Origin of the sequence: Paenibacillus sp. A3, assembly GCF_001399685.1 — a bacterium.
Taxonomy (GTDB): domain Bacteria; phylum Bacillota; class Bacilli; order Paenibacillales; family NBRC-103111; genus Paenibacillus_G.
This window is the reverse complement of the sequence record NZ_JTHN01000014.1, coordinates 1-49,540: the sequence shown is the minus strand read 5'-3', so window position 1 is coordinate 49,540 and position 49,540 is coordinate 1. Positions and strand designations below refer to the sequence as shown.

The 49,540-nt window shown below is 56.5% G+C and carries 39 protein-coding genes and 1 pseudogene; 15 read left to right on the top strand and 25 right to left on the bottom strand.

Annotated features, from left to right (window positions below):
- A pseudogene (locus tag QJ48_RS37280) lies at positions 1–301 on the top strand (hypothetical protein); the annotation flags it as partial.
- A gap of 131 nt (positions 302–432) precedes the next feature.
- Here the strand turns inward: QJ48_RS37280 and QJ48_RS37950 are convergent.
- The 5 genes from QJ48_RS37950 to QJ48_RS01685 all read right to left on the bottom strand — a co-directional run bounded on the left by QJ48_RS37950 (position 433) and on the right by QJ48_RS01685 (position 5,806).
- Positions 433–597 carry a hypothetical protein gene (locus QJ48_RS37950; RefSeq protein WP_193394376.1) on the bottom strand — a complete coding sequence of 55 codons (165 nt, stop codon included), beginning with the start codon at positions 595–597 and terminating at the stop codon, positions 433–435.
- Positions 598–608: 11 nt separating this feature from the next.
- Positions 609–1,832, bottom strand: coding sequence for a Ger(x)C family spore germination protein (locus QJ48_RS01700; RefSeq protein WP_054971938.1), 1,224 nt, complete (start codon positions 1,830–1,832; stop codon positions 609–611).
- Positions 1,825–2,931: a GerAB/ArcD/ProY family transporter gene (locus QJ48_RS01695; protein ID WP_054971937.1), complete on the bottom strand. Its 1,107-nt coding sequence runs from the start codon at positions 2,929–2,931 to the stop codon at positions 1,825–1,827. Before QJ48_RS01695 ends, QJ48_RS01700 begins: the two co-directional genes overlap by 8 nt.
- A gap of 40 nt (positions 2,932–2,971) precedes the next feature.
- Positions 2,972–4,546, bottom strand: coding sequence for a spore germination protein (locus QJ48_RS01690; RefSeq protein WP_054971936.1), 1,575 nt, complete (start codon positions 4,544–4,546; stop codon positions 2,972–2,974).
- Between the two features lie 129 nt (positions 4,547–4,675).
- A complete protein-coding gene (locus tag QJ48_RS01685) occupies positions 4,676–5,806 on the bottom strand; it encodes a hypothetical protein (protein ID WP_054971935.1) in 1,131 nt (376 codons plus the stop codon).
- A gap of 202 nt (positions 5,807–6,008) precedes the next feature.
- Here QJ48_RS01685 and QJ48_RS01680 point away from each other — a divergent pair, with 202 nt between their 5' ends.
- The 3 genes from QJ48_RS01680 to QJ48_RS01670 all read left to right on the top strand — a co-directional run bounded on the left by QJ48_RS01680 (position 6,009) and on the right by QJ48_RS01670 (position 8,338).
- Positions 6,009–6,734 (top strand): polysaccharide deacetylase family protein, encoded by a 726-nt coding sequence (locus tag QJ48_RS01680; RefSeq protein ID WP_054971940.1) that lies wholly within the window; start codon positions 6,009–6,011, stop codon positions 6,732–6,734.
- 65 nt (positions 6,735–6,799) lie between these two features.
- Positions 6,800–7,522, top strand: coding sequence for a class I SAM-dependent methyltransferase (locus QJ48_RS01675; RefSeq protein WP_054971934.1), 723 nt, complete (start codon positions 6,800–6,802; stop codon positions 7,520–7,522).
- A gap of 45 nt (positions 7,523–7,567) precedes the next feature.
- The gene (locus tag QJ48_RS01670; RefSeq protein WP_337589612.1) at positions 7,568–8,338 is read left to right on the top strand and encodes a nucleotidyltransferase domain-containing protein; all 771 of its coding nucleotides are present in this window, start codon (positions 7,568–7,570) and stop codon (positions 8,336–8,338) included.
- A gap of 68 nt (positions 8,339–8,406) precedes the next feature.
- Here QJ48_RS01670 and QJ48_RS01665 read toward each other — a convergent pair whose 3' ends face one another.
- The 5 genes from QJ48_RS01665 to QJ48_RS01645 all read right to left on the bottom strand — a co-directional run bounded on the left by QJ48_RS01665 (position 8,407) and on the right by QJ48_RS01645 (position 15,559).
- Complete coding sequence (locus tag QJ48_RS01665) at positions 8,407–10,647, bottom strand: PAS domain S-box protein (protein ID WP_054971932.1); 2,241 nt, start codon at positions 10,645–10,647, stop codon at positions 8,407–8,409.
- Between the two features lie 192 nt (positions 10,648–10,839).
- Complete coding sequence (locus QJ48_RS01660) at positions 10,840–11,802, bottom strand: ABC transporter permease (RefSeq protein ID WP_054971931.1); 963 nt, start codon at positions 11,800–11,802, stop codon at positions 10,840–10,842.
- Entirely contained in the window at positions 11,803–12,879 is a 1,077-nt protein-coding gene (locus QJ48_RS01655; RefSeq protein WP_054971930.1) for an ABC transporter permease, read from the bottom strand.
- Positions 12,872–14,410: an ABC transporter ATP-binding protein gene (locus QJ48_RS01650; RefSeq protein WP_054971929.1), complete on the bottom strand. Its 1,539-nt coding sequence runs from the start codon at positions 14,408–14,410 to the stop codon at positions 12,872–12,874. The genes QJ48_RS01655 and QJ48_RS01650 overlap by 8 nt, the downstream gene beginning before the upstream one ends.
- Before the next feature lie 90 nt (positions 14,411–14,500).
- Positions 14,501–15,559, bottom strand: coding sequence for a BMP family protein (locus QJ48_RS01645; RefSeq protein WP_054971928.1), 1,059 nt, complete (start codon positions 15,557–15,559; stop codon positions 14,501–14,503).
- 254 nt (positions 15,560–15,813) lie between these two features.
- Here QJ48_RS01645 and QJ48_RS01640 point away from each other — a divergent pair, with 254 nt between their 5' ends.
- Positions 15,814–16,299 (top strand): CcdC family protein, encoded by a 486-nt coding sequence (locus tag QJ48_RS01640; protein ID WP_054971927.1) that lies wholly within the window; start codon positions 15,814–15,816, stop codon positions 16,297–16,299.
- A 62-nt stretch (positions 16,300–16,361) separates the two neighbouring features.
- Here QJ48_RS01640 and QJ48_RS01635 read toward each other — a convergent pair whose 3' ends face one another.
- Together QJ48_RS01635 and QJ48_RS01630 are read right to left on the bottom strand one after the other, a co-directional pair.
- Positions 16,362–17,381 carry a Gfo/Idh/MocA family protein gene (locus QJ48_RS01635; protein WP_054971926.1) on the bottom strand — a complete coding sequence of 340 codons (1,020 nt, stop codon included), beginning with the start codon at positions 17,379–17,381 and terminating at the stop codon, positions 16,362–16,364.
- A 29-nt stretch (positions 17,382–17,410) separates the two neighbouring features.
- Positions 17,411–18,184, bottom strand: a complete 774-nt coding sequence (locus QJ48_RS01630; protein ID WP_054971925.1) for a sugar phosphate isomerase/epimerase — start codon at positions 18,182–18,184, stop codon at positions 17,411–17,413.
- A 137-nt stretch (positions 18,185–18,321) separates the two neighbouring features.
- Between QJ48_RS01630 and QJ48_RS01625 the strand changes: the two genes are divergently transcribed.
- Positions 18,322–19,128: an AraC family transcriptional regulator gene (locus tag QJ48_RS01625; protein ID WP_054971924.1), complete on the top strand. Its 807-nt coding sequence runs from the start codon at positions 18,322–18,324 to the stop codon at positions 19,126–19,128.
- A 16-nt stretch (positions 19,129–19,144) separates the two neighbouring features.
- On the opposite strand, the gene QJ48_RS01620 is transcribed toward QJ48_RS01625, so the two are convergent.
- Positions 19,145–19,372: a hypothetical protein gene (locus tag QJ48_RS01620; RefSeq protein ID WP_054971923.1), complete on the bottom strand. Its 228-nt coding sequence runs from the start codon at positions 19,370–19,372 to the stop codon at positions 19,145–19,147.
- Positions 19,373–19,633: 261 nt separating this feature from the next.
- Between QJ48_RS01620 and QJ48_RS01615 the strand changes: the two genes are divergently transcribed.
- Both QJ48_RS01615 and QJ48_RS01610 read left to right on the top strand, forming a co-directional pair.
- Positions 19,634–20,740, top strand: a complete 1,107-nt coding sequence (locus QJ48_RS01615; RefSeq protein WP_054971922.1) for an amidase domain-containing protein — start codon at positions 19,634–19,636, stop codon at positions 20,738–20,740.
- A 78-nt stretch (positions 20,741–20,818) separates the two neighbouring features.
- Positions 20,819–22,318: an oligosaccharide flippase family protein gene (locus QJ48_RS01610; RefSeq protein ID WP_054971921.1), complete on the top strand. Its 1,500-nt coding sequence runs from the start codon at positions 20,819–20,821 to the stop codon at positions 22,316–22,318.
- Positions 22,319–22,388: 70 nt separating this feature from the next.
- On the opposite strand, the gene QJ48_RS01605 is transcribed toward QJ48_RS01610, so the two are convergent.
- The 8 genes from QJ48_RS01605 to QJ48_RS01570 all read right to left on the bottom strand — a co-directional run bounded on the left by QJ48_RS01605 (position 22,389) and on the right by QJ48_RS01570 (position 36,838).
- Positions 22,389–25,190, bottom strand: coding sequence for a cadherin-like beta sandwich domain-containing protein (locus QJ48_RS01605; RefSeq protein WP_054971920.1), 2,802 nt, complete (start codon positions 25,188–25,190; stop codon positions 22,389–22,391).
- Entirely contained in the window at positions 25,187–26,452 is a 1,266-nt protein-coding gene (locus QJ48_RS01600; protein ID WP_054971919.1) for a TRAFAC clade GTPase domain-containing protein, read from the bottom strand. Before QJ48_RS01600 ends, QJ48_RS01605 begins: the two co-directional genes overlap by 4 nt.
- A gap of 16 nt (positions 26,453–26,468) precedes the next feature.
- The gene (locus QJ48_RS01595) at positions 26,469–27,107 is read right to left on the bottom strand and encodes a hypothetical protein (RefSeq protein WP_237762772.1); all 639 of its coding nucleotides are present in this window, start codon (positions 27,105–27,107) and stop codon (positions 26,469–26,471) included.
- Between the two features lie 17 nt (positions 27,108–27,124).
- Complete coding sequence (locus tag QJ48_RS01590; RefSeq protein ID WP_054971918.1) at positions 27,125–28,423, bottom strand: VWA domain-containing protein; 1,299 nt, start codon at positions 28,421–28,423, stop codon at positions 27,125–27,127.
- Between the two features lie 21 nt (positions 28,424–28,444).
- Positions 28,445–28,996, bottom strand: a complete 552-nt coding sequence (locus QJ48_RS01585) for a GNAT family N-acetyltransferase (protein ID WP_082420290.1) — start codon at positions 28,994–28,996, stop codon at positions 28,445–28,447.
- Positions 28,977–31,391, bottom strand: coding sequence for a hypothetical protein (locus QJ48_RS01580; protein ID WP_054971916.1), 2,415 nt, complete (start codon positions 31,389–31,391; stop codon positions 28,977–28,979). Before QJ48_RS01580 ends, QJ48_RS01585 begins: the two co-directional genes overlap by 20 nt.
- A 246-nt stretch (positions 31,392–31,637) precedes the next feature.
- A complete protein-coding gene (locus tag QJ48_RS01575; protein WP_054971915.1) occupies positions 31,638–35,027 on the bottom strand; it encodes a tubulin-like doman-containing protein in 3,390 nt (1,129 codons plus the stop codon).
- Between the two features lie 38 nt (positions 35,028–35,065).
- On the bottom strand, positions 35,066–36,838 hold the full coding sequence (locus QJ48_RS01570; protein ID WP_193394375.1) for a VWA domain-containing protein: 1,773 nt from the start codon (positions 36,836–36,838) through the stop codon (positions 35,066–35,068).
- Between the two features lie 219 nt (positions 36,839–37,057).
- Here QJ48_RS01570 and QJ48_RS37275 point away from each other — a divergent pair, with 219 nt between their 5' ends.
- From QJ48_RS37275 to QJ48_RS01555, 4 genes are all read left to right on the top strand, one after another.
- On the top strand, positions 37,058–37,219 hold the full coding sequence (locus QJ48_RS37275) for a hypothetical protein (RefSeq protein ID WP_162238418.1): 162 nt from the start codon (positions 37,058–37,060) through the stop codon (positions 37,217–37,219).
- Positions 37,209–38,147 carry a hypothetical protein gene (locus QJ48_RS01565; protein WP_054971913.1) on the top strand — a complete coding sequence of 313 codons (939 nt, stop codon included), beginning with the start codon at positions 37,209–37,211 and terminating at the stop codon, positions 38,145–38,147. The genes QJ48_RS37275 and QJ48_RS01565 overlap by 11 nt, the downstream gene beginning before the upstream one ends.
- Before the next feature lie 19 nt (positions 38,148–38,166).
- Positions 38,167–40,098, top strand: a complete 1,932-nt coding sequence (locus QJ48_RS01560) for a hypothetical protein (RefSeq protein ID WP_054971912.1) — start codon at positions 38,167–38,169, stop codon at positions 40,096–40,098.
- A gap of 142 nt (positions 40,099–40,240) precedes the next feature.
- The gene (locus tag QJ48_RS01555) at positions 40,241–41,272 is read left to right on the top strand and encodes a phosphotransferase enzyme family protein (protein ID WP_054971911.1); all 1,032 of its coding nucleotides are present in this window, start codon (positions 40,241–40,243) and stop codon (positions 41,270–41,272) included.
- A gap of 46 nt (positions 41,273–41,318) precedes the next feature.
- On the opposite strand, the gene QJ48_RS01550 is transcribed toward QJ48_RS01555, so the two are convergent.
- Positions 41,319–41,663 (bottom strand): glycine zipper domain-containing protein, encoded by a 345-nt coding sequence (locus QJ48_RS01550; RefSeq protein ID WP_054971910.1) that lies wholly within the window; start codon positions 41,661–41,663, stop codon positions 41,319–41,321.
- Between the two features lie 109 nt (positions 41,664–41,772).
- Positions 41,773–41,937 (bottom strand): hypothetical protein, encoded by a 165-nt coding sequence (locus QJ48_RS37945; RefSeq protein WP_179223693.1) that lies wholly within the window; start codon positions 41,935–41,937, stop codon positions 41,773–41,775.
- A gap of 154 nt (positions 41,938–42,091) precedes the next feature.
- Between QJ48_RS37945 and QJ48_RS01545 the strand changes: the two genes are divergently transcribed.
- From QJ48_RS01545 to QJ48_RS01530, 3 genes are all read left to right on the top strand, one after another.
- Positions 42,092–46,747 (top strand): HAD-IC family P-type ATPase, encoded by a 4,656-nt coding sequence (locus QJ48_RS01545; protein WP_054971909.1) that lies wholly within the window; start codon positions 42,092–42,094, stop codon positions 46,745–46,747.
- Between the two features lie 27 nt (positions 46,748–46,774).
- Positions 46,775–47,083 (top strand): hypothetical protein, encoded by a 309-nt coding sequence (locus tag QJ48_RS01540; protein WP_054971908.1) that lies wholly within the window; start codon positions 46,775–46,777, stop codon positions 47,081–47,083.
- A gap of 178 nt (positions 47,084–47,261) precedes the next feature.
- Positions 47,262–47,486 (top strand): hypothetical protein, encoded by a 225-nt coding sequence (locus QJ48_RS01530; RefSeq protein WP_054971906.1) that lies wholly within the window; start codon positions 47,262–47,264, stop codon positions 47,484–47,486.
- A 44-nt stretch (positions 47,487–47,530) separates the two neighbouring features.
- On the opposite strand, the gene QJ48_RS01525 is transcribed toward QJ48_RS01530, so the two are convergent.
- Both QJ48_RS01525 and QJ48_RS01520 read right to left on the bottom strand, forming a co-directional pair.
- The gene (locus QJ48_RS01525; protein ID WP_082420289.1) at positions 47,531–48,508 is read right to left on the bottom strand and encodes a YihY/virulence factor BrkB family protein; all 978 of its coding nucleotides are present in this window, start codon (positions 48,506–48,508) and stop codon (positions 47,531–47,533) included.
- 143 nt (positions 48,509–48,651) lie between these two features.
- The gene (locus tag QJ48_RS01520) at positions 48,652–49,215 is read right to left on the bottom strand and encodes an HNH endonuclease (RefSeq protein ID WP_054971904.1); all 564 of its coding nucleotides are present in this window, start codon (positions 49,213–49,215) and stop codon (positions 48,652–48,654) included.
- Positions 49,216–49,540 lie beyond the last annotated feature (325 nt).

Genomic DNA, 49,540 nt, shown 5'->3' with positions numbered 1-49,540 from the left:
CCCCGGTGGGCCCGGAGGCGCTCCAACCGGACCCGGGGGCGCTCCCTTGTCCCCGCCGCCGTCATTTACGCCTCCTCAAATGCCTCAGGCATTTGCTATCGATCCGGGCGGCATCCGGCGTTGCCGGTTTCAGTATGTGTACATCTGGCAAACGAACGGTCAGCAGTACTGGATCTTCCTAACGTTCGTCGGCCGCAATTCCATCGCCGGATACCGCTGGTTCGGATACGGTCCTTTCGGCTACTGGGTATACTTCGGTCTCGATTTGGACCGGGTTCAACAATTTTATTGCTACCGGTGACGTCGGCAGCGTCGAATAAAGCCGAGCTTGTCCGCGAAAAAAGGCAAACGGCCGTTATGCTAGCTTTCTCAAGCCCCGTGCTGCGCACAGGGCTTTTTGACATCTTGACGGTCGAACCGCCGAAGACTTGATCACGTCCGCTCCTTTCCCTCCTGTTCCTCCTTCTTCCAGGGCGGATCGGCAATCTCGTGCAGCTTGCGGTTAAGCCGGTAAACGGTGTAAGGGATGGCCCAAGACAAAAATGCGCACAGCCAAATCGAGCCCGACGGCGAATATTCCTTTACAAGTTGAATCATGCAATCGTCTCCTATCGGTTCGAATGGTCTACCGTTCCGGTCCGGCGAATAATGACACGAGGCTCCACTCGGATTTCGCATTGCGTAAAGTAGCGCTGCCCTTTTTCCCAATGATCGCCGATCTGTTTCCATAATTTGTAATGATTCTGCTGCAAGTTGGCGCCGAGCCCAATCACATCCGCCTGAAAATCGCGCTGCAGCTTGCGGACCGTCGCCTTCGTCATCCGGACGATCTCCCGCTCTGCCGCCTGCTCTACCATATCCACCGATTTTCTTTTGAATAAATCGAGCGACTGCGCGTAGCTTTCGCCTATGGCGCCCTCCGCTTCGATACGGATTGTAAAACGGATGTGCTGCGGGTCGCTGACGTCGGCGGCGATAGTTCTCTTCTTCATCGTGAGATCGCATACGACCAACTTCTTTTTCACTTCGGCTTTCACATTTCCCGTCCGAAATTTGCCGGTGAGCAGGTTCAAGCCTTCCGTCTCTTCCGGTCCAAGCACCCCGACCATCTGCGAGTTTTCTCCACGGATTACCGCTGCCCCTTCGAGCTTCACCTCGTGCCTGTCCTCTGCGCTCATCATCCGCTGCACGACAAAGCTTCGTTGACTGAGCAATTGCTCATGAATGTCCCCCAGCTTGGTTTCCGGTAAAATACTGGCGTTCTTTACACTATTCTCCGATACGGAATTGATGTACATGACCGGCAGCTTCTCGTTGCTGGGTTCGACATTCAATATGCTCCGGGCTTCGCCTGCCGTGACGAATACCTTGGCGCTGCGGCGCATCTCGGACTCGCGCAGAAAAAAATCCAGCACGCGGGCGAATTCATGGTCGTTCCCCGCAACCTTATCCGAGATCGCGATCACTTTTAAATGCTCGTAGTACGGAAAGCGGCTCGCTCGTCCCGCAAGCTGCTTGTCGATATCGAACAACGTGTCTCCTTCCGACGTTAAGTTCAAATAAGCTTGGCCCGAGGCCGAACTTTTCGAACCGCCGGCGCTCTGCAGCTTGCTGGGTACGACGAATTGATACGTTACCACGTATCGCGCCTTGCCTCGCAGCTTTTTCTCCACCCCCGCTTTTCTTTGCTCTGGGTTATGGGACGTCCTTGGAACATCAATCGCAACACCGATCACAAAGCCACGCTCGTCGATTTCGACACGATCCCAGCACCCGGCCGTCAGTACCAGAAGAACCAGTGTGAACAAAACGGAAACCGGCGTTTTAAGCATGCCCCGATACCCCCCGAAGCTTGGCAATCGCAAGCAGCAGCGAAGGGATCAAAATACCGACGAACACATCGACATAGCTGAACAACCGCCCGTAGGCGGCGAGCTGCGTTAAATCCTTCGGCAAATAACCAGCTAAATAAATGATCGGAGCCAAAGCGAAGGCTACCGTCCGTTTGCTTGACCGGCGAAAAAAAGTGCCTGCGATCCAAATGCAAATGTCAAGCGTCATCGTAGCGGAATTAAAGATCGTCATTAACCAAATCGTAAAAAAAAACGATTCGAACCGTTCGAGAATCGCCCCGGGTACCTCGATTTCTTTGGCCAGCTCCACCGCCGGATACTGCAGCTCCGCAGTAGCCTTGGCCGAGAAGACGCCTATCGTCACGATGAACAATGCCGTATAAAGGATAAGCGGTATGGAGATGCCGATGACGGCGGCCTTGACCGTATCCTTAGGCCGGTTCATTAAAGCGGCATAAAAAACGACAGATTCAAAACCCAAAAACGAAAACAAGCTTTCCTTGGTGCCTATGCCCATTTGTTTCCACCCACTGATCCCTATGGGCTTCAGCTGCTCGAATTCGAAAAAACCGGCGTTCATCACTAGCACCAGCACAAAAACGACGATGACGAAGGGAAGAAACAGCAAATTCAGACGCACGATCCCTACCCGCGACCCGGACGCCGCATAAATGACAACCAGAAAAAAAATGAGGCCGATAACTTCGACCGGCGTACGTGTAAATAAATATTCTTTAGCGACCTCCGCCGCCCCCCGCACCTCATAGCTGGAGAACATGGCAAACGCGATGAAAAAGAATACGGAGAAGACGGCAGCCAGCGGTTTCCCGACAATGCGGGGCGCAAACTCGGTGAACGGCTGCTTGGGAAAGCGAATCGCCAGCTTCGCCAAAACCCACGTAAAGACCATGCTCAATAGGCCGGCAATCACAATGGCAATCCAGCCGTCCGACGAAGGCACCACTTTAGCGATGCCGCGCGGCAGCGTCAATACGCCGAGGCCGAGAATCATCGAAGCAACGGAAAACAGCAGTTCCGTACCGTTAATCTCATCATCGCCGTATTCGAACCTTCTCACGTGAAGCCCTCCGTTTCCGTCTAAGTTGTCTTCTGCTTTTTTATCCCTGTCCCTTCGATCCATCCTTTTTGTTCATCCGCACCTTGTCCAGCGTCTGCATGAGCTGCGGCCGTTTTTCGAGAACCGTCACCGGCGCGCGCAGGATCAGATCCTTCCAATCGTTCCAAAAGAACGGCGCGAACGGTACGGTAAACGGAACGCCGAAGCTCTTGAGGTTCACGATATGGATGTTGATCATGATATACACGAGCACGATCCCGTACAGGCCGAATATGGACGCTGCCAGCATGATCAGAAACCGCAGCATGCGAAGCGAGATCGCAAACGAATAGGACGGCAGCGAAAACGAAGAAATGGCCGTAATGGCAACGACAATAACCATGATCGGGCTAACGATTCCCGCCGCCACCGCCGCTTCCCCGATCACAAGCCCGCCGACGATGCCGATCGTTTGTCCGATGGGCTTGGGCAGCCGGATGCCCGCTTCACGGAGCACTTCCAGCGTCACTTCCATCAGCAGCGCCTCGACAACGGCCGGAAACGGCACGCCTTCGCGTGAGCCTGCGATCGAAAAAGCAAGCTTGGACGGGATCATCCCTTGATGATATTCGACGAGCGCAATATACAGCGCAGGAAGAAATGTCGCCAAAAAAGCGGAAACCGTGCGCAAAAGCCGCATTAACGAAGAAATGAGCCAATGATGATAATAATCTTCCGGCGATTGAAACATCGAACCGATAGTAACCGGCATAAGGAGCGTAAACGGCGCCCCGTCGACCAGCAGAGCAATCTTTCCTTGCAGAAGCGCCGAAGCCGTTTTATCCGGCCGTTCCGTGCTGTGAATCAGCGGAAACGGGGTAAGAAAGCTGTCCATCATCCACTGTTCGATATAGCCGGAACCTTCCGCCTCATCCATATCGATCGTGCCTAGTCGCCGCTTCGCTTCCGCTACCAGTTCGGGATGAGCGATGCCGTCGATATAAGCAAGGACAACCTCCTTCCTCGATCTGCGCCCGATGCGGAAGGAGATGTAGCGCAGATGCGGATCGCGGAGCCGGCGGCGCACCAACGCCGTATTGGTCCGCAAATTTTCCGTGAAGCCGTCCCTTGGCCCCCGAATAAGCGCCTCCGTTTGGGGCTCTTCCACCGGGCGTTCCTGCCAACGCTGGCTGCAGATCAGCAGCGCGTCCGACGAACCGTCCACCAGGAGCGCCGCAATCCCGGATAACACGCCGAGCATCGTTTGGTCCAGAGAATCTACCCGATCGATGCTGTTTACCGATAAAATCTCTTTTTGCAGCAGGTCAAGCAAGGCGCTGCCTTCGCTGGGGACCGCATGGGTCTCCAGCCATCTTCCCGATAGCAGCACCCGGAGCACCTCTTCGTCCAACAGATCGGCATTAGTCAAGCCGTCGATGGAAATTAACGAGCAGAGATGCTTGTGCGGCCCGACCCTGAATTCGCGGATGATCAGGTCATTGGGAGAACCCAGCAGCTCTTTGATCATGGATACGTTATGCGTGACCGATTCCGTCAAACGGGCTATCGGTTCTTGTGGAGTCTCGCCGGCAGTCTGCTGCTTCCGAAGCCGCTGGCGGAACAAAAACCGCAGCATGGCAGTTCCTCCTCCCCTGATCGATCCGAACCACTGCTATGTAGCAGATTATTCCTGAAAACCCTGCGTTTTATGCATAAAAAAGCCCCGCCGCATCACGCAGGTGAGTGCGCGAAGGACGGGGCGGACTTATTTGGCCGGAGGAAAAAAAGGAGGTTCGACACGCTCGATGACCCATCTGGCGCTGTCGTCACTGCGTTTCAGGTGAAAGGTAAGCTTCTGCTTTTTCGGTCGACGGCCGACCTCATGGACCGTCACATCGACGGGCAGCTCCAGTCCGAGCCGACCGCTTGTATCCTGCTCGCGGAACGGACGGATTCGGCGGATCGCCTTGATCTTGCCTATATCACTTATATAGTGGTCCAGCTGAGGGTGCGCCGTTTCGCCGAAAGCGTATCTTAGCAGCTGCGGGTCCTGTTGATTGATCGCGATCAGGAAGCTGTCCGCCACGGCATAAGGCGAAGCAAGCCTGAAGCCTTCCTCCAGACGGCCGGCCGCTTTGTAGACCATCCATTGATGGTCGGGGTCGACATTTTTGGAGCGATGGATCGTGCTCCCGAGAAAATGGACGCAAAAATGTCCTGAAAACCCGTTTCCGGGAATGCCGTCGCCGCCATGCGGCATCCCGTGCATTGAAGCGGCAAACGACCGCCCGTCCTTTTCGACCAGTACGGCTCTCCGTCTCCAGCTCCAAGCGCCTTTATAGATCTCTTTCATTATCGCAGTATCCGCTTTGGTCAGCGGCTGCATATCCGCATGGCTGCTGCCGGCGCGGCGCTGTGCTTGAAAGGCGAGCCCCGTCTCCAAGTCGACGATCCGGCATACCGCTTTCATGGCAACCGTTTTTCGCGCTTCCTCCCACGAGGCCAATTGGCCGTAATGGGCGGCACGGACCGCTTCGGCATATCCGTGAAGCCGATCTTTTAGGACCTGGGGCAGCTCCAGCGACTGCATATGCTGCGTATCATACCAGGTGCCATGCGCGTCGATCGCATACCGGACTGCCGCTCCTTGCTTCTCCAGCACCGCATATATATCCGTAAGCGGCACCTGCTGCACAGGCCGCACTTTATCCGGCAGCAGCTTCTTGAGCAGCTTGGGCGATCGGACCGCCAGCTCGCTGCGCATAGCCGATTCGGGCGAAGCCTGTACGACGAAGGTGAGCTTGGCCGGAGCGGCAGGCGCCCCCGCGCGGACGGGCAACGACCCGAGACCGATGCAAACCGCAGCCGCCGCCAAGATCAGAACCCCTTTTTTCATACGTTTCCTCCGTACCTTCAAAGGATATGTCATTAGCTTGCCGGTTTGATGGCATTTTCACACAAGGAAAAAGGTAGAAACGGAAGATCGTTATAATGCTCACCGGACAGGTCATCCTAAATCTAACATTTGCGTTCAGGAGGGATCGGACATTCGTAAGATCATTACGGCTACATTGGCGGCTGCCGCCGTAGGCCTGCTTATGGTTCAGTCTTCCGTTATGGGGGAGGATGCGCCCCGCAAAGGAAGGGCCTACTACGAACAACGCGGCGAAGTCGTCTGGGAAGTGCCGACGGCGGAAAAAGTCATTGCGCTTACGTTCGACGATGGCCCCGATCCGGAAGATACCGCGCAAATTCTCGATCTTCTCAAGCTCTACGAAGCGAAGGCAACGTTTTTCCTTGTCGGCAACAAGGTAAAGAGGTTCCCGGAGCTGGTGAAGCGTGAAGCGGCGGAAGGCCACGAACTGGCCAATCATACGTATAGCCATACGTATTTTAAGCGAAACGGATCGGTCACCAAGCTGAAACAAGATATCCAGCGCGCAGAAGAGATCATCTACGCAGCCTCCGGTCAAAAATGCCGCCTGTTCCGGCCGCCCGGCGGGTTCTACAACGAAAAGCTGATTGATATGGCGAGGAATGAAGGATACACGGTCGTGATGTGGTCTTGGCATCAGGATACGAAGGACTGGGATACCCCGGGAGTCGACAAAATCGTCAACAAGGTTCTTGGCCACGCGCGCAGCGGGGATATCGTGCTGTTCCACGATTACGTGGAAGGGAAAGGTCAGACCGCCGATGCGCTCAAAGAAATTTTACCCGATCTGAAGAAGCGCGGCTTCCGTTTCGTTACCGTATCGGAGCTGTTGACCTACGGTAAAATGAAGCCCGTAAAAAAGTTGCGCACCCCGGACATCCATCCATAACTGGATGCCCTCCCTTTCCATACAATACAGTGATCTGTATTTTCGGAAGAGGAAGGAGCAGTGCGGTGAACTATTTGGATATGCTGTCCCGTCTGGGCGTCGGAAGCGCGCATCCCGGCGGCTTCTCCGCCACCATGTCCCAGCTTTCCCGCTTTCCGCTGCCTGCGGGGAGCCGGGTACTGGAGGTCGGATGCGGTACGGGAAGAACGACCTGCTATTTGGCGAAGCAAGGGTTTGACATTATAGGGCTTGACCTTCGTCCCGACATGCTGGCCAAAGCGAAGCTCCGGGCCGAAGCCGAGCAGCTTGACGTGAGGTTCGTGGAAGGAGACATCACGGCGCTTCCGTTCGAAGCCGCGACCTTCGACATCGTGCTGGCGGAATCGGTTACGAATTTTTCCGACATCGGGCAGGCATTGGCTGAGTACGGCCGGGTGCTCCGGCCCGGAGGCATTCTGTACGACCGGGAGGTGATCGCAACCCCCTCGATCACGGAGCAGGCTTACCGGGAGGTCACCGGCTTTTTTCAGCTGAACGCCCTGCTCACGGAACAAGAGTGGATCGAACGGCTTCAGGCGTCCGGCTTTGCCGAAATCACCGTTTGCGACCGCTCCGCTTTTGTCCAACACATCACGGACGACCAAATTGCCTACCCCGATATGAACCAGGTCATGGACCCGGGAGCTGTGCTCGATGCATCCGTCTGGCAAACGTCACTTGCGCACGACGATCTGATTGCCGCAAACCACGATTACTTGGAGCACGCTCTGTTCATTGCCCGAAAATGACGAGCGTCATGGCGAAATGTAGCAACTTCAGGCCGGCTTGAGCATATGTTGAACTATCTTATCAAGTCGAGCGTGATGCCTACTATGAGCCTGTCGGGCCTTGAAGCCGCAAAGCGGTTTGTAAATATGCGGTTTCCGCAAAGCGAAGCGGCCATTCTGGCCGGAAGTGTCGTCCAAGGGGGCGCGACGCCAGGGTCGGACCTGGACGTCGTTGTTTTCGACGAGTCCCAATACGGGCCTTTCCGCAAAACATACCGGGCTTTCGGATGGATCATCGAAGCATTCGTAATGAACCGGGGGGCGTACCGCTACTTTTTCGATCAGGCCGTGGAATCGGCCATTCCCTCCCTGCTGCGGATGTGCTCGGAAGGCATCGTGCTGCACGGTCACGAGCACGTCGCGGCCATCATCGAGGAAGCCAGACGCGATCTGGATGCCGGTCCTCCGGCCTGGTCCATCCAAGAGCTTGACCGGGCGCGGTATGAAATCGGCGAGACGCTGACAGACCTGGAGTGCAGCGCCTCGCGAGCCGAAGGCTTGTTCATAACGGCAAAGCTCGCCGGGATGCTCGTCGAATTCGCACTGCGGACCGGCGGCTTTTGGATCGGGGACGGGAAGTGGCTGCAGCGCAGCCTCAAGCTGTCGGACCCGGCCCAAGCGGAAGAGCTGTACGAAGCGCTTGAAGCCTATTACCGGCTGGATCGCACCGAGCCCCTTTCCGCTTTCGTGCAAAAGCTGCTGGAGCCGTTCGGAGGCTTCCTTGTCGAAGGATACGCCGAAGGCGATGATCCGGGCGAAGAAGAATCGGGACCGTAACGCAAAAACAAAGTGCTTCGTTCGCATAACCTGCGCCACGAAAGCACTTTGTTTTTGCGTTCCTCTTATTAATGTCCGCCTCTTGGCGGTTGATGCTCTTCATACGCTGGGCTCTCTTTGGGACGAGCCTTGACCGGCAAGCGGATTTCGATCGTCGTTCCTTGCCCCTCTTCACTGGCAATCGACATCGTACCGTCATGATTTTCAATAATTTTCATGCTCACCATCATACCAAGCCCGGTTCCCTGCTCCTTGGTCGTGTAGAAAGGCTGGCCGATGCTCGCCAGCTTCTCCGCCGGGATGCCGCACCCTTGATCGATGACCCGTACGGCGATCTGCCTTCCCCCGGCTTCCGCAGCCACCTGCAGGGTCAGCTTTCCCCCATTGGGCATCGCTTCGACCGCATTTTTCAGCAGATTGATAAACACTTGCTTGAGCTGGTTCTCGTCGCACTCCAGCAGAGGCAGGTCCTCCTCATATTCGGTAACGATCTCGATATTGTTCATGATCGCCTGCGCGTCGATGAGCGTAGCGACATGGCCGATCAGAGGGCGGATGTCCTGCCGACGAATTTGCGCCTCTTTCGGTTTGGACAGCACCAGCATCTCACCGATGATTTCCTCGATCCGGTTGATTTCGGAGGAGATGATTTCGTAATAATACGGCTTGTCCGAAGCGTTCGATTTGAGCAGTTGAATGAAGCCTTTGATCGCCGTCAGCGGATTGCGGATCTCGTGCGCGATACCTGCGGCCAGTTGACCTACAAGCGATAGCTTTTCGGAGTGCTCCAGCAGCTCCCGCGCTTTTTCGGCATCGGTAATATCCCTTACCATCACCCGGGTCGCGAACCGCCCTTCGAACCAGGTCGGAAACGAGAACACCTCCACATCGATCGGCCGGCCGCCGACCGTCATGAGCTTCTGCTTCATGGGAGCCAGAGCTTGGCCGCCCTCCATCATGCGAATCCGATTGCGCACGATCGCATGAAAGTCGGGGTGCAGAAAATCGTAAACCGACCGGCCGAGCAGCTCCTCCGGAGCGGATGCCTCAAGCAGCTTTACTGCCGTATCGTTCGCATAAACCCATCGGCTTGCTTGCTCGATAAATACCGCTACGGGCAGTTCCTCCACCAGCGACCTGTATTTTTCTTCGCTATGGAACAGCTTTTCCTGCGCTTGCATTCGTTCCGATATATCCCGCGCCACGGCGACAATGTTGCAAACCTCGCCGTGCTGGTCCCGAATAAATTTAATCGAGCTCTCGTACCAAATGTAATACCCCTGTTTATGCCGCTTTCGGAGCATATGCCGACTCTCGTCCGAACGGGCCGAGGCGACGGATTCGAAGGCATGCTTGAAATCCTCGGGATGAACCAGCGTTCTTCCCAAAACGCCGATTAATTCCTGCGGATCATACCCGAGCTGCGTATATACGGCCGGAGAAATATACTGGATACTGCCATTCGGCGCACAAAGCGTAATGATGTCTTGACTGTGGGACGATATCAGCTCATACTGCCTTTGGCTTTCGCACAAATGCTCCCAAAGCTTTTTTTGATCGGTAACGTTTTTACCGGTGCCCTGCAGCGCTGTAATCTGACCATTCTCGACAAAAGGAATGACGGTCACATCAAGGTTCAGGTACCGCCCCCACCGATCGATCCCAACGATGTCAAAACGCTGGGGCGCTCCCTGAGCCACCAACGCCAAGCAGTCGCGAACCTTGCCGTGCTCCGAGGCGTCGATCATCGCGCGGTAATGAAGCCGCATTCGTGCGATTTGCTCCCGCGTATAGCCCGAAAGCTTCTCGAACGCCGGATTCACATCCATGTAATATCCGTCCAAATCCAACACAAACATCGGATCGGGATGATAGTCAAACAACGAACGGTAGCGTTGTTCGTACAGCTGCCAGCGGCCGGGATCGCAAGCCGCGATATGTGCAATATAGCAAGTAAGCGCTTCATTTTGTTCGTGTGAATAGCGTGTCACGCTGACCCAAACAGGTACGGCATCCCCTTCCCGATGGAGGAAGCGAAGAGATCGTTCGCGAGGACTCTCATCCTGGACATCGCGCGTCAATTCCTGCCAAAACTCGGCCCAAACGGCGACATCGTCCGGATGGCAAAGCTGGGCTACCGCCCGTTCTTTCAAACTCGGCTCCGTCTCGTCCAAGAGCCGGCACAACGCCGGATTGGCCGCAAGAAAGCGGCCGCCGGCAGAAACGAGAGCTATCGCATTTGGACTATATTGAAAGGTTCGGTAAAAAAGAGCATGTGAAGTGAGGTCCCAGTCCACGTCAAAGTTCATGCGTGCCTCCTGTTTCGAGCCTGCAGTTATCAGAAATGATCGATCATCGAGAAGCATCCGACCATTGCGGACTGCCATGTCCTATTAGTTAACATTCTATGGAAAAGTAGTTTCTCCTCCCGTTTTCACAAAAAAAAGAACAAGAGCGCAAACGCTCCGTTTCGGAACGCTGCGTCCTTGTTCGCAAAAGGATTATCGTTTGCCGGTTTCGTAAGGCTCGCCAAGCGAAGCGGGCGGCACTGCCCGGCCTACAGCGCCGGCAAGCACCAGAATCGTCAGCACGTATGGCAGCATGAAGAGAAACTCCATCGGAATGCTCTTGGCAAAATCGAACAGCTGCACGAAGTTGCGGAGCGCTTGAGCAAAGCCGAAGAAGAGCGCGGCTCCCAACACGCCGACCGGGTGCCATTTGCCAAAGATCATCGCCGCAAGGGCGATAAAGCCTTGACCGGAAATCGTATTATGCGAAAAGCTGCTCGTCGTCGTCAGCGTAATCGTCGCCCCGCCAAGACCTGCAAGCGCACCGCTGATCATGACGCCGATATACCGGTAACGGGAGACGCGGACGCCCATCGTGTCGGCTGCGCTCGGATGCTCCCCGACCGATCGCAAGCGCAAGCCGAACGGCGTTTTGTAGATGACGTAATACGTTACGGCAACCAGAATGAGCGCCAGATACGTCGTAGGATAAGCTTTAAAGAATGCCTCGCCGATCAGCGGGATGGAAGACAGTCCCGGAATCGTCACTTTGGTGAATACCGCATTCAGCGTCTCCGTTTGCCCCGACCCTTCGAAAAGGATTTTGACCAGATAGACCGTAAGCCCGGCCGCCAAAAAGTTGATGACGACGCCGCTTACGACTTGGTTCGCATTAAACGTAACCGTCGCCACGGCATGAATCAGGGAGAAGGCAATCCCGAAAATAAGGGCGGCGACAAGTCCGATCCACGGCGCCGCTCCATCCATCCCTGCCTTCTCGGCGAAATGCGTGGCGATGGCGGCGGCGAACGCGCCGGATACCATCAGCCCTTCCAGGCCGATATTGACGATGCCCGACCGCTCCGAGAAAATACCGCCCAAGGCGGCAAAGATCAGCGCAGTGGAAAACACCAGCGTGGTGTTGATCAGCTCGCCGAAAATATTCAATGCCTCCATCTAAGCCGCCTCCTCTTTTTTCCGTTTGGCGTATATCGGGAGCAGTACCCAACGCACGATACCGTGAGTCGCTACAAAGAAGATAACCGAGCCGATGACGACACGGATGATTTCCGGCGGAACGTCTGCGGCAAAGCTCATCCCGGCGGACCCGTACGTGAGCGAGCCGAACAACACGGCGGCGAGCACGACGCCAAGCGGATTATTGCCGCCCAGCAGCGCTACCGCGACCCCGTCGAAGCCATAGCCCGGCGAAGCAGCCACCACGGTTTGATAATGGAACACGCCCAGCACATCGACGACGCCGGCGAGTCCTGCGAAAATGCCGCTGATAAACATCGATTTGACGATATTGCGGTTCACGTTCATTCCCGCATAGCGGGCCGCGTGCGGATTATGTCCGACGGCGCGCAGCTCATAGCCTTGCTTCGTCTTCCACAGCAGCACGTAGAAGACCGTTGCTGCCGCCAAAGCAATCACCGTGCCCCAATGCATCCGGGCGTTGCCCATCAATTCGGACAGCCAGCCGATCGAGAGCGAGGCCGAATCCTGCGTCGGATACGAACGCTGCTGTCCCGGCTGCAGCAGAAATTGATTGACCACGTAGTTGGACAAAAACAACGCAATCCAGTTCAGCATAATCGTTGTGATAACTTCGTTCACGCCCCGCTTTGCCTTCAAATATCCGGCAAGCGCGCCCCACAGCCCGCCGATCAGCGCACCGGCGACGACAGTAAGCGGCGCATGAATAAACCAAGGCAGCTGCAGCTTGATCCCGATAACGGAGGCGGCAGTCATCCCCATCATGAACTGTCCTTCTCCCCCAATATTGAACAGCCCGGTCCGGAATGCAAAAGCAACGGACAGTCCCGTCAAAATAAGCGGAGTAATCTCACGGATCGTCTCGCCGAAATCGTAAGGGTCCCCGAATACTTTGCCCACCAGCGCGCTATAGGCGGTCAGCGGATTGTAGCCGCCAGCCAGCATCACCAGCGCTCCGAAGAGCAATCCCATCAAGATCGCGACAAGCGGGACCAACGCCGAGTCTTTGGTTACGATTTTAATCAATTTATCCATGGTCGGTCCCTCCTTGTCCATGTCCGCCGGCCATCAGCAACCCCAGCTCTTCTTCATTCGTTGTTTCGGGATCCACCTCGCCGACAATCTGTCCGCTGTGAATGACCGCAATCCGGTCGGATACGTTCCGAATCTCATCCAGCTCGAACGAGATCAGCAGCACGGCTTTCCCATGATCTCTAGCTTCGATCAGCTTGCGGTGCACGAATTCGATGGCGCCGACGTCCAGTCCCCGGGTCGGCTGCGCCGCGATCAGCAGCTCGGGATCTTTGTCCAGCTCGCGGGCGATGATCGCCTTCTGCTGGTTCCCGCCGGACAGCGCGCGCGCTTTCGTATGGATGCTCGGCGTGCGTACGTCGAACTCGCTGATCAGCCGCTGCGCCTGCGTCTCAATCGCCTCGCTGTTCAAAAAGCCGCCGCGGTTATACTTCGGCTGGTAATACGTCTCCAATACCATATTCTCGCTCATCGAGAAGTCCAGCACGAGTCCGTGTTTATGCCGATCCTCCGGAATATGCGATACGCCGGCCTCGGAGACGAACCGCGGGGACTGGTTGGTCAGCGGCTTGTCCTTCAGTACGATCTCTCCGCTATCCACAGAACGCAGCCCCGTCAACGCCTCGATCAGCTCGCTTTGTCCGTTGCCGTCCACACCCGCGAGTCCGAGAATCTCTCCGGCCCGCACCTCGAGCGAGAGGCTGTTCAAGGCGGGAAGGTTCCGGTTATCCTTAACCGACAGGCCGCGGATCTGCAGCACCGGAGCTCCCGGCGAAGCCTTGGTCTTATTGACCTTGAACGTAACGCTGCGCCCGACCATCTTCTCGGCCAGCTGCTGCGGATTCGTTTCGGCAACCTTCACCGAATCAATAACCTTGCCGCGCCGGATAATCGTGCAGGTATCGGCAATCGCCATAATTTCCTTCAGCTTATGTGTAATCAGAATGATGGATTTCCCTTCGGCGGCGAGCCGGCGCAAAATATCCATCAGCTCTTGAATTTCTTGCGGCGTGAGCACGGCGGTCGGTTCGTCGAAAATGAGAATGTCCGCCCCGCGATACAGCGTTTTCAAAATCTCGACACGCTGCTGCATCCCAACAGAAATATCTTCTATTTTTGCTTTCGGATCGACCATCAGGCCGTACTGCTCCGAGATGTTTCTAACCTTCTCGTTCGCTTCCTTATAGTTGATGGAAGAACCCTTTCGGGGCTCGCTGCCGAGAATAATGTTTTCCGTCACGGTGAACGGCTGTACGAGCTTGAAATGCTGATGCACCATGCCGATCCCCAGCTCGATCGCCTTCGTCGGGCTGTCGATGGCGGCTTTGCTGCCCTTCACCCAGATCTCGCCCTCGTCCGGCTGGTACAGACCGAACAAAATGTTCATCAGCGTCGATTTGCCTGCTCCGTTCTCGCCCAGCAGCGCATGGATCTCTCCCTTGCGCAGCTTCAAGCTGATGGAGTCGTTGGCCGTAATGCCGGGAAAACGCTTCGTAATCCCGCGCAGCTCGACCATCATGTCGGGTGAACTCATGAGCTTCCCTCCCCGCAAAATGTACAAGTCAGTTCAAGGTGCAAATCAAACGACAAGGCCGGTGGGTCACCAGCCTTGTCGAATTGGAATTTATTTTTCCGGAACTTTGATTTCGCCTTTAACAATCTTCTCTTTGTACTCGTCCACTTTCTTCAGCACGTCGGCCGGTACGTTCTTCTTGGAAGTGTCCGGCAAGCCTACGCCGTTGTCTTTGAGACCGAGAACGACGTTTTTGCCGCCTTGGAATTTGCCGTCGATCACATCCATGGTCACGCGCTTCACCGCTTGGTCGACACGCTTCACCATCGAGGTCAGCGTCACATCATCGCCGAATTCAAGCGACTGGTCTTTGTCCACGCCGATGACCCATACTTTTTTGCCGGCTTTGACACGGTCTTTCGCTTCGTTGAACACGCCGTTGCCCGTTGCGCCCGCCGCATGGAAAATAATGTCCGCACCGTCGTTATAGATCGTTGCTGCCGCCGCTTTTCCAAGGTCTGGCTTGTCGAAAGCCGCCGCATAGTTGATCGTTACCTTTGCATTCGGGTTGACTGCAGCGACGCCGGCCTTAAAGCCGACTTCGAAACGTTTGACGACCGGAATTTCGAGACCGCCGACGAAGCCGACTTTGTTCGTTTTCGTCATCAGACCGGCGACAACGCCTGTCAGATATGCTCCCTCCTGCTCCGCGAACGTGACGGATTCCACGTTCGGGGCTTCCACAACGTTATCGATAATCGCAAAGTTCGATTTCGGGTTTTGCGTCGCAACCGTCTTGATGGCGTCGCCCATCAGGAACCCGATCCCCCAAGTTAGATTGTAATTATCTTTAACGTACGAATTGAGATGAGGAATGAAGTCCGCGTCGCTTTTGCTTTGCTGGTATTTCACGTTAGCGCCGGTTTCTTTCTTAACCTCGTTCAGGCCTTCCCACGCGCTTTGGTTAAACGACTTGTCGTTGACGCCGCCGATGTCGGTAACCATGCCGATGTTAAATTTTTCCCCTTTTTTACTGGCTCCCGCTGAGGTTTCCGCAGGCTTGGAGCCGCCGTTAGCCGCATCTTGCGGCGCCGGCTTCGTTCCGCATCCGCTCAGGACGAGCGTAGCCGCGAGCATGAGGCCTGCCGTCGATTTGAACCATGTTTTCATTTTTGTTTGCCCCTTCCATGTATCTGTATGTAAGCGTTAAAATAAGTGCTGTAGCAATCTCCATTATAAAGGGTTTATTTAACCATCGTCCATATGTTTCTGAACAAAATTTCAAAAAAAACGCAGATTTTGTTACAATTCTGCGCCTTGTGTCATATTTCCTTATTAGGAAAGGTTCTTTTACTATTGTAGATCGCCGCAGGCCTGCAATAATATAATGAAAAATAGCAACGAAGTACAGGAGGAATGCGTTCATGATCCATTTCGGCGCGCTTCATCTGCAGGCGGTATCGGGGATCGGTATGGCGGCGATGGCGCTGCTTGCGATATTCGTTCGGGCGCGGGCCAGCCGCAAACCGGTTTCCCCGGCGAAAATCGTCATGCCACCAATCGGCATGAGCACCGGCTTTCTCATGTTTGCCGTCCCGGCTTTTCGGGTCCCTGCGCTGTGGGTGCTGCTTGCCTTGGCCGTAGGGCTGTTGCTGTTTTCTTACCCGCTTATCCGCAGTTCCAAACTGGAGCTTCGCGGCGGCGAAGTGTACGTCAACCAATCCAAATCGTTTTTGTTCGTGCTGCTAGGGCTCCTCATCTTGCGTTTGGCGCTGCACAGCTACATCGAGCAATATATATCAATTCCGCAGACGGGAGCGCTCTTCTTCCTGCTGGCTTTCGGAATGATCGTTCCATGGCGGGCCGCCATGCTTCTTCAGTACCGCAGGTTGCGGCGGACAGCCGCTTAACGGGGCAACGGTCCATGAGAAAAGGCAGTCCTTCGCATGCGAGGAACTGCCTTGTTTCATTATTACAGCCTGACGACCTGGCCTGTAGCCTGCGATTCGAACGCCGCCAAAATCACCTTCAGCGAACGCATGCCTTCTTCCCCCGAAATGCTCGGCGGGGTTTTCGTCACGATCGATTCCACGAACGCGTCGATCACGCCGCTGACCGTCTGCTTCTCGTTGGTCGCGATGGCGCCCACCTTATGGCGCTCGATCGAACCGTTGCGGAGCTCCACGATAATTTGATCGTCCGGATGCGTATCGATTTTCATGATGCCGTTCTCGCACCAGAGCACCGTGCTGTTGTCCCCGCCTTGGTAATAGGTCCAGCTTGCGACAAGCGTTCCGATGATGCCGCTCTTCATGCGAAGCACGCAGGCCGCGTTATCGTCAACGTCCGTTCCCGCTTTGTCGAGCGTGCCGATAAAGCCGGCGACATCCGCCACCTCGTCATCGAGCAGCCAGCGGATCAGGTCCGATTTATGCACGCCCAGATCGCCCATGGCGCCCATAATCGCTTCATCCTTGCGAAAAAACCAGCTATCCCGGCCGTCGACGCTCCAGCTTTCTGGTCCCGGGTGTCCAAATGAAGTACGGAACGTCAGCACTTTGCCTAGAGCGCCCGCGTTCAAAATCTGCTTGGCCTTCATATGATGAGGCATCAGCCGCTGGTTGTGGCCGACCATCAAATAAACGCCGTTCTCCTTCGCCGCTTCGATCATCGCCAGCGCTTCTTCTTCCGTCGCAGCCATCGGCTTTTCGACCAGCACATGCGCGCCGGCTTTTGCTGCGGCAATCGATACCGGAGCATGCAGAGCATTCGGGGTGCACACGCTCACCGCATCGGGTTTTATCTCGCGCAGCAGCGTTTCATAATCGGTGTAAGCTTTTGCTCCGTACTGCCCGGCGTAATGCTCGGCTCTCTCCTGAACCGGATCGCAAAAAGCGACCAGCTCCGCATGAGGATTTACGGCGTACTCGGGAATATGACGGTGTTTGGAAATGGCGCCGCAACCGATCACGGCCACTCTCAATTTGCTCATGGAATTCAATGCTCCTTCGGTTTGTTAAATTAAATATGTTGCAAATAGTTCGTTTTCACCCACTGCAAGCTGTTCGCCACGCTTTGCAGCGGAGGCTTCTGGCATACGTCCTGCTCTACGACGAGCCATCCGACCCCTGCTTCGGACGCGGCGGCGATGACCTTAGGCAGGTCGACAACCCCTAAACCGAGCTCCATCGTTTTCATCTGCCCGTTATCGTCTTTGCCGAAATCTTTCAAGTGCAGCAGCGGCAGACGGCCGGCGTATTTCGGAATATACGCCAGCGGGTCCTGTCCGGCGAACTGCACCCAGCAGACGTCCATTTCGACTTGCACCGCTTCGGGAGAAGTCGTTTCGTACATCGCGTCGAATACATAAGAGCTGCCGACGTTCATCTCGAATTCGAAAGCATGGTTGTGATAGGCGAAAATAAGCCCCTGCTTGCGCACTGCCGCTCCCGTTTCTTGCAGAAAAGCAAACAGCGATTTCCAATCCTCTTCGGTACGGCGATCTTCCTCGGCCACATAAGGACAAATCAAATATTGTCCGCCGATCGTTTTTAAATAATCGATTTGGCCCTGCAGATCGTCCCGCAGCTGCTGCAAGCCGACATGGCTGCCAATCGCTTTAAGTCCAAGCTCCTGAAGCAAATCTCTCAGCTCTTCCTTCGCCAAACCGCCGTATCCGGCAAATTCGACGCCTTCGTAGCCGAGCTCGGCTACTTTCCTCAACGTGCCGCGGAAATCGGCGGCGGTTTCATCCCGCAATGTGTAAAGCTGAAGCCCGATGCCCATTCTTCTCATCGTGAACACTCCCTGATTTAGGAATAGCTTGCTTATTTGCTTTCATCATACACGAGAATAGCCTAAAATGAACATAAACGATATAATCGTAACATCAACAATTTTGCTATAACTTTTTACGAAGCGGAGAGACGGCGATGGAAGCGGAAGTGTTCACATGCGGTTATTCGTATCATGCGCAGCGGTTTCATACCCATTATAAAACCGGACTGCCGCTCTACTTGTTCCGGTTGCAGACGGAAGGGGCCAGCGAGGCGGTGATCGACGGCAAAACGCACCGGCTCGGACAAGGGGATCTGCTGCTGCTGAATCCCGGAAGAACCTACGAGCTATTCGTAGACGAATACGAAACGACGTCCAAGGGAAGAACGATTTCCAGCGGGGATTACTACTTGATCTGCGGGGGCCGTTGGATGGACCAATGGTGGAAACGCGGAGACAAACCGACGCTCTCGCGAATCGATCCGGGAGAGCAGTTGCTGGCGCTTTGGCGGCACTTGATTATTGAAAAGCAGCGCCCGGCGGACAAGCAGACCGGCGAGCTCGTCGGCTGCTTGCTGCAAGCCCTTTGCCTGTCTCTCGACCGCGCGGCGACGGAAAGCGCCCCCTCCTACGGCCGGTCCTTTACGGCGCTTCGGATGAAGCGGTTCGTGGAGGAGCATGCCACTTCGACGTTCAAGGTAGAGGATGCCGCGCGTCAGGCAGGGCTCAGCGTATCCCGGGCGGTTCATCTGTTTAAGGAATGCTATGGCAAGACAATGCTGGAATATGCGCTCGAAATCCGGCTGGCCGCCGCTCTGGAACGGATGAAATATACCGCCATGACGCTCGAACAAATTGCCGAAAGCTGCGGGTTCGGGGGATATTCATATTTTCACCGTGTATTCAAGGACAAGTTCGGCATTTCCCCGGGCGCTTACCGAAGCGGCGAACGCCGGGAATAAAAAAAGTCTCTCTTGTTTAGTAGAGAGACAAGGCAAGCGAATCTTTTTCGTTAAACGAATGCAAAATGGCCTCGCAGCCGATCACTTCAATGCTGATTAATGTTTGGAGACATTTTTTCAGCGTCTGTCTTCCGTTTTCTACCTTTTTATCCAGCGCCAGCTTGAGGAGCTTCAATGTTTTTTTATTCAAGTTGTCGGCGAAAACGGGGATCTGTTTGTTTTGAATGGTTACAAAAACTTTCATCCTCACACCGTCCTACATCATATTTTACTAGTTACTAATAGGATAAATTACGATCATTAAAATAAGCTTAAAATAATATTACAATTTGTCAACAAGTTTCTTAACCCTTTCTTAAAGTCCCGTTCGCATGGTGTTTCCTTCGCTCGTTTTCGCAAGCGCTGTTTCCCGGAAAACGGCAAGCCAAGTAAAAGGAAGTATGTTTTCCCGGATTTTTCTCATACTAATGCGGGATTGAATGTGTGATGGGATGGAGGGAACGGCATGCGCCGTATCGCTTGGATTATTGTCTTATCGCTGATGTTGGGCCCGTTTCAAGCCAGCGCCGAGCCTTCGTCGGAAACCGAGGAAATCCGCAATTTTCTTACGGAATTATACCGAGCCCGATCGGAATTTCTAATCCGGGACGTGCCGATCGATACCTTTTATTTCGAAAAGGTGCCAACCAGCCAACAAGCCCTGTATCTTGAAAAGAAACGGAAGGCTTATTTTCAGGCCTGGGCCAACAAAAGAGACATCATCGTTCATGCCGCCGAAGGGACGCTAAAGATCTTTCGTATCAGGCCGACCGATTCGCTGATCAAAGTATCGCTCGTGCACAGGCTGAAAGTCACTTATTCGTATGCCCCGGGGAGCAAAACGCCGGCCGAGTTCGGGCTCGGAACACGGCACGTTCTTACCTTGAAAAAAGAAAACGGGCAGCTGCGGGTACTTAAAGAATGGTATCTCGATCCGCTCGACATCGATTCGGACGATGCATGGTTTTACCGTTCTTCAATCGAATCGGAGCCGGAAACCGAGAGCCTGAAGTCCGATACGGTATCTAAGTCACCGCAAAAGAGGCGATATAACCGCGAGAAAGCCGTGGCGTATGCCGATAAGTACGCCGGGTCGGCATGGGGGGCCGGAAACGATAACCGTTACAATCCGAAATACCGCGATTATACCGGCATAGGCGGAGACTGTACGAACTTCGTTTCCCAAGTCATCGGCGATCCGGCCGAAGGCGGTGGGCTGCCCATGACGCATACGTGGAGATACAGCGCCGGCAACGGGAGCCGGGCATGGGTAAGCACCGACGCTTTAAAGTCGTTTCTCCTTTATTCCGGTTACGGGAAAATCGTTGGCAGCGGCACCTTCGATCAAATCGTGCGCGGCCCTTCGGCGCCCGCCATCTGGTCCAAGCTGCAGCCCGGCGACCTGATTGCTTATATGTACAATAACGACGTAGACCATTTTGCCGTCGTTGTGGGCAAGGATGAGCGGGGACTGCCCTTGATCAACTGCCACACGACTGACCGTTACCACGTTCCGTTTGATCTGGGCTGGGAAAATTACACCCACTTTGTACTGATTCATATCGCCGATTAGAGAAATCATACGGCCGCCGCCTCGGACATAAGATGAAAGTGGACAACACTTTTCCGTCCGGCCGAGGTGGTGATGCGGATGATTCTGCCCCCGATATTTAAACAGATGGCGCTTCGGACAAGCGCAATGTTAATTGTGAAATTGCTCGGGCTGCTCCTCCGCATTCCGTTATTTCGTTATTTGGGTCCGGAAGGAGTAGGCTTATACCAGATTGCCTACTCGTTTTACGGCCTCGTCCTGACCTTGCTCACCGGTGGCATGCCTATGGCGCTAACCTTGTCCACCGCCAAAAACGCCCGAAACGGTTGGCGGATTTACCGCAACATGTCCGTGCTCTACATCGGGGTATGTACGCTGCTGTGCACAGGCTTCTTCCTGTTCACGAACGAAATTTCACTTCGGCTCGGCAACGGGAAGTTGGAGTTGGCGATTCGCATGTTCTTGCCGGCGCTGTGGCTCGTTCCGCTGCTAAGCCTGCTTCGCGGGTATCTTCAAGGCTTGGAAGCGTTCGGGGCTATCGCCGTCTCCGAACTCGTCGAGCAATCGGTCCGGGTCGGGAGCATCCTGCTGCTCCTCTCGATCGGCACGAGTCTCAGCATGCCGCAAGCTTTGGGCACGGCTGCACTGGGCGCATCGACGGGGGCCGGCTGCGCCTTGGCTTTCCTGCTTGTGATGCTGCTTCGCCATTCACAGTCTTCTTCCGCGAATGCTATCTCAGGCCAAGCAGAGCCGGATCGCAGTCTGCGCTTGTTCGCGCATACGGCACTTGCCTTGACGGCCACCCGGCTCATCATCCCTTTGTCGGATTTCCTTGAAGCGTCCATCGTTCCGATGCGGCTCCAGGCCTCCGGACTTTCGTCGGGACAAGCACTTGCCATATTCGGCGAGATGACGGGCATGGCGATGACGATCGTCTATATCCCGACCTTGATCACGTTTTCGCTCACCCATACGCTCTCCCCCAAAATCGCCGCCGATTGGCAGGCACGACAGTTCGACCGCGCCTTCCGGAGAATCGGCAAGGCTCTAAACCTAAGCATGTTATGGGGGATCAGCGCGGCGCTCTTCCTGTTTACCTTCGCCGAAGAACTGGCGCGCCTGCTGTTCGACCAAGAGAAGCTTGCCGCAGCGATTCGCTTGCTTTCGCTCTGTCCGCTGCTTGCGGGACTGCGAGAAGTGACGATAAGTATTCTGTGGTCCGTCGGCCGGAGAAAAGAGCCGATGCGCAGCATTCTCGTTGGCATTGCCTGCTCCATGATCATGCTTTACGTATTGACCGGGATTCCCGGATGGGGCTATACCGGGATCGCGGCGGGCGTGCTGCTGTTTGAAATAATTCCGGTACTGTGGAATCTTAACGTACTCCGCCGCGATCTGCAGCTATCCTTCTCCGGGAAGACGCTTGTCATGAACACCGCCGTCCTGCTGCTGCTGACCAGCGTCGTCACGCTTTGGGGAGGCCGGCTGCTGCCCGCCGCGGGCTTCTCCGGAATGCCTCTGCAGCTAACGCTCATGCTTCTGACGTTTGCTTGCTCCGCCGGTTACGTTGCGCTTGTCGCGCTAACGCGTCAAAAGTAACGAGGCGCAGCGCCGGAAACGACAACAGCCTGAACCCTTTCGGTCGTGAAAGGATTCAGGCTGCTTCGATTTAGCGGGCGCCGGATTGGATTTGCTGCTCCGTCTTCCCCTTGGTGTTTGCAGGGGTAAACTTCGGACCGGCGACCGGTTCGGTGGAGGTCTGTGCGCCGGAAGCCCCGGAAGCGCCGCCGGCTTTGGATGCGCCGCTCGCCGGAAGCGGCGGACCTTGCATCGGAAGGTCGAGCTGCACTTTTTTGACGATCGGCTCGCTGGCTTTGCCGTATTTGTTCTCCGCCTTGATCTCGATCGTATTCTCGCCGATCATCAGGACGACGGGAGCAGATACTTGTCCGCTGCCGACGTGCTGCCCGTTGACGAAAATGTTCGGGCTCGGGTCGTAGCCGCCGTCCGTCGCGCTTGCTTTTACGGTAACAACCGGCTGGGCCGTTTTTTCCGGCAGCGTCTCGACCGTGAGCGTGGGCGCCGGGCGCAGAATCGATCCCATCATCGGCGTCCAGAACGTGGACAACAGAATGATGATAAGCAGCAGCGGAAGAACGAGAATGCCTAGCCGAAACAGTCTTCTCTTATACCGCAGTACAAACTGGATGATGCCCGGGTCCTGCTTCAGCTTGATGTCTTTAAACACGGCGGCGAACGCTTCGTTCGGCACGCCAAGCAGCAGTTCCTTGATCGGCTTGTTCTTGAACGCCTTGGCATCGTGCCGGTCAAAATACCGCGTCAGCGCAGCGCGGTAATGAACGTCGATTCCCGAGCCGCCGGAAAACCGGGAATCTCCCGCGCTCCATACCATAAATTCATAGATCGTATCCGTCCCCCGGGTCTGAGCGGCTACGTACTCCAGCATCCGGTCGAAGTCATACCCGGCTTCGTATCCGCCCCCACCCCGGACTCCCGCATCCGGACGGCTGAAGGCGTAGGCGATTTTGCCGAATGTCTCTGGTCCTACCTTATCGCCGAGCGTCTTCTTCAGCAGTTCCTGCGCCCGTTCCAGATCCAGCGGGCCAAGCCGCTCGATGGTTGCTACGACATCGGACGGCTTGCGCCGCTCCAGCGTCAGCACCCGGTACACGGCGGTCAGCAGATCCAGCGTCATGCGTCCGCCGCTGTTCAAGTTGTGCAGTAGCTCCGGCTGCGGCGGGTCCAGCATAAACTCAAGCTGCAGCAGGTCTTCGTAGCTCAGTCCGGTCGGGGTCAGACCCTCCAGCAATTCGAGCTGGATTTCCAGCTTGAGCTGCATGCAGAAGTCTTCGAATTGCGGCTTTCCTTCGCGCTCCGGCAGACGGTCGAAGTAGATGTATGTATTTTTGGCCACTTCCATCCGTCTGGATTTCTCCGCCTTGAGCAGCTGCTTCATTTTTTTCAATACTTCATTGCGGAAAAAGTGCTGCAGCAGCAAATCATCCGCGGACATCAGCCAAAACTTGATTTCTTCCAAAAACTCCTTGACCGATCCGCTCGCCGTGATCCGATAGGCTGCATACTGCTCCGCCGTCTGGGGATGCTGCTCGTGCAGCTGCTTCAGAACGGCGAGAAAGACCGCATTCTGCTTCCGCAGCGGGTCGATCAGCGGAACCGCCGCGCGGATATCGCCGGAGACTGCAGACGCCGCCCGCCGGATATAAAGCGCAAAGCTGGCGATCAGCAGCGTTTTCGTCCCCTCGTCGGCAAAAGCGTAATAATCTAGCAGCGGCGTAACGAATTCCGCGGTAGGCACGCTGTCCCCATCCATCAATTCCTTGCGGATCAGCTTGCCGAGCAGATCGTTCAGCCGTTTTTTCCGCCCTGCGGTTTCCGCCGTCAAGTACTGAAGAATGCCCTTCACAGTGCCTGCCCGATTCTGCTCGTACAAGCCTTCCTGGCCCTGCTCGATCCGGAACAACTCGCTCAGCTGGGAATAGGTCGGAACGGCGAGCGCGACGGGATGGCCAACGTCCTGCAGCGCTTCCTCGCAAAAGTCGTAGAACCGCTCCAGACCTGCCTTATCTCCCCGGTACTCCCAGACGTAGTCCAGATACGAATGCTCGGTGCCGGACACGTCCACACCATGGACCCGCTCATTCGGCAGATCGAACAAATAATCTTTTTCAAGCTGACGGTCGGGCAGACGGATGCTGCCTTTTTCCACGAACATGACATGGTAATGCTGCTTGCCTTCCGGCTCGCTCTGGTACGTGACGAATCCGAGCTGCCGGCGCATCGCATACGGCAGGCAGCGGTAGACGAGCTCCATCAGCCGTTTCGCTTCCTCGCTCCCGGCCGACACGTCCGCGTCCAGCGCGACGTACACCTTCTTCTTGTTCGTGAGCGACGCCATCACGGCGCAAAGCAGCTGCTGAAACCGGGTGCGGTCCAGCTTCAGTCTGCCGAGCAGCCGGTCCGGGTTCTCCGGTTTGGCCGCGGCGTCGTAATCCAGCTCGTCCAGCTCCGGAATCGACTTCCCGTCCTGAATATCGTAGCTGCTTCGGAAGTCCCGAATGGCAAGCAAACGTTCCGGCTCGCGTACGAAGGCCTCTTGACGTTCCTTGGGCACAACGTAATGATGCGTGAAAAAAGCGCTCCGCTGTCCGGTGAAGTCGGCGCTGACGTAAACGGTGCGTCCGATCACAAGCTCCCCGCTATCGGCATGGAAGACGCCGAACGCTTCCGGATACCGGCTCTCGTCCGCCTCTCCGCGCGCGAGCAGCTCCTGCGGCGCCTTATACACGCAGTACGGATGCAGCGCCGCTTTAATAAAACCGTTATCGAGCCCGGCGGATTTCGCTACCGTATCGAACCCTTCGTTCGTGCGGAAAATTCCTTCCCGGTCCCGGGTAAAATAGTGCTGCTGAATGTTTCGGTCCCGGCTCACGGCGCATCTCTCCTGTCGATGTAGTCGAGCTGGTGAAGCAGCCAGATGAACGGTTCGTCCACCCGGGTCGGGCTAATGACGCCGGTCACCTGCCGGTTCACCGGGTTCGAACCGAGCGCGGATACGGCGAAGTAGGCGGTGTTCTGGAAATACACGTCGACCGCATCCTTGAACGGCCGGTCCACCTTCTCGATAAAGCGGCGGATTTCGCCGTTAATGTTCTCAAACTCGGTCTGGTCCAAATAGCCTTTGTGAATCACGTTGCGGAACACGTTGCTGTTGGACTGAATATATTCGCTGTCTTCCTCTTTCAAATATTGCAGCATATCGCTCTTCGTCAGAACGATGGCCGTCGGAATTTTCGTCTTACTGCCCTGCTGATGGGCGATGAAGTTTTCGAACAAGCTGATGACGACCTCGCGCGGCTCGTCATAGCGGCTTGCGAACTCGCCTTCTTCCTGGCCGACGTTCAGGCGGATTTTGTCGCGGATCGTGCGGATTTGCAGCGGATCGACAAGAAATAAAATGCCCGAGGAATTTTTAATATGCGACGCATAGATTTCCAAATAATCGCGCTCCACCATGCCCTCGCCCGCAACATCGAAGAACACGAGCGTGAGCGGCGCGCGCTGTTCGTCCTTGAATACGAACTGGAAAATAAACGGCTCCTGCTGCTCGTTCGGGTTCGTCGACTCCAGCATCATGCCGCGGTCGAAGATCGGCTCCAAATAATTTTGCCGGAACTTCCGGCTGATTTCGGCGCTGAGCGGCATGCAAGCCGCGTCGAAATTCGAAGCCGTCGAGGATTGCAGCGTATGGATCAGCGACGTCATATAGACCGATTTGCCGACCTGCGACGCCCCGACGATGGAGATGATGTTGCTCGGCATTTTGCCGGCCGAAATCGGCAGCTCGTTGTGGCAGCTCGGACAGAGCCGCCGCCGCGTCGCCACGCCGTAACGGTCGATGACCGCCACCAGCACGTTTTCCGAGTAGACGTGGTTCTCTTCCGGGATCGTGTACGGCTCGATCACCGCCTCCATGTCCTGCTGCGACAGATTGAACTTGCGCCGCCATGCATTCAACCGCTCGTCTTCCTGCAGCGTAAATTCGTCGTCGTTCTCCTTCGTATGCGCGGCGCGGAATACGACCTCGTCCGGCTCGAATTTATGGAAGCAGTACGGACAAACGATGCTGTAATAAGGCGGACGTTCTTTTTCCACAGGCTTCTTTTCGAAAAATTGCTTGAAAAACCCCAACATGCCCAGGTCCCTCCTTTTAGTCCGGAATGAGTTCAAACCGCTCGCCATAGATCGGTCCGTCGGTAAAAAACAACCGGATATAGTCGTTTTTGCCGACCTCGATGGGCGGCAGCTCCGTGCGCCCCGGCGGAAAATCGTTCATGAACGGATAAAAGGTCCCGTCTTCCTTATTTCGCGGGGCCGCTCCTTCTTTTTTCACGTAGCACAGGGCTTCCCGGGGGACCGGAATTTCGCAGAACAGCCGGATCTGCACGGTTTTGTATTTGCTGAACCAACCGCCGCCGTATTTGATGCCGTAACGGATTTTCGCCCGGCCTCCGCTGACGCGGGTCAGATTGTCTCCGTCCCGCTGCAGCAGCGGGGTCAGCCGTCCTTCCAGCATCACGCAGGGATAGATCCGGTAGAAATACGGCCCCGTAAAGTCGACACGGGCGCGGTAGCCGGCTTTCGCCTTATATTCCTCGCGGGTAAACAGCTTGAGCCGCTTCGGATCCAACTCGTCCGGGGGCTGCTCGCCCCCGTCTTCGAAGCTGTCGATGTAGACGTAATTGACTTCCTTCGGCCAGTGCCAGGTCAGAAGACATTCGCCCTCCCTGACCTCGGAGGCCGCCTTCGTAATCCGGTACCGCTCGTCAGGTTCGCTCCATTGCATCATCTGCCCGCCTCCCGTCGTTACCGGAACCGCTTGCCGGTCCGGCTGCCGTCTCTTCCGCCATAGCGGCTGCTCTCGCCATCCGGACCGGCATACAGCTCGCGCGGTCTGCCGCGGCGAAGACCGGCGTTCGCGCCGGTGCTTTCATGAACCGCGAACAGCAAGGTGGACAGCGACAGCACGACCGCCAAAATCAGGTCCGCCATGGCGCGAACGGCGCTCGAATATTCCGAGGGCAAGCCATATTCCAGCGTCAGACCTGCAAGCAAGCCGGCCACCGTACCGCCGAGAGCGAAGCTGCGCGCCAAGAAGCGGTTGTCGAACACGATGCCGAGCGACAGCCCGAGCAGTGCGCCGATGAGCAGAATCAGCACGACCCGCAGCGCCGCGTGCCAACCGCTGCCGTGCATCTGTCCCTGCCGTTCGTTCACGAGATGGAAATGATGGTCTTTCACATAAATATTACGGAAAGCGTCCGTCACCAGCTCGGCCTGCTTCACCTCCTGGAACGTTCCGCCCGTCGCTTCGGCGATCCGCTGCAGCAGTCGGCTTCCTTCCTCGTTCGGCTGCTTCATCCCGATTGTGTGAATGGTTATATTTTCCAAGTTATAGGGCTGCACCACCCGGTCGACGTCCACATCGCTGTAGCCGTCCGAGATAAGAATGACGGCCCCTTTGCGCTGCGATTCCTTCTGCATATGGTCGATCGCCTGAGTAAGCGCCTGCGCAATGTCGGTTCCTCCGGTCGGGGCGGGAATCGCGTCGATTTGCGCCAGCACTTGGCTTTTGGCGGTTTCGCTGCTGAGCTGCGTCAGCCTCTGCACCCAGGTCACCGAATCGTTGAACGTCAGCACGCCCACCATCTTGTTGCTGTCCATCTGCCCGACCAGCGACTTAACCGCCTGCAAGCTCTGCTTATTCGGGTCGTTCTGCTTCATGCTCTCGGACGTATCCAAAATGAGCACGTAATCTTGCGGCCGGCCCGATTTTGCCGAATCGAAATACAGCCCGTAGGCCCATTGAAACAGCGCCCCCGCCGCAAACAGAAGAAGAAGCGTGCCGGGAACGAGCAGCTTCCATCCGTCGGAGGCATAGCGGAGACGCCAGTTTTTTCCGTTCAATTGCGGCGACAGGATCTCCGCCAGCAGACAGCACAGCCCGACGATCAGGGCGAACACCCCGAAATATAGCCCCATCAGCACGGTTTCGTGCAGCGTTCCTTCCCACCGGCTGAGCATCATTTCCCCTGCAATAAATCCTAGAAAGCCACCCACGATGCTGAGTCCGGTCAGCAGCGGATTCCATTTCCGACGTTTCATCGGCCTTCCTCACTTTCCACTTCAAATGTCCTCGTCCAAAAGCGAAAACATTTGATGATCTTCCCAAACCCCGTTGATTTTCACGTTTTTGCGCGCCAAGCCTTCCGGGCGGAAGCCCGCCTTCTCCAGAACGCGCAGCGAGCCCTTATTGCGGGGCATCGCGCCCGCTTCGATCCGGTGCAGGCCGGCCTCTTTAAACGCAAATTCCACGACCAGCCGTACCGCCTCGGACGCGTACCCTTTCCCGTTTTGCCGTTGGTCCAAAGAGTAGCCCAGCATACATTTTTGCAGCGGACCACGCTTCACTTCGAACAACGAGATTTCCCCGATCAGTTCTTCCGTCTCCCTCAGGAAAATACCGAAAGGGTATCGTTTGTCCTGACTCCGCTCGTCTTTTCCAGTGCCGATGTTCGCAAGCTGGGTTTCCAGCGTATAAAATGATTCGTCGCGAGCGGGGTTATACATTTGAAAAAACTCCCGGTTGCGCACATGCAGGGCAAGCAGCGCCTCCGCATCCGCAGGTTCGAAAAAGCGGATATAAACGGGCGAGCTCTTATCGTTCATGGCCGTCATCTCTCCTTTCCGCCTCCGGTCCCTCCGGCATCGCGCGTCCGTGAAACTCGTATCCGCTGCGCACATACGTATCGTAGTACCGCCTGCCGTTCCGGTAGTACATCAGGTCGGCCATGCGGAACCCGCCCATCAGATTCAGCTTCTCGACGCCGCTTTGCTTCTTCTCGTGAATGCAGCCGAGCTTGTAGGTGCGGCTGCCGTGATCGACGCTGTACGCATACTGGATCAATTCGCTTTGAAAATCGCCGAAAAAATATTTTTCCTCGTACCGGTGCTTGTGCGTATAGTTGTAGACGTCCAGCCGGATCGCCGCCTCGCTCTCGAGCGTCACGTACAGATCGCGGTACAGCTCTTCCTTCGTCAGCACCTCGCGGTTGTCGTAGCTGACCGCCACGTTCGCCCGCGCCAGCAGCTCCTGCTCGAACGGCTGATGGAATAGCGGATGGACGAACCATTCCCGCTTCGCCGCCGCAATCAGCCTGTCGACCAGCGCTTCGTCGCTTTGCGCAAGCAGCGCGGTCACGTTCCCGACCCACCGTTCGTCAAAATAAAACTGCGGCCCCCGGCGGTTTTCCGTTTCGGCGGCGATCACTTCGACGACATGGCCGTAGTATTCGTTAATGTTGCGCCCCAGTTCGTCGTTCGTCTCAGAGATGCTCCGGCGGCTTGCGTCGAGCAGCGCCGCTTCAATGTCGTGGAGCCGCTGGACGTACCGCTTCATCCGGTCATGGATGTCTTCCAGCTTCCGCTCGTAGCTCCGAAGCTCGCGGATGGTCAGCTCCAGCAGCAGCAGCTCGTATTTCAAGCCGTAGATTTGCTCGAGCATTCCACGGGCCAGCGGTTTTACCTGACTCTTGGGCGAAAGAAATCCGAGCAGCGAGCCTTTGGCATAGCGCTGATCTTCCACCCGCTCCTCGTACAGCGCTTCGAGGTCCATCTTGCCGTCTTCGAGCTGCCGCTCGGCCTCCTTGCGCCACTCCCGGACCATGGTGACGAGACTGGGCGTCTCCGCTCCGCGTTCCTGCTCCGAGGTCCACAAGTACATGCAATAGCACCCGTACGACGGATGATCGACCGCTTTGCGCTGCAGCGTTTGACCGAGCCTTCCGGCCCCGTCCCGCGCCTCAAGCGCCGCTTCCATGACCCGGACGGCATTCGTCTCGAAGAAGGCCCGGGCGTTCGCCCCGAACAAAGCCGTCTCCGCCTGCCGCAGAGACATCGACCGCAGCTCGTGGTGCGGCACGTTCTCATAGAGCAAGCCGTACATGGCGTCGACCGGATTCGCCCGTTCGCCCGCCACGGCCCGGACGCTCTCCTCCGCCTTCCTCGGGTCCAGCTCGGCCAACTCCAGCAGCTCCGTTTGATGAATAACCGCGTTATCCCGCATCCTCTGCAGCATCCCCCGGTACAGATGATACAGCACCGTCAGGGCGATCGCCTGATTGGGCCGAGTCACCTTGGCGAACCCGGCGGAGGCGTAAATGCCGCCCGCTTCGCCTGGCGGCATCATGTTTTGCTTGAACTGCTGGTGATTGTAAGCGCCGTGCCTCGGATCGACCTCGTCAGCGGCTTTGCGGTTCTTGAGCAGGTTCAAATGGCACACGATCTCGTAGCACCGCTGCATGCCGCCGGCTGCAAATAGCCCGCGCTCGTCCTTGTCTCCGATCATATACACCGTGTCGAACAAAGCCGCGTCCCGGTGCTCGACCGGCAGCCGGATGCCGTCGCCCGTCACCTGAAGCTCCGCGGCCAAGCTGAACTCCCGCCGCTGGACCTCGTCCAGCTCGCGCATAAAGCTGACGCCTAGCGATGCCGCATACGCGAAATCGTCGCCTGGCTGCTGCTCTTGCAGCAGTCCGTAAAGATCAACGACTACGGAGCGGAAGCTCTCGGCGAAGATCGATTTCATCAGCACCGTCAGCTCGGGCACAAGCGCGTTGAGCGGATCGTCGACCCGCGTGACCACCGCGATATTGACCCGCTGCAGCGAGGCGTACAGCCGTCCGAACTCCGAGATGCGGCTGTTCATCTGCCGCAGAAGGACGTTCAATTCAAGCAGCTTCGCTTCGTTCCGGTAAAACTGTTGGTATCCTTCGGCGCGCTGCGTTTTCTTGTCTCCGCCGCCTCCGCCGAGACGCCAGCTGTAGACGTTGTCCCGCGTGGCGGCTTCCTGCGCGCCGTTCTCCATGCCGATATGTAAATAAACGACGCCGGCGCTGTTGTTCCACTTCTTCCGGTTCAGGTCGTATACCTGCTCCAGCGCTTCCGCCGACCGGTCGCCGACGAACAGGAACACGAGGGGATGGTTGATGCTGCGAAGCTCATCCCCGCCCGTTCCCATGCTGTCCGTTTCCGCGGCGTATGCGCTCGCGAATTGCATCAAGTTCTCCCGCATGATCCTGACCCTCCAATCGGAGCGTGAAATTAAGCGGGGAGAACGGCAAGATATCCCCCTCCAGCCGCTCTTGAAACCCATGAATACCGATTATATTTTAAGGAATATTCATGGGTTTCAAAGGCGGACAGCGCAAGCGCTTCTTCCAGGGCATATCTTGCCTAATCTCGCTAAATTTCACGAAGTTAACTAAAAAACCGCCGCAGCCTTGGATCGGCTGCGTATTTGGATATGACTCCGAAGCTGCTATTTCAAGCTGCGGAGGATGTCGCTCACTTTGCTGGCGATTTGCTTGTAGAATTGGTACATGTCTTCGCCGTCGACGTATTCGCCGCGGTCGTAGTCGAGCGCGGACTTGGCGTCCTGATAAGCGCCGGCCATGTCCTGCAGCTTCGTCAGCAGGCCGCTGATGTCTTCTTGAGCGGTAAGCTGCTGGCTGAGCTTCGACGATTTGCGTTGGAGCAGACCGAGACGCTTCGCGTCGAGGGCGCGGATTTTGCGGTAAATTTCGTATTCCGGGAATTTACCGGTCTGCATCAGGTTGACGAACGGCTCCCACGGGTCCTCTTCCGCGTCATGGTCGTAGACGTACAGCGCGCCTTTTTTGACGATCGCGCCGGTGTACATTGCTTCGATGAACTGCTGGATGAATTTCTCCTCGTCCTGATGGGCGGCGAGCACCTGCTCCAGCTCGGCGATTTTCGCTTCGATCCGCCGGTACTTGCCCAGCTCCTCGCGGACGCGGCGCAGCAGCTCCGGCGAGCGGATCAGGTTCTCCTTCGCCATCTCCTCGTTCACGCTGCCGAAGATGTCTTTCAAGCCCTCTTGCTCCAAGCCGTTTGCCACAAGCGCCTTCAAGTCGGCAACACAGCGCTTGATTTCGCCAAGGTTCGGCTTCGCCGCGTCAAGCTGCATCGGGTACGACGCCAGCTTCTGCTCCAGATCGAACGGCTTCGTGAATACGCACTCGTACCGTCCCGTCGTGCCTTGATCCGCCGACTTCTCGCGGATAATTCGCAAGGCCAGCGATTGGTCGAACATGCTGCGGACTTCGGCGTTGTAATGTTTCACACGCGCGTTTTCGTAGGTGTCGCCCCACGATTTTTCCGGGATCGGAGACGGCAGGTATGTCCAGTTCGTCTTCTCCGTCTGGACCAGATGGCGTCCGACGCCTTCCGGCTCCAGAATCGAGCGTTCGTAGCTTTCCTCGTATACTTTCAGCGGCGTATACAGGAACAGCGGAATGCCGTTCTGGGTGTTCAGCCAGAAAACGCGGTTTTTCACTTCGCTCTCCTTGATCGTGAAGCGCGAGTTCGCGATGGCATTATCCTGGAAGTTGCGGATGCCCTTGAAAATATTCGGCGCCTTCACCGGCACGGAGACGAAGCCCCACGACGGGAAATTGAAATGGCCCGAGCTGTTGGTCAGATGGAACACCGGCTTCGCTTCCTCGTACAGCCGCCCGGCAATCTTCTGCTCCACCAGCTTCTCTAACGAATCCTCATGACCGTATTTGATGATCAGGAAATCCTCCATCGACTTCGTGATCAGGTCGCTGAACTGCTCGGTCAAAAACTCGGAAATCGAGGAGACAACGTCCACTTCCTGCTCCTTGATCCATTGGTTCGACTTCTCCAGCAGCTCCTGCGTAAAGTCGCGGATCAGCTCGGTAACGTTCTTCTCGTCGGTCACGTCGCCGATCAGCTTCGCCATATCCGGCACGCTGACGATGTTCCAATAGTACGTGCGGTTGCCCTTGTGATCGACTTCCTCCTGCCCTTTGGTGAGGATATCGCCGTTTTTCTGGAAAATTTTGTTCAGTTCGTTCAAGATTTCGGTGAACACCTGATAAATACGCGAGTTGTCGTTGTTGATGAGCGTATACAGGTCCTCGTAGAACTCGATCATCTGCTCCATCCGCTCGCGGTCGGAGTGCAGCAAGTACTCCTGGATTTTCGCTTCGATATAGGCGTCCTTCTTCTTGTCCTTGGAGATGAACGCGCTCTTCGCTTCGGTCAGCTTCTGCATGGCAGTATCGCCTGCCGCCTCGATATCCCGAGGAATGCGGTACACGTTTTCCTTCAGCGATTCGATGTACGACGAGATCAGCTTCAGCAGGCAAAAGCCTTTGTCCTGCAAAATGATCCGCGACACGTAAAACGGCCCCTGCTCGGGATGCCGGAACATTTTGCCCATCTGCTCGGCGAACACTTCCCGAATTTGACCCGGCAGCTGCTTGCGGGCCTTGATGTACTCCTCCCGGGCCCGGGACAGGTAGCTCTGCTCCAGCTCCGTGTCGATATGGACGATTTGCTGCTTGACCACGTTGTTGTAGCTGAGCCGCTCGCTGTTCTGGTAACCGGGCAGCGGCTCCGGCACGTTTTTGTCGAATTCGCGGTGGATCGAATCCGGGTCGAGGCCCAGCTTGTGCGCCAGCTTCTCGACGTCCTCCTGACTCGGACCCGCTTCGAACATCGTCGACATGCGCTGAAATACTTTATAAGCCAAAAACGTCGTCATTTCCTCGATCGGCAGTACTGCGGACGACGCGCCCAAAATATTGTATTGATAGTTCGCCGCATACGTCTTTGGCATCTGATTGATATTCGTGCGGATGTTGCTGATATAGTCGTGAATCGCGAATTCCTCGCCGGACTGCTTTTGCTCGCTGGCCATGAAGTTCGTGATGTTCTCCGCCGTCACGTTCATGCAGTAGTCATACGCATTTTCGAGCTGCTTGCCTTCGAGGTTTGTCGCCGAAATGAGGTGCGCGAGGTTAAAAGGCGGCATCGGTGAGTTGACCGTCAAAATGTTCGCGTACTGCTGCTTGAAACGGTCGCCCCGCTCATCCACGTTCATCCAATAGTCGAGCTCCTTGAGCGCCGCATAGCCGTTCTTCTTGATATATTCGCGCGAATGCTCGGTCAATGCCTTGTTCGCCAAATTGACGTCCGGCGTGAACAGGTAGCCGAGAATGCCGACTTTATCGACGCCGGCCGAGCCGTAATCCCGCTCCAGAATACCGCGCACGATATACGCGATATCGAGGAAGCAGCCGCTGCCCGTGCCGCCGGAGATACCCGTCAGCAGGAACACCATCAGCTTCTTGTTCGTGCCCACCGACAGCGTCTTGATTTTGCGCTCGATCGTTTGCACGACCTGCACGATCTTCGTGAATAGCAGCAGCCGGCCCGCTTGCCGGACGCCCGAAGCGCCGTTGATGCCGTCCGTAATCGTCAGCTCCGGCGACAGCCATTCTTTCATGTACGGCTCCAAAATGCTGCGGTTTTGCAGCACGCTGCCGATCTCGGCATTCGACAGCAGCACGAATTCGGTCATCGGATCGAGGCCGATGCCCTTATACCGCTTGTTGCGGTCGTGCTCGTTCGTCTCGAACGCGAGAAACTCGATGTTGTCGGGCTTCTCGCGCTTTTTCTTCGTGAACGGGTCCTCCGGCAGCTTGAACCGCCGGTTCACCTGATACTTGAGCCGCAGCAGCGCATCGATGCCGGTTCCGCCGAGACCGATGACCAGCATCGGGTTGTCGATCGTGTCGACGCGGATTTTCTCGCTGACAATGCCGCCGCCCAAGGATACGTCCAACTGCTGTATATGCTCTCTGACTACTGCTTTCATGTCCGGACTCCTCCTGTTACCAAGGCCATATGGGATATTTATTTCAAGTATTCGACGCTTATCGACTTATTGACGTTTTGAAGAGCGATTTTGATGCGGTCATTTGCACGAATTTCTTTTCCTTTGGCGGCATCGAACACCCGTCCGCCTTTTTCGACGACGCAGGGCGTCGCATTATGCAGCAGCACCGTGTCGTTCGGACCGGGCCGGAAGACGATATCCTTCGTTTCCGCAAACTCCGGCGCGAGCTGGAGCAGCTGATGCAGCGTCACCTTGCCCTTGAACGCGTTCAGCTTGCGGTACTGCGGATTCGTCCGCTCGCCCGTGTCCTCGTCCTTGACCTCGATCACGAGCTGCCCGACGAAGCCCTTGTTCGCCTTGCGGTAAGCCGCCAGCGCGTACAGGACGCCTCCCGCAAGCACAAGCGCCCCGGCGATGATCGCCGCCCATACGGTCGGGCTGAGCGCACCGGCCGCCGACTCCTTCGCCGGCTCGGGCGCAGGCTTGGATGCCGCTCCGCCGGATTTGGCCGTGAGCTTCACGGGCACCGTCTCGCGCAGGAAGTTCGCGCCTTCCGCCTTGATCTTAAGCTCGTAATCGTGCGCATCCGCGACCTTAAAGCTGCCCGCGATGCCCTGTGCGCCGATCGTCAGCGGCTTCTCCTCGGACTTCTTCGTATCCAGGTCCGTCAAGACCGCCGACGCCTTCAAGCCCTTGTACAAATCGGCATCGGCCGTCTTTTGTCCGGCGGTCTGCAAATACGCTTTGACCTGCACTTCGTCGCCCGGCTTCAACGTCGTCGATGCCAGGGGCTCCATCACAAGCTGGAGGTCGTAATTGTACACGAGGTTAATGTTAATTTTTTCCTTCTGTACACCTTTGACCTGCAGCTTCCAGTCGCCTTGCGCCGGAGTCAATACTTTCAATAAAGAGTAAGCGCTCGAAGCCGTATAGACGACGCGGTCCGACGGAATTTTCTGCTCTTTGCCGGACGGGTCGAACAGCTTGACCTCCACCGGCTTCGCAGACATGATCGAGATGTTCGCTTCCTGCACGCTGGCGTTCGGAATCGTCACCGTCACATCCTGAAACTGCCCGTTCGCCACGAAGCCCGTCAGCGGCACAACTTTCAGCTTGAAATGGCTCGCATAAATTTCGCTCAAAATTTGCGGCAGATTGTCCGCCGTGCTCGTGATGAACGATTTGCCGTTCGTTTCGTGGGAGATGCGCTCCAGCACCGCCTTGTTCAGCTTTCCGTCGGCATTGAGCCCGATCGTATAAATCGGGATGCCTTTGTCCTGCGCTTTCTTGATCGCATCGGCGAGCTCTTGATCCGACTGCTGCTGCGTGCGGCCGGCGTTCAGCCAGTTGTTGCCGTCGGTCATCAGCACGATAAGCGGAACATGCCCTTGCTCCGTGCCGGATTCTAGCACCTTCACCGCTTCGTTTACGCCGACGGCAATGTCGGTGTAAGGCCCCTTGGACAGCTTGTCGATGAACGATTTCAAGTCCTGCTTATCCGCGGCGGAGTTGATGGTGAGCAGCGCCTTTTCGCGCATCACTTGATCTGTATAAGCGACGATGCCGATTTTATCGCCCTGCACGGATGCCATGTCAACGAACATTTTCATCGCTTCGTTGCTGACTTTGTTGACGTCGCTCTCGTTCATGGACGTGCTGACGTCCACCGACAGAACGGCGTCCATCTTCATATCGACGGCGCCCGCCGGAGCGGCCGCGGCCTGAAGCGGCATCAGGACGGCGAGCAGCAGAGCGGCGACGGGTCTGAGCAGCGCTTTGATGATTTTCACGGGGTTCATTCCTCCAAACCTATGGACGGCTCGATGTCGAACCATCCCGAACCAATATGGTATAGTGTAGTAAATTGCCGTAGAGGGTAGTACAATGGAACTGCATGTCGTCTACTAATCTACATATTAACTGGTCACAAAGTAAAATTCCACTAACGAAACCTTACAGAATTCTTAAGTTTATCGCCTTTCAAATTCGAAAATACCGGGGAGAGAATCATGCTGACCGTAGCTGTGTTGGCTCTTGGAGCCCTGTTTCTTCTAGCATTTTTTATGTATTGCTCATATAGCCGGAAGCAAGACGTCCCGCTTGCGGATATCAATGCCGCATTCGCGGCAAGGTTAAATCAAGGTGATCAAGGTGAAAGCCATGACGACTAAAACCGCCGTTCAATTCCGCAAAACGCAGGCGACCTCGCATTTGTTTGACCGCTTGAAGCAGTGCCGGCGCTGCAGCCGCTATTCTTGTCTATGGGACGACCGCTGCCTCTCGTGCGAAGCCGAGCAAAGCCGCAGCGCCGTCCCCGAGCAGGCCGGAGCGGTTCTGAAGCACCGCAGGCAGACCGGCATGCTGGCCGTCGGCGCGATCGGCGCCCTCGCCTTCCTGCTCGCCCGCAACGCGGAGCAGATGATTTTGTCCGTCGTCGGCGCCGCTCTGCTGGTCGCGCTGTTCGTTTTTTTGCATAAGCGCTACGAGCCTATCTTATATAGACGTACACTAAGCCGTTTACTCCTGCAAGATCAGCAAAAAATTCGCGAAGGGCTGCTGCTCGACATCGACGATGCGGAAGCCGACCTCCGGGCGGAAGACTTTAAGACCGCCTACGAAAAGTTCCGCGAGATCGGGTATTTCATTCAAGACGACTCGATCAAAATTTTAAAGGTATACTGCCTGAACAAATTTATTTTGCGCAGCGATATGGACCTTGAGCTCAGCTCCCTTCTGCCGAACCGTTTCGACAAGGACGTCATTGAATACATGCATGAAATCGGCAAAGTTCGTCCTCAGCTGGTCACCCGCGAAGCGCTCGACTACGTCATGAAATACCGGGGCATGATCGAGAGGCTTCCCGAGGGCAGAGACGTCCTGACGGCGGCGGCCGGAGCCGCGCTGCGAGTGAAGTCCAATTTGCACGCATACCGCAGCCTGCTGCTGGACCACGCCCAGGAGCTGCCGAAGGACCGGCTGCTGCGGCTGTGCCGGCTGCTGGCCGAGCAGCCGGACGCCGACCCCGAGCTGACCCAGAAAGCGCGCGATGCCGTGAAGCTGAAATACGACTTCGACCCGGAATTCCAAGGCATCCTGTAGAAAGGAAAGGAGGCTGCCTATGTCTATCTCTACGTATAAACGGTCCGTCCGTTACAGAAACGCCGCGATTGCCGTCCTCGTTCTTCTGCTCTTGGCGGCGTGCTTCAAAGTGTACGCCTGGTGGCAAAAAGCGGAGCTTTACCAGCAGGCGGCGGCGCAGCTTGCCGCAGGCAACGCGGTCGAAGCCGAGGAACTATTCCTCAAGGCTCAAAATATCGGCTTCGTCGATTATAAAGAAGCGGAAACGGAGCAGGCGCTCAGCGCTCTTCAGCCGGTTACGCAAGCGAAGCGGCTGTTCTCGTCCCTGACCGACCAGATCGCGTCGGCGGTTGCCGTAAACGATGCCGGCAGCCTGGTGAAAGCGTACGAATCGTATCAGGGCGCAAAATCGCAAGTCGCCAAGCTGGATGAAGGCTCGCAGAAGCGGTTCGCGGAAACGGCGGCGTCCTACAATATCGACGCTCGCTTCGCGGAAGCGTTCGGTTCGGTCAAGACGGCGCTGATCCAAAGCGTCGAAGGCGCCGTCGCCAAGAAAAAATTCGACGCCGATACCGCTGTCGGCTTCCTGCTGCAAATTCCCGCGGTCTATTATAAGGACGAAGCGGCGAAGCGAAAAGCGTTGAACCCGCTGCTGCAAAAATACGACCAGGGCCGGCTGGACGCACTGGTCAAATCCAAGTCGCTGGACGAAATGCTGAAGAAAGGCGAAGGGCTGCAAAAATTTTATAAGGATCGGGGCTGGGAAGCTCCTTGGGTCGCTGCAAAACTTGAGAAGGCGGCTCAGGACACGTTGGCCAAGCTGGAGAAAAACGATCTGGGCGGCTTCCTGAACGCTGCCAAAACCGTGCAGTCCTACAAAGAGCTCTTCGGCAGCGGCAGCAAGCTGAACGGGTACATCCAAACGGTGGTGAACGGCCGCATGGCCCGGGCGGAGCAGCTGATCGCCGCGAAAAAGTATGCGGAGGCCGAAGAGCTGTACAAAACGCTCGGCGCATACCGCGATACGTCCCAAGAGCTGCAGGCGCTCGGTCAGCGCCGATTGGAAAGCGATCCGGCCGTGCTGCTTCAAAAGGCCGGCATCGAAGGCGCCCTTACCGCCGCCACAAGTCTGAAAGGGTCGGGCGGCGCACAAACGGCAGCCGCTGCAGTTACGGACAAGAAAAAGCTCGTGCTCGTCCGCTTGTTCTCGGACCAGCGCATCGAGGTCGCAGAAGGAACGATTCCGGACGACCTGACGGCTGTCAAAGCGATTCGCCCGGCCGACGAGCTCAGTCCGGAAGGACAGCCCGTGCTGCTGCTCGAAGCCGCCTCCAAAAAGCGGAAAGCCCGCTATGTCGCGTTCGAAGCGCACGGGTCCGAGCTTACACCGCTTCTCGATCTGGAGGCCGATAAGCTGGAGTCGGTGCGTCCGGGTGTCGTAAGCGCCGATAATCCGGTGCCCGAGCGGCCGGAGAAGAACGGTGCTGACAAGAACAGTACGGACAAGAACGGTACGGAAGCCTCGGGCTCCCAAGCCCGAGCGAAAGCGGTCTACGAATACCGCGGCGGGCGGTATGTCTTCGTCAAATCCGAAGAAAACGGGAACAACGCTGTCACGAACGGAAACGGCGACGCGAAGCAGGACGCCGATAAAAAAGATCCGAAGGACGGCACGGATAAGGATGCCAAGGAAGGCGCGAAGGAAGTCAAAAGCATTACGGCCAACGAGCTGCCGAAGTACAAAAACGCGAAGGTTGTATTCCAATGCGACATCCAATCGGTTGCGGACAACCGGGCCATCGTCAAGTTCGACGACCTGTATATCATACTGACCGGCAAATTCAAGTTCGGCACCGGTCCAGTGGTCGTCACGGGCACGTACACTTCCACCGAGGATCTGAAGCAAGGAAACAAGACGGTTAAAGCTTACGTCGTGCAAGTATCGTCGCTCGTGCAGGACGAAGAGACGTAAGCCGACCATCCGGCGTTTAAAAAGGGAAGATTTCCCTCCTTTGGAGGCGGGGTCTTCCCTTTTTTTAGTTTGACGCTGCAACAAATGACCGGGCTTTTCCGTAAGAGGAGTATATCTTTTGAGGATCGGAGATTGACGGACCGTGTTCGATGACGAAGCTTTGTTGAATAAACTTCGGGATCATTTTCAATTGCCGGCGTTCGCCGGCTTGCGCCGAGTGCAGCACGAAGAGGAGCCGGACGACCTGCGTATCGTAGTGAAAGCAACGACGTCCGACGGACGATGCTATGCCGTGCGGATCATGTCCAACTCCTATTCGACCTTGGAGGACCTTGCAGGACAAGCCTCCTTGTGCGAGCTGCTTTCCGGCGGCGGACTGAACGTCCCGAAGCGCTTGTACGGAAGCGACGGACGTTCTTACCTGATTTTGTCGCGGAAAGGACGCGAGGTTTGGGCGACCGTGGAAACCTGGCTGCCTGGAAAAGAACCGGAAAGCTTGACGGTCGGCCTCGCGGAACAAGCGGGCGAATGGCTTGGAGCCATGCACCGGATTGCCGGTCAGGCCCCCGTACCGCTTCCTTTTACCTCCGAGAGCCCGTGGAGCCTGTTCGGCCCGGAAGACGAGCTGGACCAGGATGCCCAAGCCTTGGAAATGGCGCTCCAGACTAGCGGCGCAGAGCCGCTGCTGGTACGGGAGTTGTTCGACATTTACCGGAAAAAGCGCCTCAATCTGCGGACAAGCTGGCCCGAACTGCCGGGCGGTCCGGTGCAAGGAGATTTTTCTTTAAACAATTTGCTTGTGGACGAAAACGGACGTCTGTGCGGCGTGATAGACTTTCATCTTGCGGGAACCGACGTCTTTGTCGGCCATTTGGCGGGAGAAGCGTCATTTCTGGCTTATGCGGCGGATAAGCAGGAAGGCGCGGACACTCCGGAAGATCTGGGAGACCGGTACCTGAATGCGCTGCTGTCAGGCTACGAACAAAGCCGTCCTCTAAACACGCGGGAATTGAGCGTTCTGAACGACTTGATCGGTTTGCGCAGGGCGTTTGCCTGCTATCAGGTGGACGACGTGCTCGGAGAGATCAAGTCGGGAAATACGGAGCAAGTGAATCGGGAGCTAAAAAACATGATTATATACTTGAAAAAAAATTACCGCCGAACGGCGTTGTAACCTCCGTTCATGCAGAAACCGGGAGTCCGTCTCCCGGTTTTCCTTCTTACTGATTCTGCTGCGGCTGCACGGGCTGAAGCGCGCCTTGGACCATCCGATTGTTGACCAGGGCGTCCCCGGCCCGATGGCCGACGCTGCGCCCGACCGAGCTCCCAACAAGTCCACCCAGTACCGCTCCGACCGCCGTCCCGAAACCCGGAAGCACTGCCGAGCCGAGCACCGCACCGTACTCTACCCCGGCCATAATGCCGACGGCCCCCGTCACGTTTTCTACGGTTTGCACGGCGTATTGCTTGGTTTCCATTTGCCCTTTGGCCAGCGCATTCGTATCCTGTATTTGAGACAAGCCGCCCGAAATCAGTCCGGTCCATACGGAACCGCTTTGAAACATGATCCCACCTCATTTCGAGTCATCCGGCCATAGCATGGCCGGTTTGTTTAGCTTGCCCTGCTCTCGTTCAAAACACTCGAAAGGAAAACGCTCTGTCAGACCCTCAGGTTTACTTCCGCAAGCCTTCCACCGTGTCTTTGGCCTGCTCCGTCAAATTCAACACGGCTTCCGTCCCTTTCACCGCAAATTTGCGCATCGTTTTCCGGGCTTCCGGGGAAAACGCCAGCATCATCGCCGCACCCGCAAGTACATAACCGATCGGCAGCTTCGCCATGGTCTCACCCTTTCAAAAAAATAATGTACTACAGATCATCCCACATTGATGAAAAATTATGCCTGAACACGAACTGCATAAATCGCCAAAGGCTGTGTATACTAGCGAAAATCAGCCCCAGACTCCAAAACGAGGAAGCCCAAGGAGCGTATGTATGCCTACGGAAAGCTTGAAACATCGACGGTTTGTTCGAATGCTGCCAGGACGCATTCGCATCGAATTTTACGGTCTTCATAATAATCCGGATACGGCACAGCGGATTCAGGCCGAGCTTTCGGTCTGGACCGGAATCACCCTTGTCCGCGCTTGCCCGCTTTCAGGCAGAGTCCTTCTGACATACGATCAGCGGCAGCTTAAGGCGGAGCAAGTCCTCGAACGCATCGAACGGTTGGAAGAGGAGCTTTCGCAGCCTTGCGCCGATGCGGGGTCATTCAGCAGCTATAATGTTCCTGCAGTCTGCGGGGAGTCCTCCCCTTCCCCGGATGCATCGTACGTCAAGCGGGAAGCCGCAGCCGCGGCGGAGCTGCCCGGAGCGTCATGCGCAGCGCAAGCTTCAGGGCGCATGCCTCTTCCCCTTGCGCTCAGCATAGGCGGACTCGCCGTGCTCGGCGCGAAGCAGCTGCTGCTCGGCAGATCGGCTTTGGCCCGCAGTCCGGCCCCATTTTATTTATCCGCCGGGCTCTCTGTCATTACGGGCTATCCGCTGCTGAGAAGAGGGTTTCAGAGCTTCGCCAAAGAACGCAAGTGGAACGCCGACCTGCTTCTGGGTACCGGTGCGTTAGCGCTTGCTTTGGTGCGGGAAAATCTGATCGTTTTGGCGGGAATCAGCCTGCTGCAATATGTGGAGTGGAAACGAAATCAGTCGACGGCGAATTGCTCGCCGGCGGTGCTTCCGCCTGAAATTCGGCGGTATACGGAGCAAGCGAACAAATGGGGGCTGATCGGCGCCGGAGCGACTCTCGCGCTCACGCGCGACCCTCTGCGCGCGGTTGCGGTGCTGCTCGCCGCCAACCCCAGACCGGCATTCATTCCGGCGGAATACGGCTGGCAGCAGGCGGAGCTTGTGTGCGCCGAAAATCGAGCCTTGCTTCCGGACAGCGGCTCCTTGTCCAAGCTGGCAAGAACGAAAACGCTGCTCCTGGAGGATGCTTCCGCACTCTATCGGGATGAAAGCGAAGAAATTCAATGTTTGACGAAAGAAACGGCGGCAGACAAAGTCATTTGCTTAACGGCCTCCTTGTTTGAAAAAAGCAGCCATCCGTGGAAAGACGAGCTATCGGAAAAAGCCAGACGAACGTGCCGGACCCTCCGAACGGCGTTTCAGGTAGAAGAGTCGGCGGAGGGCCTGCAGGGTAAAATCAACGGGGCCCGCGTGTTCGCCGGGAGCTATGCCTATTTCCAAAAGCAGGAAATCGACTGCGAAATGTACGCGCTGGAGGCTAAGAGATTGGCAAGGCATGGCTCGGACGTGCTCTTCGTCGGGGTTAAGGCGGAAAGCAGCGGGGGAACCTGCATCGGACTGCTGAGCAAGAAGCGGCAGCTTCATTCGACGCACGCCCCCTTGATTCGCGAATTGAAAGCGCAAGGCTGGTTGGTCGGAGCCTTAAGCTGCAGCGAAGGGACGGACATCTCGTTGCTGGAGCGGCAAGGTCTCGATACGGACTGGCTCTCGCTTCACCCCGGCGAATGGGCCGAACGATTGGCAGCCTGCGTTCCGCGTGGAGAGAACGCATTACTGGTGACCTGTGGCGATACTTCGCCCGTTCATGCCCTGTGCCGGGAATACGGCATTCCGTCGATCACGGTGCAGCAGTTGTCCGAGCTTCCGCGCATGCTGGAATTCGCCGACCGCATGGACCGCAGCGTATATCGGAATTATCGGCTTACCGCGATCTGGAACATGCTCGGCTCCGCTATGGCGGCATTCGGCTTCATTCGTGCGCCGCTCGTCAATTTGGCTTCCGACGCCCTTTCGTTGGCGTTTATGTCCGCTTTCCGGCAAACGAGCGAGCGGGCGGCTCTGCCCCGGCTTGCAACGGGGCACGGCGAAGCGGCTGCTACGGCGGAGGCATCCGTTCTGTGGCACGAGGCTCCGTGGGAGCGGGCCGTCAGCCATTATGGCACCGATACCGGGCGCGGGCTCAATGCGGAACAGGTTCATACACTGCGAAGCGTTCACGGCAGCAACCATTTGGAAGGACGACAGCCGACGCCGTGGATCGTCTCTTTTTTGGGACAGTTCAAAGAGTTTACAACCTTAATCCTGCTTGGGACGACGGCTTTGTCTTTTTTTACCGGCGGTTTGTTCGACGGCATTGCCATGGGGGCGGTGCTGCTCGCCAATGCGGCAGTCGGCACGATGCAGGAGCGCAAAGCGGAACAAGTCATCGAATCCCTCAACCGGTACCAGCCCCCGACCTGTAAAGTACTGCGTAACGGGACGCTGGAAGAGATCTCCGCACTGGAGCTCGTCCCCGGCGATATCGTGCAGTTGGAGGCCGGCGACCGCGTACCGGCCGATATCCGGCTGTTCGAATCGTATAGCTTACAGGTCAGCGAAGCTGCGTTGACGGGAGAATCGGTACCTGTCTCGAAACAGGAAGCTCCTGTCGACGGAGCGCTCCCGCTGGCGGAACGTTCCAATATGATCTATATGGGAACCGACGTTACCCGGGGGAAAGCGACCGGCGTCGTCGTCCAAACCGGCCTGCATACGGAAATGGGCCATCTCATGTCCTTATTGCAGAACGATGAAAAAGAACTGACGCCGCTGCAGCAGCAGGTCACCTCCATCAGCAAAAAATTTATCAAAGGAGCATTGATTGCCTGCGGTATCGTGTTCGTCACGGGACTGCTGCGAGGCATTCCGCTGACGCAGATGGTCTCTACGTCCATTGCGCTGGCGGCTTCGGCCATACCCGAAGGGCTGCCCGTGACCATTACGATCGCGCTGAGCGCCGGCATCTTCCGCATGGCCCGCAAGCAGGCGCTCGTCCGCAAGCTGTCCGCTCTGGAAACGCTAGGCCGGACGACAGTCATCTGCTCGGACAAAACCGGAACGCTGACCAAAAACGAAATGACCGTCCGACACGTCGTCTCGTTGAACCGGAGCTGGGAGGTGGGTGGTACCGGGTACGCCCCGTCCGGGGAAATTCGCCGTACGGCCGTCTCAGGCCGGGCAGCCGCGGCACTCGAACAGAGCCCGCAGCAGCCTGAGCTTAACCGCATCCTGCAAATCAGCATGCTGTGCAACAATGCCAAGCTAGAACAGGACGACGAGGGACATTGGACCGTCAAGGGCGATCCGACCGAAGGAGCGCTCCTTGCTTTTGCCGCCAAAGCGGGCATACACCCGGAGACCATGCGGCAATGGCATCGCGGCAAAGAAATTCCTTTCGATTCAAGCACCGGCAAGATGAGCGTCGTGTGCCAGGATACGGCCGTAATCGAATCCCGGAACTGCTATGTTTTCACCAAAGGGGCTGTAGAGACCCTCTTACAGCGCTGTAGACAAGTCCAATCGGATGGTCAGTTGCTCGAACTGACCGAAGAACGCAAACGAATCATTTTGGAGCAGAACGGCAAGCTGTCGGGCGAAGCGCTGCGCGTGCTCGGTTTCGCCTATCGCCCGCTCACGGACGGAGACCTTCCCGAGCCAGACGAGCGGGACATGATTTTCGTCGGTATGGTCGGCATGATGGACCCGCCGAAGCCGGAGGCGGCGCACAGCATTCAAGAAGCGCTGTCGCTCGGCGTCAAGCCGGTTATGATTACGGGTGACCATCCGATCACAGCCATTTCGATCGCCAGACAGCTCGGCATGTACGACGGCTCGCAGCAGGTGCTCTCGGGGCATGAACTCGACCGGATGACCGACGAAGAGCTCCAAGAAGCGGTCGAGCATACCGCCATTTATGCCCGGGTTTCGCCGGAGCATAAGCTGCGCATCGTGCGCGCTTTTCAACAGCGCGGCCACCTGGTGGCGATGACGGGGGACGGGATTAACGATACGCCCGCCATCAAGCAAGCCAATGTCGGTATCGCGATGGGAAGAACCGGCACCGAGGTGACGAAGCTAACGGCGGATATGGTGCTGAAGGAAGACGATTTCGGCACGATTGTCGAGGCTGTAAAGGAAGGCCGGACGATTATGGGCAACATCCGCAAGGCGCTCGGCTGTCTGCTCACCGGCAATCTGGCGGAAGTCATCGTATCGAGCGCGGCGGTTATCCTGGGCATGCCGCTGCCCCTCGTACCCGTACAGATTCTGCTTATGAACCTGATCACGGATGCGCTGCCTGCCATGATTCTGGCCGTCAATCCGGGGAATAAAACGAAGCTGACGGAGCGTGTCGAAATCGCCGACGGCAATCTGTTCCGGAAAGTCTTCACGCGCGGCGCGCTGCTCGGCTTAGGCTCCCTTGGACTCTTTGCGGCAAGCCTTGCGTCGGGAGTTCCTCTCCCGGCAGCCCGGAGCATTGCTTTTGCCACGCTGGTGTCGGGCCAGCTCATGCAGACGTTCTCGTGGCGGCAGGAGGGCTCGGCCGAGTCGGTCAAGGATTGGGGCCGGGACCGCTTTCTGGTCGGAGCGCTGGGCGTTTCGTGGCTCTCGCTGCTCGCCGCGCTGTATGTTCCGCCGGTTGCCCGCTTCTTCCATGCGGCCCCGATCGCATGGAGCCACTGGATTCCGGTGCTTGCCGTTGCCGGCTCGGTAACGCTGCTTTCGAAGCCGATCGTGGCATGGGTCGAAGCGGGACGCCGGGCAGCTCCGGAGCCGGTTCGACAAATGCAGACGGCCATCGTCGCCTAACTTGCTGTCCATTCGGAGGTAGGAACCATGAGAGAACAACAGATCGAGAAATGGCTGGTCGGCGCCGCGCTCGCGTTTGCGGCGTCGGCGCTCCTTCCCGTTGTCAAATCCACGCTGCTTCCTGTAGCCGAAGCCGGCTACCAAGGCCTGCGGAGCGCGGCCGGCGCGGCCCGTTCGTCCTTGCAGCGGGCCCGGGAGGAGCTGGAAGATATCGTCGCGGAAGCTCAGTTCGAGCGCATGAAAAAAAAGCTGGACCTCGAAATCGCCTCTTCCGAGGACGATTTCGAGCCGGCGCTAACCGGCAGCGAGGCGGGGGAAGCTGCGCTTGAAAGATGACTCTGTCGAATTTCACCTGAGGCAGGCGCGGCTCCATCTGGAGCAAGCCTTAACTGTGACCAAGTTACAAGCTTCCAACGAGGAAGCCCACCAATCGATGTCGGAGCAATGGGGGCATTTTTTCGCCTTTTTGATTGGAGACGGTCATCGAGAAACGGAAATAAAGGAGACTTGAAGCATGCAGGAACCCTCTGTCGATTTCCATTTGCGCGAAGCGCTGTCCCATTTGGACGCGGCGCTGAATAAAAGCATTCTTCACGTCCAAGCGGACGCGGCGGCCAAAAAAGAAGTGGGACAGCAGTGGGAACGATTTTTAGGGGAATTTTTTCAGCAGGTCCGGGAAAAGGGAAAGCAATCCAAGCTCAACCTGTGGAGTTGGGTCGCTTTCCCGCGTATTCGCTAAGCGGAGGCCACTCCAATCTCCGCTCTATCCGAAGTCTGACGAGTTCAATCTCGTCGGTCCGATCGCAGCGTAAAGCCGAACGGCTTACACAAAGGCTTTTGCTTGCCATGACGGTCAAAGTGCAGCGTGGCGTTGATCTCGCCGCCCAAAATCATCACGATGCTGGACAAATACAGCCACGTCAAAAGCACGATGATGCCGCCGATACTGCCATACGTTTTCGTATAGCTGCCGAAATGATTGACATAGTAGGAAAACAACAGCGAAGCGGCGACCCATCCGGCCGTGGCAAATAAAGCGCCGGGCAGCACTTCGCGGAACGTCAGCCGCAAATTCGGCGTGTAGCGGTATAAGAGGACGAAAACGACAGCAATCGTGACGAGCGGAATCGCATATTGGATGAGCCCCCACAGTAAATCGAAATTTCCCGGGAAATGTACAAATTTGTAAACCGAAGCCCCGACGATCTTGCCGAAGATTAGCAGCACGAATGTAAACAAAACGACAACCGTCAGAACCAGGGTAAACAGAACGGAGATTCCTTTAGCCTTCCAGAACGGACGGCTTTCTTCCACATCATACGCCTTGTTCAACGCCTTCATCACCGCGCCGATGCCATTGGAGGCCGACCACAAAGCGGCAAGCAATCCGATGGAAAGCACGGAGCCGCTGCGCGACCTTTGAATTTCCCCGAACGCGTCCGCCACCGCCCGGCTCGACAGATCCGGCATCATTCGGGCCATGCTGTCGATGACCTCTGATGCCGAAATTTCGGTGAAGCTAAGGAGCGAAATGACGAAAATAAGAAAAGGAAAGAAAGCCAAAATTAAATAATAAGTAAGCTGCGCCCCCAATGCGGGCACTTCGTCGTCTTGAAAGCGGCAGTACAACTGAACCAAAAAGGCCGCGCAGCCCATCCGCCTGTTCCTCCGTCCGAAGGACGTCCGTGAAGCGCTGTCAATTCGGGTCCCGCCGAACGAAGCCCCCTTCCGATCCCGAGGCTCTACGGTTCTCGCCATCATCCCAGCCTCCTTCCGCTGCGTAAGCTTGGAAAGTCTTTGCTTGGATAGTTACTTAACCGTAAAGGACGTTCGCTGAATCAAGAGTGCAGAACCGAGGCCCCGGCTTGCCCTTGTCTCCCGTACCACGACCGGCACTTGCGGAATCAGACGGGGGAACGCTGTTTTTCCATAAACCCCGCGGCATCTTGGTCGGCCTTGCTCTGGTTGCATGCATAACAGGAGCAAACGCAGTTCACCGGCGTCGTATGGCCTCCCTTGGATTTCGGGACGATATGGTCGATCGTATCGCCGTATCCGCCGCAATAGCGGCACGTATAACGATCCCGGGTCATAATCATAGTCCGGAAATCGTCATTGCTGTACAGCCGGCGAATCATGTATGGCGTAACGACAACGGCCGCCTGTTCCTCCACCAGCAGCACCGCGAGGCTCCATTCGATCTCTTGCATCCACGGCCTGCCGTTGTTGCTCTTCCCCTTCATGCGAATCATGCCCTGTCTGTCTTGTCTCAGCAGCTTCGCCGCGCGAGGTATCGGGGGCGCTTGCGGGACTTGCGCGGCCGGCTTGCGCCGCTCGCATTTGCGGCATACGCTTTTGCGGGATGCTCCGCTTCCTTTCCGGCCGCCCCGGGGCGGGAACTGCCGGTAATATTTGCTTTGTCCGCAGCGTTTGCACGATTTGTACAGGCTGCAGTAGGCTCCAGTCATGTTGTTCCTCTTCTTTTCGTCTGACATCGCTAAGGTCTAGTATAACAGGTTTGCCGGGATTTCCGCATGTTCCATTCTTTAACGGCCCTTATCGTTGGCCCTGTGCATCATTAACGGCACAAAAAAAGCCGGAGAGTCCTTCTCCGGGTGATTGTTGAAAACCTGCTTCGCGTAGAAATCCTCTGCATACGCTGGTGGGGTATATCCCTCCAGCCGCTCTTGAAACCTGTGAATTTGATTAGAATTAGCGGTATTTTCACAGGTTTCAAAGGCGGACGTAAACTCTTACGGGATATACCCCACCTCTATTTGTCTGAGTTTTTCT

Bases quoted from the DNA above. Each gene is read 5' to 3' on its own strand.
- QJ48_RS01560 (WP_054971912.1), top strand. From the start codon at position 38,167: ATGTCTATCTCTACGTATAAACGGTCCGTCCGTTACAGAAACGCCGCG.
- QJ48_RS01640 (WP_054971927.1), top strand. From the start codon at position 15,814: ATGATCCATTTCGGCGCGCTTCATCTGCAGGCGGTATCGGGGATCGGT.
- QJ48_RS01655 (WP_054971930.1), bottom strand. From the start codon at position 12,879: ATGGATAAATTGATTAAAATCGTAACCAAAGACTCGGCGTTGGTCCCG.
- QJ48_RS37275 (WP_162238418.1), top strand. From the start codon at position 37,058: ATGCTGACCGTAGCTGTGTTGGCTCTTGGAGCCCTGTTTCTTCTAGCA.
- QJ48_RS01520 (WP_054971904.1), bottom strand. From the start codon at position 49,215: ATGACTGGAGCCTACTGCAGCCTGTACAAATCGTGCAAACGCTGCGGA.
- QJ48_RS01660 (WP_054971931.1), bottom strand. From the start codon at position 11,802: ATGGAGGCATTGAATATTTTCGGCGAGCTGATCAACACCACGCTGGTG.
- QJ48_RS01545 (WP_054971909.1), top strand. From the start codon at position 42,092: ATGCCTACGGAAAGCTTGAAACATCGACGGTTTGTTCGAATGCTGCCA.
- QJ48_RS01575 (WP_054971915.1), bottom strand. From the start codon at position 35,027: ATGAAAGCAGTAGTCAGAGAGCATATACAGCAGTTGGACGTATCCTTG.
- QJ48_RS01690 (WP_054971936.1), bottom strand. From the start codon at position 4,546: ATGCTGCGGTTTTTGTTCCGCCAGCGGCTTCGGAAGCAGCAGACTGCC.
- QJ48_RS01620 (WP_054971923.1), bottom strand. From the start codon at position 19,372: ATGAAAGTTTTTGTAACCATTCAAAACAAACAGATCCCCGTTTTCGCC.
- QJ48_RS01610 (WP_054971921.1), top strand. From the start codon at position 20,819: ATGATTCTGCCCCCGATATTTAAACAGATGGCGCTTCGGACAAGCGCA.
- QJ48_RS01595 (WP_237762772.1), bottom strand. From the start codon at position 27,107: ATGATGCAATGGAGCGAACCTGACGAGCGGTACCGGATTACGAAGGCG.
- QJ48_RS01525 (WP_082420289.1), bottom strand. From the start codon at position 48,508: ATGATGGCGAGAACCGTAGAGCCTCGGGATCGGAAGGGGGCTTCGTTC.
- QJ48_RS01680 (WP_054971940.1), top strand. From the start codon at position 6,009: ATGGTTCAGTCTTCCGTTATGGGGGAGGATGCGCCCCGCAAAGGAAGG.
- QJ48_RS01550 (WP_054971910.1), bottom strand. From the start codon at position 41,663: ATGTTTCAAAGCGGTTCCGTATGGACCGGACTGATTTCGGGCGGCTTG.
- QJ48_RS01625 (WP_054971924.1), top strand. From the start codon at position 18,322: ATGGAAGCGGAAGTGTTCACATGCGGTTATTCGTATCATGCGCAGCGG.
- QJ48_RS01700 (WP_054971938.1), bottom strand. From the start codon at position 1,832: ATGCTTAAAACGCCGGTTTCCGTTTTGTTCACACTGGTTCTTCTGGTA.
- QJ48_RS01590 (WP_054971918.1), bottom strand. From the start codon at position 28,423: ATGAAACGTCGGAAATGGAATCCGCTGCTGACCGGACTCAGCATCGTG.
- QJ48_RS01565 (WP_054971913.1), top strand. From the start codon at position 37,209: ATGACGACTAAAACCGCCGTTCAATTCCGCAAAACGCAGGCGACCTCG.
- QJ48_RS01635 (WP_054971926.1), bottom strand. From the start codon at position 17,381: ATGAGCAAATTGAGAGTGGCCGTGATCGGTTGCGGCGCCATTTCCAAA.
- QJ48_RS01670 (WP_337589612.1), top strand. From the start codon at position 7,568: ATGTTGAACTATCTTATCAAGTCGAGCGTGATGCCTACTATGAGCCTG.
- QJ48_RS01685 (WP_054971935.1), bottom strand. From the start codon at position 5,806: ATGAAAAAAGGGGTTCTGATCTTGGCGGCGGCTGCGGTTTGCATCGGT.
- QJ48_RS37945 (WP_179223693.1), bottom strand. From the start codon at position 41,937: ATGGCGAAGCTGCCGATCGGTTATGTACTTGCGGGTGCGGCGATGATG.
- QJ48_RS01580 (WP_054971916.1), bottom strand. From the start codon at position 31,391: ATGCGGGAGAACTTGATGCAATTCGCGAGCGCATACGCCGCGGAAACG.
- QJ48_RS01540 (WP_054971908.1), top strand. From the start codon at position 46,775: ATGAGAGAACAACAGATCGAGAAATGGCTGGTCGGCGCCGCGCTCGCG.
- QJ48_RS01665 (WP_054971932.1), bottom strand. From the start codon at position 10,647: ATGAACTTTGACGTGGACTGGGACCTCACTTCACATGCTCTTTTTTAC.
- QJ48_RS37950 (WP_193394376.1), bottom strand. From the start codon at position 597: ATGATTCAACTTGTAAAGGAATATTCGCCGTCGGGCTCGATTTGGCTG.
- QJ48_RS01645 (WP_054971928.1), bottom strand. From the start codon at position 15,559: ATGAAAACATGGTTCAAATCGACGGCAGGCCTCATGCTCGCGGCTACG.
- QJ48_RS01600 (WP_054971919.1), bottom strand. From the start codon at position 26,452: ATGTTGGGGTTTTTCAAGCAATTTTTCGAAAAGAAGCCTGTGGAAAAA.
- QJ48_RS01615 (WP_054971922.1), top strand. From the start codon at position 19,634: ATGCGCCGTATCGCTTGGATTATTGTCTTATCGCTGATGTTGGGCCCG.
- QJ48_RS01530 (WP_054971906.1), top strand. From the start codon at position 47,262: ATGCAGGAACCCTCTGTCGATTTCCATTTGCGCGAAGCGCTGTCCCAT.
- QJ48_RS01630 (WP_054971925.1), bottom strand. From the start codon at position 18,184: ATGAGAAGAATGGGCATCGGGCTTCAGCTTTACACATTGCGGGATGAA.
- QJ48_RS01585 (WP_082420290.1), bottom strand. From the start codon at position 28,996: ATGACGGCCATGAACGATAAGAGCTCGCCCGTTTATATCCGCTTTTTC.
- QJ48_RS01650 (WP_054971929.1), bottom strand. From the start codon at position 14,410: ATGAGTTCACCCGACATGATGGTCGAGCTGCGCGGGATTACGAAGCGT.